The organism is Caenispirillum bisanense, assembly GCF_039523075.1.
Taxonomy (GTDB): domain Bacteria; phylum Pseudomonadota; class Alphaproteobacteria; order Rhodospirillales; family Rhodospirillaceae; genus Caenispirillum; species Caenispirillum bisanense.
Window position 1 is genome coordinate 1 of the sequence record NZ_BAAAEP010000036.1, and the last position, 48,497, is coordinate 48,497.

At 71.0% G+C, this 48,497-nt stretch carries 40 protein-coding genes, 1 tRNA gene and 1 pseudogene; 20 read left to right on the forward strand and 22 right to left on the reverse strand.

Going from position 1 to position 48,497, the window contains the following annotated elements:
- The 4 genes and pseudogenes from ABD056_RS15380 to ABD056_RS15395 form a co-directional block, all read right to left on the reverse strand.
- Positions 1-271: pseudogene (locus ABD056_RS15380) on the reverse strand (O-antigen ligase family protein); the annotation flags it as partial.
- Positions 271-810: a polysaccharide biosynthesis/export family protein gene (locus tag ABD056_RS15385; RefSeq protein ID WP_343868015.1), complete on the reverse strand. Its 540-nt coding sequence runs from the start codon at positions 808-810 to the stop codon at positions 271-273. The gene ABD056_RS15385 and the pseudogene ABD056_RS15380, both read right to left, overlap by 1 nt.
- Complete coding sequence (locus ABD056_RS15390; RefSeq protein WP_343868017.1) at positions 810-2,099, reverse strand: outer membrane beta-barrel protein; 1,290 nt, start codon at positions 2,097-2,099, stop codon at positions 810-812. The genes ABD056_RS15385 and ABD056_RS15390 overlap by 1 nt, the downstream gene beginning before the upstream one ends.
- Positions 2,093-2,842: a hypothetical protein gene (locus ABD056_RS15395; RefSeq protein ID WP_343868019.1), complete on the reverse strand. Its 750-nt coding sequence runs from the start codon at positions 2,840-2,842 to the stop codon at positions 2,093-2,095. The genes ABD056_RS15390 and ABD056_RS15395 overlap by 7 nt, the downstream gene beginning before the upstream one ends.
- A gap of 267 nt (positions 2,843-3,109) precedes the next feature.
- Between ABD056_RS15395 and ABD056_RS15400 the strand changes: the two genes are divergently transcribed.
- Positions 3,110-3,185 (forward strand) — tRNA-Thr (locus ABD056_RS15400).
- A 12-nt stretch (positions 3,186-3,197) separates the two neighbouring features.
- Here ABD056_RS15400 and ABD056_RS15405 read toward each other — a convergent pair.
- Positions 3,198-4,244 carry an amino acid ABC transporter substrate-binding protein gene (locus ABD056_RS15405; protein ID WP_343868021.1) on the reverse strand — a complete coding sequence of 349 codons (1,047 nt, stop codon included), beginning with the start codon at positions 4,242-4,244 and terminating at the stop codon, positions 3,198-3,200.
- Positions 4,245-4,273: 29 nt separating this feature from the next.
- On the opposite strand from ABD056_RS15405, the gene ABD056_RS15410 reads away from it, so the two are divergent.
- Positions 4,274-5,680 carry a GGDEF domain-containing protein gene (locus ABD056_RS15410; RefSeq protein WP_343868023.1) on the forward strand — a complete coding sequence of 469 codons (1,407 nt, stop codon included), beginning with the start codon at positions 4,274-4,276 and terminating at the stop codon, positions 5,678-5,680.
- Between the two features lie 84 nt (positions 5,681-5,764).
- On the opposite strand, the gene ABD056_RS15415 is transcribed toward ABD056_RS15410, so the two are convergent.
- The 4 genes from ABD056_RS15415 to ABD056_RS15430 form a co-directional block, all read right to left on the reverse strand.
- Complete coding sequence (locus ABD056_RS15415) at positions 5,765-6,139, reverse strand: hypothetical protein (protein WP_343868025.1); 375 nt, start codon at positions 6,137-6,139, stop codon at positions 5,765-5,767.
- Complete coding sequence (locus tag ABD056_RS15420; RefSeq protein ID WP_343868027.1) at positions 6,136-6,318, reverse strand: hypothetical protein; 183 nt, start codon at positions 6,316-6,318, stop codon at positions 6,136-6,138. Before ABD056_RS15420 ends, ABD056_RS15415 begins: the two co-directional genes overlap by 4 nt.
- Positions 6,319-6,371: 53 nt before the next feature.
- Positions 6,372-8,054, reverse strand: a complete 1,683-nt coding sequence (locus ABD056_RS15425) for a methyl-accepting chemotaxis protein (protein WP_343868029.1) — start codon at positions 8,052-8,054, stop codon at positions 6,372-6,374.
- Positions 8,055-8,378: 324 nt separating this feature from the next.
- Positions 8,379-9,020 carry a TetR/AcrR family transcriptional regulator gene (locus tag ABD056_RS15430; RefSeq protein WP_343868031.1) on the reverse strand — a complete coding sequence of 214 codons (642 nt, stop codon included), beginning with the start codon at positions 9,018-9,020 and terminating at the stop codon, positions 8,379-8,381.
- A gap of 160 nt (positions 9,021-9,180) precedes the next feature.
- Between ABD056_RS15430 and ABD056_RS15435 the strand changes: the two genes are divergently transcribed.
- Together ABD056_RS15435 and nirK are read left to right on the forward strand one after the other, a co-directional pair.
- Positions 9,181-10,701, forward strand: coding sequence for a 4-hydroxyphenylacetate 3-hydroxylase family protein (locus ABD056_RS15435; RefSeq protein WP_343868033.1), 1,521 nt, complete (start codon positions 9,181-9,183; stop codon positions 10,699-10,701).
- Positions 10,702-10,821: 120 nt separating this feature from the next.
- The gene (gene nirK / locus ABD056_RS15440; RefSeq protein WP_343868035.1) at positions 10,822-11,868 is read left to right on the forward strand and encodes a copper-containing nitrite reductase; all 1,047 of its coding nucleotides are present in this window, start codon (positions 10,822-10,824) and stop codon (positions 11,866-11,868) included.
- Between the two features lie 116 nt (positions 11,869-11,984).
- Here the strand turns inward: nirK and ABD056_RS15445 are convergent, their stop codons facing one another.
- On the reverse strand, positions 11,985-12,206 hold the full coding sequence (locus ABD056_RS15445; RefSeq protein ID WP_343868036.1) for a hypothetical protein: 222 nt from the start codon (positions 12,204-12,206) through the stop codon (positions 11,985-11,987).
- Between the two features lie 357 nt (positions 12,207-12,563).
- On the opposite strand from ABD056_RS15445, the gene ABD056_RS15450 reads away from it, so the two are divergent.
- Positions 12,564-14,789 carry an esterase-like activity of phytase family protein gene (locus ABD056_RS15450; protein WP_343868037.1) on the forward strand — a complete coding sequence of 742 codons (2,226 nt, stop codon included), beginning with the start codon at positions 12,564-12,566 and terminating at the stop codon, positions 14,787-14,789.
- Between the two features lie 62 nt (positions 14,790-14,851).
- Here ABD056_RS15450 and ABD056_RS15455 read toward each other — a convergent pair whose 3' ends face one another.
- Positions 14,852-16,333, reverse strand: a complete 1,482-nt coding sequence (locus ABD056_RS15455; protein ID WP_343868039.1) for an AMP nucleosidase — start codon at positions 16,331-16,333, stop codon at positions 14,852-14,854.
- Positions 16,334-16,593: 260 nt separating this feature from the next.
- Between ABD056_RS15455 and ABD056_RS15460 the strand changes: the two genes are divergently transcribed.
- The 3 genes from ABD056_RS15460 (at position 16,594) to ABD056_RS15470 (ending at position 18,089) form a co-directional block, all read left to right on the forward strand.
- Entirely contained in the window at positions 16,594-17,358 is a 765-nt protein-coding gene (locus tag ABD056_RS15460; RefSeq protein ID WP_343868041.1) for an endonuclease/exonuclease/phosphatase family protein, read from the forward strand.
- Positions 17,359-17,572: 214 nt separating this feature from the next.
- On the forward strand, positions 17,573-17,782 hold the full coding sequence (locus ABD056_RS15465; RefSeq protein ID WP_343868043.1) for a cold-shock protein: 210 nt from the start codon (positions 17,573-17,575) through the stop codon (positions 17,780-17,782).
- 112 nt (positions 17,783-17,894) lie between these two features.
- Positions 17,895-18,089 carry a hypothetical protein gene (locus ABD056_RS15470; protein ID WP_343868045.1) on the forward strand — a complete coding sequence of 65 codons (195 nt, stop codon included), beginning with the start codon at positions 17,895-17,897 and terminating at the stop codon, positions 18,087-18,089.
- A 33-nt stretch (positions 18,090-18,122) separates the two neighbouring features.
- Here the strand turns inward: ABD056_RS15470 and znuB are convergent, their stop codons facing one another.
- Genes znuB through ABD056_RS15485 form a run of 3 tightly spaced genes read right to left on the reverse strand, consistent with a single transcriptional unit; the run spans position 18,123 to position 20,271 of the window.
- Positions 18,123-18,923, reverse strand: coding sequence for a zinc ABC transporter permease subunit ZnuB (znuB, locus tag ABD056_RS15475; protein ID WP_343868088.1), 801 nt, complete (start codon positions 18,921-18,923; stop codon positions 18,123-18,125).
- Positions 18,924-18,928: 5 nt separating this feature from the next.
- A complete protein-coding gene (locus ABD056_RS15480) occupies positions 18,929-19,756 on the reverse strand; it encodes an ATP-binding cassette domain-containing protein (protein WP_343868047.1) in 828 nt (275 codons plus the stop codon).
- Positions 19,753-20,271, reverse strand: coding sequence for a transcriptional repressor (locus tag ABD056_RS15485; protein ID WP_343868048.1), 519 nt, complete (start codon positions 20,269-20,271; stop codon positions 19,753-19,755). Before ABD056_RS15485 ends, ABD056_RS15480 begins: the two co-directional genes overlap by 4 nt.
- 90 nt (positions 20,272-20,361) lie before the next feature.
- On the opposite strand from ABD056_RS15485, the gene ABD056_RS15490 reads away from it, so the two are divergent.
- The 9 genes from ABD056_RS15490 (at position 20,362) to ABD056_RS15530 (ending at position 33,602) form a co-directional block, all read left to right on the forward strand.
- Positions 20,362-21,441, forward strand: a complete 1,080-nt coding sequence (locus ABD056_RS15490; protein WP_343868049.1) for a zinc ABC transporter substrate-binding protein — start codon at positions 20,362-20,364, stop codon at positions 21,439-21,441.
- A 54-nt stretch (positions 21,442-21,495) separates the two neighbouring features.
- A complete protein-coding gene (gene mnmC / locus ABD056_RS15495; protein WP_343868051.1) occupies positions 21,496-23,490 on the forward strand; it encodes a bifunctional tRNA (5-methylaminomethyl-2-thiouridine)(34)-methyltransferase MnmC2/FAD-dependent 5-carboxymethylaminomethyl-2-thiouridine(34) oxidoreductase MnmC1 in 1,995 nt (664 codons plus the stop codon).
- 145 nt (positions 23,491-23,635) lie between these two features.
- A complete protein-coding gene (locus ABD056_RS15500; RefSeq protein ID WP_343868053.1) occupies positions 23,636-25,633 on the forward strand; it encodes a methyl-accepting chemotaxis protein in 1,998 nt (665 codons plus the stop codon).
- Between the two features lie 149 nt (positions 25,634-25,782).
- Positions 25,783-27,369, forward strand: coding sequence for an ABC transporter substrate-binding protein (locus tag ABD056_RS15505; RefSeq protein ID WP_343868054.1), 1,587 nt, complete (start codon positions 25,783-25,785; stop codon positions 27,367-27,369).
- A gap of 397 nt (positions 27,370-27,766) precedes the next feature.
- Entirely contained in the window at positions 27,767-29,353 is a 1,587-nt protein-coding gene (locus tag ABD056_RS15510) for an ABC transporter substrate-binding protein (protein WP_343868056.1), read from the forward strand.
- Positions 29,354-29,605: 252 nt separating this feature from the next.
- Entirely contained in the window at positions 29,606-30,616 is a 1,011-nt protein-coding gene (locus ABD056_RS15515) for an ABC transporter permease subunit (protein ID WP_343868058.1), read from the forward strand.
- Between the two features lie 19 nt (positions 30,617-30,635).
- Positions 30,636-31,595, forward strand: coding sequence for an ABC transporter permease subunit (locus tag ABD056_RS15520; RefSeq protein WP_343868060.1), 960 nt, complete (start codon positions 30,636-30,638; stop codon positions 31,593-31,595).
- On the forward strand, positions 31,595-32,578 hold the full coding sequence (gene dppD, locus ABD056_RS15525) for a dipeptide ABC transporter ATP-binding protein (RefSeq protein WP_343868062.1): 984 nt from the start codon (positions 31,595-31,597) through the stop codon (positions 32,576-32,578). The genes ABD056_RS15520 and dppD overlap by 1 nt, the downstream gene beginning before the upstream one ends.
- A complete protein-coding gene (locus ABD056_RS15530; RefSeq protein WP_343868064.1) occupies positions 32,571-33,602 on the forward strand; it encodes a peptide ABC transporter ATP-binding protein in 1,032 nt (343 codons plus the stop codon). Before dppD ends, ABD056_RS15530 begins: the two co-directional genes overlap by 8 nt.
- Before the next feature lie 78 nt (positions 33,603-33,680).
- Here ABD056_RS15530 and spbR read toward each other — a convergent pair whose 3' ends face one another.
- The 7 genes from spbR to ABD056_RS15565 all read right to left on the reverse strand — a co-directional run bounded on the left by spbR (position 33,681) and on the right by ABD056_RS15565 (position 42,607).
- On the reverse strand, positions 33,681-34,814 hold the full coding sequence (gene spbR / locus ABD056_RS15535) for a SpbR family protein (RefSeq protein WP_343868066.1): 1,134 nt from the start codon (positions 34,812-34,814) through the stop codon (positions 33,681-33,683).
- A 155-nt stretch (positions 34,815-34,969) separates the two neighbouring features.
- Positions 34,970-35,398, reverse strand: a complete 429-nt coding sequence (locus tag ABD056_RS15540; protein WP_343868068.1) for a universal stress protein — start codon at positions 35,396-35,398, stop codon at positions 34,970-34,972.
- 44 nt (positions 35,399-35,442) lie between these two features.
- Complete coding sequence (locus tag ABD056_RS15545) at positions 35,443-38,118, reverse strand: TRAP transporter permease (protein WP_343868070.1); 2,676 nt, start codon at positions 38,116-38,118, stop codon at positions 35,443-35,445.
- Between the two features lie 144 nt (positions 38,119-38,262).
- Complete coding sequence (locus ABD056_RS15550; RefSeq protein WP_343868072.1) at positions 38,263-39,243, reverse strand: TAXI family TRAP transporter solute-binding subunit; 981 nt, start codon at positions 39,241-39,243, stop codon at positions 38,263-38,265.
- Between the two features lie 255 nt (positions 39,244-39,498).
- Positions 39,499-40,338: a beta-keto acid cleavage family enzyme gene (locus ABD056_RS15555; RefSeq protein ID WP_343868074.1), complete on the reverse strand. Its 840-nt coding sequence runs from the start codon at positions 40,336-40,338 to the stop codon at positions 39,499-39,501.
- Positions 40,335-41,672 (reverse strand): aspartate aminotransferase family protein, encoded by a 1,338-nt coding sequence (locus ABD056_RS15560; protein ID WP_343868076.1) that lies wholly within the window; start codon positions 41,670-41,672, stop codon positions 40,335-40,337. Before ABD056_RS15560 ends, ABD056_RS15555 begins: the two co-directional genes overlap by 4 nt.
- Complete coding sequence (locus ABD056_RS15565) at positions 41,669-42,607, reverse strand: MurR/RpiR family transcriptional regulator (RefSeq protein WP_343868078.1); 939 nt, start codon at positions 42,605-42,607, stop codon at positions 41,669-41,671. Before ABD056_RS15565 ends, ABD056_RS15560 begins: the two co-directional genes overlap by 4 nt.
- A gap of 204 nt (positions 42,608-42,811) precedes the next feature.
- Here ABD056_RS15565 and ABD056_RS15570 point away from each other — a divergent pair, with 204 nt between their 5' ends.
- A complete protein-coding gene (locus ABD056_RS15570; protein ID WP_343868080.1) occupies positions 42,812-43,327 on the forward strand; it encodes an adenine phosphoribosyltransferase in 516 nt (171 codons plus the stop codon).
- Between the two features lie 75 nt (positions 43,328-43,402).
- Positions 43,403-46,351 (forward strand): PAS-domain containing protein, encoded by a 2,949-nt coding sequence (locus tag ABD056_RS15575; RefSeq protein WP_343868082.1) that lies wholly within the window; start codon positions 43,403-43,405, stop codon positions 46,349-46,351.
- A gap of 8 nt (positions 46,352-46,359) precedes the next feature.
- Here the strand turns inward: ABD056_RS15575 and ABD056_RS15580 are convergent, their stop codons facing one another.
- The gene (locus ABD056_RS15580; protein WP_343868084.1) at positions 46,360-46,545 is read right to left on the reverse strand and encodes a hypothetical protein; all 186 of its coding nucleotides are present in this window, start codon (positions 46,543-46,545) and stop codon (positions 46,360-46,362) included.
- Between the two features lie 217 nt (positions 46,546-46,762).
- Here ABD056_RS15580 and ABD056_RS15585 point away from each other — a divergent pair.
- On the forward strand, positions 46,763-48,497 hold a 1,735-nt coding region (locus ABD056_RS15585; RefSeq protein WP_343868086.1), incomplete at its 3' end, for a type I secretion system permease/ATPase.

Genomic DNA, 48,497 nt, shown 5'->3' on the forward strand with positions numbered 1-48,497 from the left:
CCTCCGCCCACAGCTCCGGCCGCACCGCCGGCCAGGGGGAGACCGCCTGCACCGCCGCCCACGCCAGGGCGACAGCCCACAGCCCGACGGCGACCGGCGGCAGCGCCGCCGCCGTGCGTTCCCGCCCCACCGCCGTCAGCATCGCCTGCGCGGCCGCCAGCAGGGCGAAGGCCGCCGCCAGCCCCTGCCACGCCCACGGCCGATAGCTGCCGAGCGGCAGCGGCGCCAGCACCACCGCCGCAAGGCCGAGGCGGAGCAGCCAGCCTTCCATCAGAAGAACCGTTCGCCGATGCGCACCACGTCGCCCGGCAACACCACGTCGTCCTTGCCCACCCGCCGCGGCGGCGGAGCGGGCTCGCCGGGACGGGCGGCGGCGGTGATCTCCACGTCGTCCTCGTCGGCGCGGTAGGTGAAGCCGCCGGCCAGCGCCACCGCCGTCATCACCGTCATGCCGGCGGCATAGGGGTAGGAGCCGGGCGTCCGCACCTCGCCCAGAATGTAGAAGGGGCGGAAGTTGGTGACTTCGATGCTCACCCGTGGCGAGCGCAGGTAGCCGTCGGCCAGCAGGCCGGTCACCGCCACCTCCGCCTCCGGCAGGGTGAGGCCGCCCAGCCGCACCTCGCCCACCAGCGGCAGGGCCACCCGGCCGCTGCCGTCGACGGTGAAGCCGCCCGACAGGTCGTCCTCGCCGAACACCGTCACCCGCAGGGCATCCCCCGGCCCCAGGCGGTAAGCGGCCGGATCGGCCCGCGCCGGCAGGGCGAGAGCGACGAGGCACAGCGCCAGCAGGGCAAGAAGCGACCGCCGCATCAGAACCGCGCCGCCAGCCGCAGGGTGCCTTCGGTGGCGGTGTAGCTGTCGGCGGCGAAATCGGACTCGTACTGTTCCTGCCGCACCATCATCTCCAGCCGCAGCACCGGCCCGAGCCGCCAGCGCACGCCGCTGCCGAAGGCGAGCGAGGCGTCGTGGCGGTCCGGCCCGATGTAGTGGTTCCAGGTGGCCTCCGCCGTCGACAGCAGCACCAGGCTGCGCAGGGCCTCGTGCTCCACCTCCAGGGCGACGCGGCGGGCGATGACGGCGGTGACGCCGGGGCGGGTGGTCTCGGCGATTGCGGTCCCGACCACCAGTTGCGAGGTCACCAGCGGCGTCACCGCCAGCGTCAGGCCGCCGTTGACCGCCAGGGTGGACACCGGCGGCAGGCGCGGGTCGCTGCTGCTGCGGCGCAGGGGTCCAGCCTCGACGAACAGCCGCCAGCGCTCCGGCCGGCCGAGGGCGATGCCGGCCACCAGCTGCGCCGTGTCGCCGTCGCGGCGGTAGAGGAAGTCGTCCTCGGCACGGGCATAGTCGATGCGCCCGACGCTGCCGCGGAGGTAGAGCGACGACAGCTCCCCCGGCTGCCACGCCAGTTCCGCCCCCAGGGTGGCGGCGGTGCGGTCGCGGTCGCTGTTGTCGATGGCGGCCAGCATGGGCAGCCAAGCAATCCCCAGGCGCGGCACGTCGGAGAAGGTCAGGTGGCGGACGTCGGCGGTGACGGCGGCGCTGACGGTGCCGTGGCGGCTGCGCAGCGCCAGCCGGGCGTCGGTGGTGCCGACCGGCGTCGGCTCCGCCCCCTGGCCGGGAGCCAGCGGCGCCGTGCGCGCCTCCTGCCGCCGCTGCCAGCCGGCGCCCGCCGCCGCCACCGCCCGGCGGCCGATGCCGAGGGTGACGTCCGCCCGCGTGCCCGCCTGCCAGCCGTCGCCGACGAAGGCGGCCGGCCCCTGCCGCTCCGCCACGTCGCCGCGCACCACCGCCGCCCACGGTCCGGCCCGCACCTCGGCCCGCAGGTCGGCCTCGGCGCTGGTGATCCAGCCGTGGGCATTGGCGCCGGCGATATGGGCGAAGGTCTCGTCGCGGAAGCTGCGGCCGACGCCGGCATCGGGGTAGAGATGCACGAGGCCGAGGCGGATGCCCTGCGGCGCGTAGCCGCTGCGGGCCGCCTGCCGCGGCTCCAGCGGTTCGGTCGGGGCCGGCAGCGGCGGCGACTGCTGCGCCGCCGCCGGAGCCGCCGGCAGGGCGACCGTCACCAGCGCCAGAACCAGAAGGACGACCGCCGTCACCATGGGCTGGCGGTCTCGTCGGGGTCGGGCGGCATGGGGATGGGGATGTAGATGTCGACGGGCACCGGCTCCAGCACCACCTCTGGCGGCACCCCGACCAGCAGCGTCACCAGCTGTTCCGCCGTCAGGCCGAAGGCATCGGCCAGCGCCGTCACATCATCGGCGGACAGGAACGGCAGCAGGTCGCGCAGGGCCACCAGCCACAGGTCGGCCCGCGCCGGGTCGCTGAGCCAGCGGTCGATCATGGGCCACGGCAGCGCCTCCACCTCCACCGCCCCCGGCCGCGATCCGCCCCCTCCGGCCGCACCGGCGATCACGGACGCCGACAGCCGCCCGGCCGCCGCCAGCACGTCGCCCGTCTCCCGCCCCAGTACCGCCGCCGCCGCCCCGGCCAGCAGCAGGCGCAGCTCGTCGTCCTCGCCGCCCAGTTGCGCCACCAGCACGGCCGCTAGCCGCGCGGCCGCATCCTCGGGAAGCACCAGCAAGACGGCGCCCAGCAGTTCCGCCAGCTGGTGCGGCTGGTCCGGCAGCGCCCGCGCCGCCGCGCCCAGCAGCAGCACCGCCAGGGCCGGGTCGGGCTCCAGCGCCACCGCCGTCACCACCTGATCCATCACCGTTTCGGGCAGCAGATCGGCCGCGAACAGGGCATCCGGCGCCGCCGCCGCCCGTACCGGGCCGCCCGTCGCCAGCAGCAGCGCCACCGCCATGGCCGCCGCCCGCCCCCCGTTGCGCCATCCACCCCGCATCCCCGCCTGCTCCACCCGCCGGCCCGTCCCCCAGCGGTACCCGACGCGCGCCAAGGCTGCAATGAATGATCCACTCTCGCAGCGGCATCCGCGGAATCCGACGCCGCTGGCAACATCCTGCGATATTCGCTGCCGCTTCTACGCGCTGATAAGCTGCAGCGCCGAGCCACTGCCGCGCCACCCGCCGGCCCCCCGCCCGGCGCCCGAGTCGGTGCCTGCGGCTAAGCGGTTGCGGATTGCCCCCGCCGCCGCGTATATAGACGGCACGCCGGTATAGCTCAGCTGGTAGAGCACCTGATTTGTAATCAGGGGGTCGCGGGTTCGAACCCTGCTGCCGGCACCACCCGCCCCGCCCCTACCGCAGCGGCGGGGCGTAGAGCAGGCCGCCGTCGCGCCACAGGGTGTTCTCGCCGCGGTCGATGCCCAGCGGCGCCAGGTTGCGCTCGAAGATCTCGGCGTAGGAGCCGACCGTCGCCACCACCCGCCGCGCCCAGGCTCGGTCGAGGCCGAGGGAAGCCCCGAAGGCCGGGTCACCGCCCACCAGGCGCGACATCTCCAGGTCCGCCGCCGCCGCCCCTTCCGCCGGTGCCGGCGGCAGGCGGGCGCTGTGCAGACCGCGGGCCTCGGCGATCATCGGCACCAGCAGGGCCCACCGCACCACCGAAAACCACTGCGGATCGCCGGCGACGATCACCGCCCCCAGCGGCTCGCGCGAGATGGCGCCGGGCAGCAGCAGCCATTGCCCTTCATCCAGCGCCCGCCGGCTGCGCTGGGCGGCCAGTTCGCTGCGGTCGCCGGTGACGGCAAGGCAGCGGCGCTCGGCGAAGGAGGTGAACTTCTCCTCGCTGGATGACACCGGCACCACCAGGGCATCCGGGAACGGCGACAGGAAATCCCGCAGGTTGGCTTCCGAGGTGGTGCCGGTCTGGACGCAGATGGGCACCCGCGCGAGGTCGGTGAGCGTCGCCACACCGGCATCCCCCCACGCCATGAAGCCCTGGCCGTCGTAGTACGTCACCACCGGGAAGACGACGCCGAGGTCGGTATCGCGCGAGAAGGTCCAGGTGGTCATGCCGAAGGCGATGTCGATCTCGCCGGCCGTCACCGCCTCGAACTTGTGGCGGGTGTTGACGCGCAGGGTGCGAATGGCCTCGGGGTCGCCCAGCACCGCCGCCGCGACGGCGCGGCACATGTCGACGTCGAACCCGGCCGGCCGGCCGGTCTCGTCGATGCGGCTGAAGCCGGGGGTCTGGTCGATGCCGCACACCACCTCCCCCGCCGCCCGCACCCGGTCGAGCACCGAGGACGCCGCCGCCGGAGCCGGAGCCGCCGCCATCGCCGCCGCCGCAAGCCCGAGACCGAAGGCCGCGGCAACCGCCGGATGTTTGAAGGTTGAGAACATGTTTGCGCTGCCCCCCGATCCCATGGATCATGGCCCAGTCTAAGGGTGGGGCGGTTTACGACGCAATGGGCGCGGGTGGTCAGGCGGGCGGTCGGGGGCGGCGCAGCGTATTCCGCTACGTGGTGCTGCGGGCGACTGTCATTTTCCTTCTGGTGGTGCTGCTGGGCGGCGTCTCCGTCCTCGCCTTCTACAGCCAGATGCGGGACGAGCAGGAGTTTTCCACCAGCCAGCTGCCGATCCTGAACGCGGCGGCGCGGCTGTCGCGCAACGCCGCCACCCTCAGCAGCCTGTCCAGCCGCCAGCTTGCCGCCGGCACCCAGTCGGAACTGGCGACGCTGGCCGACCGCATCGAAGACCGCTCCCGCATGATGAGCGCCGACCTTGACCGCATGCGCGACCTCGGCCTTGCCGACGGCCGGCTGGAGCGGCTGCGGGCGGGCCACGCGGCGCTGGTGGACAACGCCCGCCAGCTCGACGCCCTGCTGCGGCAGACCCTGACGCTCGGCCGGCAGCAGGGCGGCGCGACGGCGGAGCTGACGACGCTGCTGCAGCGGCGGGCGCTGTTGCTGCAGCGGCAGGACGTGGTGGCCTCGGAGCTGGCGACGCTGCTGTCCGGCCTCACCCACGAGGCGGAGCGGCTGGTGGAGGCCTCGCGCGAGCGGGCGGCGGAACGGGCGCGCGGCATGGTGGCCATGCTGGTGGTGGTGACGGTGGCCTCGGCGGTGCTGCTGATCGGCCTCTATCACGGCCTGCGCCGCCGGCTGCTGGACCGCCTGCAGGTGCTGACCGACGCCCTGGAGGACTGGAAGGCCGGCGGGCAGCCGCGCATCCTCGCCAACGGCCCGGCGGACGAACTGGCGGCCCTGGCCGGGGCGCTGTCGGAACTGGTGGAGACGGTGGACCGCCGCACCGACGAACTGATCACCCAGGCCATCACCGACCCGCTCACCAGCCTGTACAACCGGCGCGGCTTCCAGGAACGGGCGGCAGCGGCGGTCATCCTGGCGGACCGCTACGACACCGTGCTGACGGTGCTGGCGGGGGACATCGACCACTTCAAGCGCATCAACGACACCCACGGCCACGGCGTCGGCGACCTGGTGCTGCGACGGGTGGCCCACCTGTGGCACGGCATGCTACGCGAGGTGGACATCAGCGGCCGGCTGGGCGGCGAGGAATTCTCCGCCGTCCTGCCGCACACCGCCGAGCAGGCGGCGCTGGTGGTGGCCGAGCGTATCCGCTGCGCCATCGCCGCCCTGGAGGTGGAGGTCGGGGACGGCCGCCGCATCCGCTGCACCATCAGCATCGGCGTGGCGCAGAGGGCCCCCGGCGAAGGCATCGACGCCCTGCTCGCCCGCGCCGACGCCGCCCTCTACCAGGCCAAGACCCTGGGCCGCAACCGGGTGGTCTGCGACCAGCCGAGCCGCGCCGCCTGACGGGGCGGCGGCACGGCGTCGGACCGTCCGGCCGCCCCTGCCCCGCCCCTGCCCCGCCACCGGCGGCGACAGGGGCGCCTTCGGTCAGCCGTGCGCCACCGCCTCGGGCGGCTGCCGCACCCCGGCGGCGGGGGGCAGCGCCAGCCGGGCCAGGGTGGTGGCGAGGTGCAGGTTCATCTGCGCCACCCGCGACAGCACCGGGTCGTCGGGCGCCGCCCCGTGGTGACGGGTCAGCACCTCCTGCACATAGGCGCTGTTGGCCTGGACCCGCGCATGCAGATCGCGCGGCAGGCCGAGGTCGTGGCCAGTCAGGGCGGCCAGCGACAGCCAGACGGCCCGGTTGATGGCCATGGCGCAGTCCATTTCCGCCGCCGTGCGGCTGGCTTCCAGCCAGCGCGCCGCGTCGAGCAGGGAGTTCGCCACCTCCAGCAGGTGGGGATGACCGGGCAGAAGCATCATCCCCTCCTCCCGTCGTCATGCTGGCGGCGCTGGTGCAGCCGGTTGCGGGTGTCCTCGCAGGTCCGGTGCAGGTCGTGGCAGGTCAGCCGGTCGGCCTGCAGCAGCAGCGCCAGGGCCGGGTCGGCGAGCAGGTCATGCAGCAGCGGCTCGCCGTCAAAGGTGGTTCGGTGCGACATCATGGTTCCCCCAGAACACAACACGGTGGCCCCCTCTCCCCAAGGCCGGGTGCCGGTCAGGCGGCGCGGATCTCCGACAGCACCGTCGACACCTGCAGGCGCAGGGTCTCCAGCTGCTCGGCCACGCCGTGGGCGGCGCTGAGCACCTGGGTGGCGGCGGCGCCGGTGCTGGCCGCCGCCTCGTCGACGGCGACGATGTTGCGGCTGACCTCGCCGGTGCCGGCGGAGGCATTGCGGATGTTGCCCGACACCTCGCGGATCATGGACGTCTGTTCCTCCATGGCGGCGGCGATGGTCTGGGCGGCCTCGCTCATGCGGTGGTTGAGTTCCGAGATGACCTTGATGGCCTGCACGGAATTGCGCGTCTCTTCCTGCACGGCGGCGATCTGCTGGCTGATTTCCTCGGTCGCCCGCGCCGTCTGGGTGGCGAGGGTCTTGACCTCGCTGGCGACGACGGCGAAGCCCTTGCCGGCCTCCCCGGCCCGCGCCGCCTCGATGGTGGCGTTCAGCGCGAGCAGGTTGGTCTGGGCGGCGATGTCGGAAATGAGCGTCACCACCTCGCCGATCTTCTCCGCCGCCGCCGACAGGTCGTTGACCAGGGCGTCGGCGCGTTCCGCCTCGGCGCAGGCCTTGTCGGCGACGGAACTGGTGATGTCGATCTGCTGGGCGATCTCGTTGACGGCGCCGGTCATCTGCTCCGCGGCGGCGGCGACGCCATCGACGCTGGCTGCCGTTTCGTTGGCGGCGGCGGCAACGGTGTCGGCCTGGCGCTTGGTTTCCTCCGCCGTGGCGGTCATGGCCGAGGCGGTGGCTTCCATTTCCGTGGCGGCGCTGGAGACGGCGCGCACGATCTCGCCGATGGCCTTCTCGAAGCGGTCGGCCAGGGCCAGCATCTCGGCCTTGCGGCGGGCGGCCTCCTCGTGGACGCGGCGTTCTTCCTCCGCCTCCAGGCGGCGGCGTTCGTGGGCGTTGTGCTGGAACACCAGCAGGGCGCGGGCCATGTCGCCGATCTCGTCGCGGCGTTCCAGGCGCGGCACCGCCACGTCGTCGTTGCCGTCGGCCAGGGCGGACATGACGCCGGTCATGGCGGTCAGCGGCCGGATGATGCCGCGCACCACCACGAACACCCCGGCGCCGATGGCGGCGATGAGCACGGCCAGCAGGCCACCGATGGTCATGGCCTTGGCCAGGAAGGCCTCGTTCACATGGCCGACGTAGACGCCGGTGCCGATGGTCCAGTCCCACGGCGTGAAGCGGGCGGCGTAGCTGATCTTGGGTTCCACCGCGCCGGAGTCGGGGCGCTTCCAGTCATAGGCGACGAAATCGCCGCCGCGGTCGGCCGCCGCCAGCAGGTCGCGGATGAAATAGCGGCCGTCGGCGCTGCGCATGTCCAGCAGGGCCTGGCCTTCCAGTTCCGCCGCGCCGCGCTGGGCGAGCGCCGTGCCGGCGCGGTCGAACACGAAGACATAGCCGTTGTCGTTGTAGTCGATGGCCCGGATCGCGGCGAGGGCGGAGGCACGGGCGGCCTCGGCGGGCATGTCGCCGCGGGCGGCGCGATCGTGGAAATCCTGGGCAATGGCCGTCGCCGACTCCACAAGGAAAGTGACGGTTTCCCGGTTATAGGCGAACGCATCCTCCCTGGCCCATACAAGAAGGGCAGATGTCGAGCCGACTATCCCAAGCATCAGGATAGCGACTATTCCCCAAATTTTGGCGGATATGCGCAGATTGTCGAGCATGCTTGTCCTCCAGGTCGTTTGTTTACTTTTTCCAGGAGACGGCACCGCTTTTCCTCACCTCCAACGGTAGACCGTCGGCGGTGAGCCCACAACAAATATGCGGCTATCCTGAAGCATGGTCGATCAACCGGCGGTTTGGGTACCGCAAAAGGTCTTCTTCTACCTCTTAAGAGCATAGCAACCGATTCGTAGATCGCTGAAAATACACGGGAAATCGCCGCCCCCGCCTTTCGACGGAGCGGTCGTAGAGCCCTTGGCCGCTGACCGGCGGGGTAGTGATCTATTTCCGTGGTCGAGGGGCGGTCTACGCGCTTCGATCGGGGGTCATATGCCGCAGGTGCGAAGGCGGTCCGCCACCGCATCGGCATGGGCCGCCATCAGCGCCCGCGCGTCGCAGCCGAACAGGCGGATGCGGCGGGTGTGCTGCAGCAGAAGCAGCCCGACGGCATGGCCGAACAGGTCGGCGGTGGCGGCCCGCGCCGCCTCGTCCCCCGCCCCCAGGGCGCGCGCGGCGGCGCCGATGGGGGCCAGCGTCGACTCCAGCCTGCGGTTGAGATCGCGGTTCAGGTCCGGCGACAGGCCCCGCGGCCGCATGCCGCCGCGGAACAGGTAGAAGCCGAGGTCCAGATCGCGCGGATGGGCGGCGTAGAAGTCGAAGAACCCCAGCGCCGCCGCCCGCAGCCGCGCCGCCGGATCCTCCGCCGCCGCCTGCCGCACCGCCGAGTCGACAGCCGACGCCAGACGGTCGAGCGAGTCCTGCAGCAGCGCCCCGTACACCGCTTCCTTGCTGTCGAAGTGGAAGTAGAGCGCCCCGGCGGCATACCCGGCCTCGCGGGCGATGGCGCGCATGCTGGCGCCGTCCAGGCCGTCGCGCTCGAACACCCGGCGGGCGGCATCCAGGATCAGGCCGCGCTTGTGGTCGGCGACGGCCTGCTGGCGCTGGCTGCGGGCGGCGGGATCGGTCATGCGGCTCTCCTGACGGCCGGAACGGCGACGGGCGGGGCGGGACAGGTCGGGGCGGGCCGGTGCGGGCATCGCGTTGACGCCCGGCGGCGGCGGATGATAGCGTCGGCCGAGGAATTGAACACCGTTCAAAAACAATATCACCGTCCGGGAGGCTCCTGCCATGCTGATGTCCGCCGCCGACTACCGCGAGTCCCTGCGCCAGTACCGCCCGCGCGTCTTCGTCGACGGCCGCCGCATCGACAGCGTGGCGGACGAGCCGGCGCTGGCGCCGGGCATCAATGCCGTCGGGGTGACCTATGACTTCGCCCTGCGGCCGGAACACGCGGTGCTGATGACCGCCCGCCAGGGCACGTCGGGCAAGACGGTCAACCGCATGCTGCACATCAACGAAACCTCTACCGACCTGCTCTACAAGCTGGAGGCGGTGCGGCTGCTGTGCCGCGAGTCGGGCTGCGCCCAGCGCTACCTCACCCACGATGCGCTGAACGCCATCTTCCAGGCGACCAGGCGCGCCGACGATGCCGACGGCGGCGACCGCCACCAGCGCTTCCTCGCCTATCTGCACGACGTGCAGGACCGCGACCTGACGCTCGGCGTCGCCATGACCGATGCCAAGGGCGACCGCGCCCTGCGCCCCGGCGCCCAGGCCAATCCCGACGTCTATGTCCACATCACGGAGCGGCGGCCGGACGGCATCGTCATCCGCGGCACCAAGGCCATCGTCACCGGCGCCCCCTACATGCACGAGTTCCTCGTCATGCCCTGCCGCACCATGACGGCCGAGGACGCCGCCTTCGCCGTCTGCTGCGCCGTGCCGGTGGATGCCGAGGGAGTGACCATCGTCGCCCGCCCGGCCGGCCGCCCCGGCGAGGCGGCGGCCAAGTTTTCCGCCACCTACGGCCAGTCCACCGGCGTGGTGCTGTTCGACGACGTGTTCGTGCCGTGGGACCGGGTGTTCCTGGCCGGCGAGCACGCGGAGGCGGGCTTCCTCACCACCTCCTACGCCACCCACCACCGCCATTCCTGCATCGGCGCCCGCGCCGGCTTCGGCGACCTGCTGATCGGCGCCGGCCTGATGATGATCGAGGCAAACGGGCTCGACCCCGACCGCCACGGCCACATCCGCGATGCCATGGTGGACCTGATCAAGATCGTCGAGGGCTTCTTCGCCTGCGGCGTCGCCGCCTCGGTCTACGGCATGAAGGACCCCGCCGGCTCCATCATGCCCGACACGGTGTTCGCCAACGTCGGCAAGCTGCTGCTGGCGACGCAGATCTACGACATGCACCGCCTCGCCCATTACGTCTCCGGCGGCCTCATCGTCGCCCTGCCGGGGCCGGAGGAGGACCACAACCCGGAAACCCGCGCCTCCCTCTCCGCCGTGCTGGCCGGCCGCCCCGACATCCCGGCGGAGCGGCGGCTGGAGGTGGCGCGGCTGATGGAGGATCTCACCGCCTCCGGCCAGGGCGGCTGGTATTCGCTCATCTCCCTGCACGGCGGCGGCTCGCCCGAGGCCATGAAGCGGGAGATCTGGCGCAATTACCCGCTGGCCGACCGCACCGAGGTGGTGGAGCGCCTGCTTGATCGCGGCGTCCTGGCCGAGGGCGCCGGCCGCGTCTCCAGCCAGCCGGGGCGGTGCTGCGTCACCGGCTGCCAGGTGCCGGAGCCGGCGGGGCGGTGAGACTTCGATACTTTCGGCCGGGCCGCGCAATGACCTTGACCAAAGTAAAGGCTTTGGTATCGGGCCGCTGGTACTGTCCCGTCATCGGCCATGAAGGCCCTGATGACGGGACACCGGATCATGAAAACGCTCAGCTTCGCCGCCGCCACTGCCACCGCCGCCCTGCTCGCCTTCGCCGGCGCCGCCCTGGCGGGCACCGACACCGCCGCCACGCCGCCCGCCGCCGCGCCGGTGGTGGACATCATCCGCAGCGCCACCGACCTGCCGGGGCCGCTGGCCCGCCGCGCGCCGGAGCATGTGAAGGTCGACCTCACCACCACCGAGGTCACCGGCACCCTCGACGACGGCACCACCTACCGCTACTGGACCTTCAACGACAAGGTGCCCGGCCCCTTCATCCGGGTGCGGGAAGGCGACACGGTGGAAATCGCCCTCACCAACCATGACGACAGCGCCATGGCCCACAACATCGACCTGCACTCCGTCACCGGCCCGCACGGCGGCGGCAGCGCCACCATGGCCCTGCCCGGCGAGCACAAGTCCTTCACCTTCAAGGCGCTGAAGCCGGGCCTTTACGTCTACCACTGCGCCACGCCGATGGTGTCGCAGCACATCGCCAACGGCATGTACGGCATGATCCTGGTGGAGCCGGAAGCCGGCCTGACGCCGGTGGACCGCGAGTTCTACGTCATGCAGGGCGAGATCTACACGGAAGAAGCCCACGGCACCAAGGGCGAGCTGACCGAAAGCTGGCAGAAGCTGATGGATGAACTGCCGGAATACTACGTCTTCAACGGCGCCGCCTCGGCCCTGACCGGCGACAACGCGCTGACCGCGAAGACCGGCGAGACCATCCGCATCTTCTTCGGCGTCGGCGGCCCCAACAAGACCTCGTCCTTCCACGTCATCGGCGAGATCTTCGACAAGGTCTACAACCTGGCCGCCCTGAACGACCAGCCGCTGACCGACGTGCAGACCATCCTGGTGCCGCCGGGCGGGGCTGCGGTGGTGGAGTTCGCGGTGGAGGTTCCGGGCCCCTACGTGCTGGTGGACCACGCCCTCAGCCGGGCTGAGCGCGGCCTCAAGGGCATCCTGCAGGTGGAGGGGCCGGAGCGGCCGGACATCTTCCACGCCCACGAAACCCGCGACACCGCCGCCGCGCACTGAGCCCCTCCCCTCCGTGACGTCGCCGCAGCAGACGGAGCCGCGCCCCAACCGGGTGCGGCTCCTTGCCGTTTGCGGCGGCGGCAAAGGCGGCGAGGCCGGCAGGCTGGCGGGAGCCGTCAGACGGGGTGCAGCTCGATCAGCGGCCGCATGGCGCCGACGGCGCGGGCGATGACGCGGCTGCGCGTCACCTCGTCCAGTTCCGGCAGGAACTCGCCGGCGAAGGCACCGGCGCCGGCCCGAGCCTCGGTCATGTTGCGCGGCTCGTACCGCATCACTTCGCTGCTGACTTTGGTTGCCAGCCGCTCGATGTCCGCTGCCGTGAGAAGCAGGTTCTTCATGGCTGGTTGCCCTCCTTCGGCCCACGCTGCCACACGGGTGTTATTCATTATTTTCTACCGAAACGGAAGACCCATACGACTTCCGTCGGTATCAAATATAATCTTTTTCATGCTCCGTGCACAGCCTATGGGCGTATCACATCGGCCCCGCCGGCGCCCCCGCGCAGAATGGTTACGCCGCCGGTATGATGTCGACACTGTCGCGGAACCGTCTGCGAAACATCATGAAACGGTCATCCCGCTGACGCCGGCCATGGCTACCCTGCGACACGCAGCGGTGCAGGACGGCGGCGGATGTTCGCGCTGACGGTCCGGGCCCGCAGCTTGCGGTTTGACCCAGCAGTGGAGCCTGCTTCCATGACCCTTTTCCGCCGCCTGATGATCGCCCCGCTGGCGATCGGCGTGCTGGCCGGCAGCGCCGCCGGTGCCTTCGCCGGCGACAGCTATTTCTCCCGCGTCGCCACCCTGCCCGTCTACACCACCCTGGCGAAGGGCGTCGACCCGGCGACCGAGACGGTGGCCGAGATCGTCACCGCCACCAAGGACGGCATGACGCTGGTCCACACCGACAGCCCCGGCGAGGCGCTGGTGTTCATCGACATCGCCGATCCGGCGGCGCCGAAGGGCCTCGGCCGCACCGCCCTCGGCGGCGAGCCGACCTCGGTGACGGTGGTGGGCGGCTATGCCCTGGCGGCGGTCAACACCAGCCGCAGCTTCACGCAGCCCTCCGGCCATGTGGCCGTGGTCGACATCGCCACCCGCCGCATTGTCGCCCGCTGCGACGTCGGCGGCCAGCCCGATGCCGTCGCCGCCAGCCCCGACGGCCGTTACCTCGCCGTGGCGGTGGAGAACGAGCGGGACGAGAAGCTGAACGACGGCGCCCTGCCGCAGCTGCCGCCCGGCCACCTGAGCATCCTCGACCTCGGCACCGACGGCATGCCGGCCAACTGCGCCGCCGCCCGCACCGTCGCCATGACCGGCCTGGCCGCCATCGCGCCGGAAGACCCGGAGCCGGAGTTCGTGTCGGTCAACAGCCGCAACGTCGCGGTGGTGACGCTGCAGGAAAACAACCACATCGTCCTCGTCGACCTGACCACCGGCGCCATCGTCACCCACTTCCCGGCCGGCACGGTGAGCCTGAGCGGCATCCCGACCGACAAGAAGAAGCGCGTCGACGGCACCGGCAGCCTGAGCGACGTGCCGCGCGAGCCCGACGCGGTGGTGTGGATCGACGACAACCGCTTCGTCACCGCCAACGAAGGCGACTGGAAGGGCGGCTCGCGCGGCTTCACCGTGTGGAATGCCAAGGGCCACGTGCTGCACGACAGCGGCGCCGACATGGAACACCTGGGCATGGCCCACGGCCATTACCCGGCCAAGCGCGCCAGCAAGAAGGGCGTGGAGCCGGAAGGCGTCGCCTTCGGGGTTTACGGCGGCGCGCCGCTGCTGTTCGTGAACTCCGAACGCGGCAATTTCGTCGCCGTCTACAAGGACAAGGGCGCCGCCAGCACGCCGGAGTTCGTGCAGTTCCTGCCCACCGGCGTCGGCCCGGAAGGGCTGCTGGCCATCCCGCAGCGCGACCTGTTCGTGGTGGCGACGGAGGCCGACTCGGCCGAAGACGGCGTGCGCGCCACCGTCGGCATCTACCAGCGCGGCGCCGCCCTGCCGTCCTACCCGACCCTGGTGTCGCAGACCGACCCGGCCACCGGCGCGCCCATCGGCTGGGGCGCCCAGTCCGGCCTGGTGGCGGACCGCACCGATGCCAACCGCTTCCACTCGGTCAGCGACAGCTTCTACGACACCGCCCGCATCTTCACCATCGACGCCTCCGGCGCGCCGGCCCGCATCGTCTCCTACGTCGACCTGAAGGGCGGCAAGCAGAAGTCCTATGACCTGGAAGGCATCGCCCACAACAGCCGCGGCGGCTTCTGGGTGGTGAGCGAGGGCAACCCCGAGAAGGAGATGGCGAACCTGCTGCTGTGGGTCGACGCCGACGGCACCGTCGCCAAGGAAATCCCGCTGCCGGAGAGCATCGCGGCGGCCGCCACCCGCTTCGGCTTCGAAGGCGTCGCCGAATACAAGGACGGCGACACGGTGAAGGTTATCGTCGCCGTGCAGCGCGAGTGGAAGGACGACCCCAAGGGCATGGTCAAGCTGGCGATCTACACGCCGGCCAAGGACCACTGGACCTTCGTCCACTACCCGCTGGAGAAGCCGGCCGCCGGTGCCTGGGTCGGCCTGTCGGAAATCACCCACCTGGGCGGCAACGACTTCGCGGTGCTGGAGCGTGACAACCAGGGCGGCCCCAAGGCGGCGCTGAAGGCGGTCTACCGCATCTCGCTCGACGGCATCACCCCGGCCGAGGCCGGTCAGCCGCTGCCGGTGGTGAAGAAGACCCGCATGCTCGACCTGCTGCCGCACCTGACCGCCGGCAACGGCTGGACCGCCGACAAGCCGGAAGGCTTCGCGGTGACCGTCGACGGCCAGATGGTGGCGGTGACCGACAACGACGGCGTCGACGACGCCACCGGCGAAACGCTGTTCCTGCGCCTCGGCCCGGTGGGCGCCGTCGTCACCAACTGACGGTCCGATCCGCGACAGGATGGACGGCGGCGGCCCTGCTCCGGCGGGGCCGCCGCTGCCGTTCAGCGGAATGCGGGCTCGTCGAAGCTGCGCAGCTTGCGGGAATGCAGGGTGCCGGCGCGGGCCTCGTGGCGCAGCATCTCCAGGGCGCGGATGCCGATCTGCAGGTGCTGGCCGACGCTGCGCTCGTAGAACGCATCGGCCATGCCGGGCAGCTTGATCTCGCCGTGCAGCGGCCGGTCGGAGACGCACAGCAGCGTGCCGTAGGGCACCCGGAAACGATAGCCGTTGGCGGCGATGGTGGCCGATTCCATGTCGATGGCGATGGCCCGCGACTGGTTGAACCGCTGCGCCAGCCGGTCGATGCGCAGTTCCCAGTTGCGGTCGTCGGTGGTGACCACGGTGCCGGTGCGGAAGCGTTCCTTCAGCTGCTTGCCGCGCAGGCCCGTCACCTCCGCCACCGCCCCGGCGAGAGACAATTGCACCTCGGCGATGGTGGGCAGCGGGATTTCCGTCGGCAGGATCTGGTCGAGCACATGATCGTCGCGCAGGTAGGCATGGGCGAGCACGTAATCCCCCAGCCGCTGGCTGCCGCGCAGGCCGCCGCAGTGGCCGACCATCAGCCAGACGTGCGACCGCAGCACCGCCAGATGATCGGTGACCGTCTTGGCGTTGGAGGGGCCGACGCCGATGTTCACCAGGGTGATGCCGCTGCGCCCCTGCCGCAGCAGGTGATAGGCGGGCATCTGTGGCGGCTTGGTGGCCGGCGGGCCGTCGCGCCGGTCGCCGCGGCGGGTGATGCGGTCGCCCGGCTCCACCAGGGCGTCGTAGGTGCCGTCGGCCACGCCGCGCAGGCCGAACTCGATGAACTCGTCCACATAGCGCTGGTAGTTGGTGAACAGGACGAAGTGCTGGAAATGCTCCGGCGCCGTCGCCGTGTAATGGCGCAGGCGGTGCAGCGAGTAATCCACCCGCTCCGCCGGGAACAGCGACAGCGGCATCACTTCGCCCGGCAGGTGGACGTGGCGGCCGTCGGCGATGTCGTCGTTGGTGCCGGCCAGGTCGGGCAGCGAGAAGGCATGGCGCAGGGCCAGCCGCTGGTCGGGGGTCATGCCGGCCGCCGCCTCGCGGTCGAGGCCGAAGGTGAGCGGGATGGGCGACCGCGACAGCCCGACATAGAGGGCGGCGGAATGGTTTTCCTGCAGCAGCGTCAGCTGTTCGATCAGGTAGTCGGCGAACAGGCCGGGATTGCTGACCGTGGTGCCGTGCAGGCCGGGCGACGACACCGTGCCGAAGGCCAGGTTGGTCTTCGGCAGCAGGGCTCCCGGCTCGATGCGGGCGCAGAGGTAGGGGTAGACCACCCGCCGCGCCGGCCCGTCCAGGCGGCCGGCGGCATAGAGGGCGAAATCCTCGCGCAGGGCGGTGATTTGGGCATCGTACAGCCGCACCAGACGGTCGAGGGCATCGGCCGGGCCGCTGCACAGGTGGAGGTCGTCGGCCGGCACCGCGTCCAGGTTCGCGGTGGGCAGGAGATTGTATTCCATCACACTTCCGTGCCTGTTCCTGTTCCTTCCGATGTGGGGCGCGGGGCCGCCGGCGTCATCCCCGGACGGCGCAGGAAGACCTTGACGCGACGTCGCCCCGCCCGCATACCGGGATCGGGACCGGCCGGCCGGCGGCGGGTCTCCTTCTGCAACGCGGCGGCCGCCGTGACGGACGCGCGCCGCAACCGTCGTCGCCGCGTCCGCCGCCGTTCAGGCGTTGCATTGGCAGGACAGGCGGCAAGGACACGGAGCGGCCAGGCGTGACCATCAAGGTGGCCTCCTACAACATTCACAAGAGCGTCGGCTCCGACGGGCAGCGGCGGCCGGACCGCATCTTCGCGGTGCTGGCGGAGCTGGACGCCGACATCGTCGCCCTGCAGGAAGTGGACCGCCGCTTCGGCGCCCGCGCCACCACCTTCGAGGCCGAGCAGCTGGAGCACGAAACCGGCTACCGGCTGGTGCGCCATGCGGTGCGGCCGCTGTCCAGTGGCTGGCACGGCAACGCCATTCTGGTGCGCGGCGCCATCACGCCGCTGGCCGGGCGCCGCCTCACCCTGCCGGCGCTGGAGCCGCGCGGCGCCCTGATGATCGACCTCGACGTCGGCGAGGCGGAGCCGCTGCGGGTGGTGGCGGCTCACCTCGGGCTGGTCGGCCGCTACCGCCGCCGCCAGGCGGAAGCCATCCTGGAGGCCCTGGCCGCCGACCAGCGCCAGCTGCCGACCGTGGTCATGGGCGACCTGAACGAGTGGAGCAGCCGCGGCGGCTGCCTGCGGGTGTTTGCGCAGAAGCTGTGCGTCGCGGCGCCGGGGCCGAGCTTCCCCGCCCGCCGGCCGCTGTTCGGCCTCGACCGCATCATCACCAGCCAGAACCTGGAGGTGCTGCGCGCCGGCGTCCACCACACCCCCACCGCCCGCGAAGCCTCCGACCACCTGCCGGTGACGGCGGAAGTGCGTCTGAGCGAGGCCGCCGCCAGCGGCGAACAGCAGACGGCCACCCTGCGGGAAAGCACCGGAACCGCATCCTGACCGCCGCAAACACCCTCCCATTTCACGTCTTTTGAGGTACGGGGAAATATTTCCTCGATCACAGCTTGAATAAAACTGAAGATGGGTCCATATTACGCCCATCGAACTTGCTGACGGCTAAATTCTCGGCGCTTCCGGCGCTGGTTGTTTTCCTGACGTGATTTGATGCGGCCGACACTCTCGTCGGCAAAAATTCTCTTCAGGAGACTGACCAATGATTACCGGAACCGTGAAGTTCTTCAACACCACCAAGGGCTTCGGCTTCATCCAGCCGGAAGACGGCTCGGCCGACGTGTTCGTGCACATCTCCGCCGTGGAGCGCTCGGGCATCGGCCACCTGACCGAAGGCCAGAAGGTGACGTTCGAAGCCGTGCGCGACCCGCGCAAGGGCAAGACCGCCGCCGAGAACCTGCGCGCCGTCTGAACGATCCCCGCCTGCGCGGATCGAACTCGTAACGGGGCGGCTTCGGCCGCCCCGTTTGCGTTCCGGCGGTCGAGAGGTATGGCCGCGGGCCCTCCCTTCAGAAAGGCTTCCCATGCACGCCCACAAGTTCCAGATCGGCCAGAACCTGGTCTACACGCCCGGCCCCTACGATCATCAGAAGGGCGCCGGGGTGTTCGAGGTGACCCGCCTGCTGCCGGCCACCGGCGACGAGTACCAGTACCGCATCAAGAGCCCCGACAGCGGCCAGGAACGGGTGGTGCGCGAAAGCCAGCTGCAGAGCCGCTGACGATACGCCCTGCCGGATCGGGGGCGGCGCCGCTCAGCCGCGCCCCCGGCCCAGCAGCACCGCCGCCAGCGGACTGACGATGAACAGCGCCGCCGCCGCCGCCACCACCGACGGGCCGGCGGGAGTGTCCCACTCGGCGCTCGCCACCAGCCCCAGCACCACCGCCACCGACCCCAGGCCGGCGGCGATGGCTGCCATGCCCTCCGGCGAGGCGGCGAAGCGGCGGGCGGTGGCCGCCGGGATGATCAGCATGGCGGTGATCAGCAGCACGCCGATGATCTTCATGGCCACCGCCACCACCAGCGCGATCAGCAGCATGAAGGCCGCCTGCACCAGCGTCACCGGCACCCCTTCGGCACGCGCCACCTCGGGCGACACGGTGGTGGCCAGGAGCGGCCGCCACAGCCATACCAGCACCGCCAGGGCCAGCAGGCCACCGCCCCAGATCCAGGCCAGATCGGCCGGCATCACCGCCAGGATGTCGCCGAACAGGTAGGCCATCAGGTCCACCCGCACCGACTCCATAGTCGCCAGCAGGATCACGCCCACCGACAGCGCCCCGTGGCTGAAGATGCCGAGCAGGGTGTCGGAGGCATGCCGCCCGCGCTGGCCGAGGATGGTTAGGAAGGCCACCAGCACCACCCCGACGGCGATGATCCCCGCCACCGGCACCACCCCGAGCAGCAGCCCGAGGGCGATGCCGGTCAGCGAGGCATGGGCCATGGTGTCGCCGAAATAGGCCATGCGCCGCCACACCACGAAACAGCCGAGCGGCCCCGCCACCACCGCCACCCCCAGGCCGGCCAGCAGCGCCCGCAGGATGAAATCCTCCATCACCATCATGGCTGCCCCTCCCCCGCCGCCGGGGCGGCGGAGGGGTGGTGATGGTGATGGGGATGGTGATCGTGGTGCCCCGGCCCGTGGTCATGGCCGCAGGGCAGCGGATTGCCGTGCAGGTCGTGGTCGTGGTCGTGACGATGGCTGTAGATGGCCAGCTCCGCCGCCGCCGCGCCGAACAGCCGGCGGTATTCCGGGTTGCCGGCCACCTGACGCGGGGCGCCGGCGCAGCAGACATGGTGCTGCAGGCAGACCACCCGGTCGGTGGCGGCCATCACCACATGCAGGTCATGGCTGATGAGCACGATGCCGCAGCCGCGACGGTCGCGGATGGTGCGCAGCAGCTCGTAGAACTCCGCCTGGCCGGTCTGGTCGACGCCCTGGGTCGGCTCGTCCAGCACCAGCAGGTCGGGGCGGCGCAACAGCGCACGGGCCAGCAGCGCCCGCTGCATCTCGCCGCCGGACAGGCCGCTGACCGCCTTGTCGGCCAGGGCGGTGGCGCCCACCTCGGCCAGCGCCGCCTCCACCTCGGCGCGACCGGCGGCGCGGGTGAGCGTCACCAGCCGCCGCACCGTCAGCGGCAGCACCGGGTCGACGTGCAGCTTCTGCGGCAGGTAGCCGACAGTGAGGCCCGGCCGGCGGACGACGCTGCCGCTGTCGGGCGCCATCACCCCCATCAGCACCCGCACCAGGGTGGTCTTGCCGGCGCCGTTGGGGCCGACGATGGTGACGATCTCGCCCGGCGCGACGTGAAAGTCGACCGACGACAGGATGGCGGTGCCGTGCCGCGCCAGCGACACGCCCCGCGCCTCGACGAGGAATGCGGTCATTCGGACTCTTCTTCGGGCGGCAGGTCGCGGCAGCGCGGGCACAGGCCCTCGGCCTCGACCACCGCGGTCAGCATGGTGAAGCCGGCACGCTCCGCCGCCTCGGCCAGATCGTGCGACAGCCGCTCGCCGGCGATCTCCGCCACCGTGCCGCAGCGGCGGCAGATGAGGAACTGGGCGCGGTGGTCGTCCTGCGGCCGGGCGCAGCCGACGAAGGCATTCAGGCTGGCGATGCGGTGGGCGAGCCCCTGCTCGACCAGGAACTCCAGCGCCCGGTAGACCACCGGCGGCGCCGCCTTGCGCCCGCTGGCGCCATCGTTGAGGCGGTCGAGCAGGTGATAGGCGCCCACCGCCCGGTGCCCCTCCGCCAGCAGCAGTTCCAGCACCCGCCGCCGCACCGCCGTCAGGCGGGCGCCGCGGGCCCGGCACACCTCCTCCGCCACCGCCAGCGCCTGGTCGACACAGGCGGCGTGGTCATGGTCCGGGGCGGGAAAGGCGGCGGTGGCGACGGCACGCATCGGGGGACGGGCTCACTGGGGGCTTGCGGTAGAAATGATATAATGTACGGTAACGGCACGACAAGAGAAGCCTGACACGGAGCCTAAGCCATGCCATCGCCGCGCGCATCCCTCTTCGTCACTGCCGCGCTCGCTGCCGCCCTGTCCGCCCCTGCCGCCGCCCTGGCCGAAGCGCCGCGGGTGGTGACCACCATCAAGCCGGTACATTCCCTCACCGCCGCCGTCATGGCGGGCGTGGGCGAGCCGCAGATGCTGCTGCCGCCCGGCGCCAGCCCGCACGATTATGCCCTGAAGCCGTCCGATGCCCGCGCCATCGACCAGGCGCAGGTGGTGTTCTGGATCGGCGCGCCGCTGGAAGGCTTCTTCGTCAAGCCGGTGCAGTCGCTGGGCGGCAAGGCGCGGGTGGTGGCGCTGGCGAGCGCCCCCGACCTGCTGCTGCTGCCCACCCGTACCGGTGGCGCCTGGGATGAGCATGACCACGATCATGACCACGACCACGGGCACGATCACGCCCCGGCGGCCAAGCCGGCCGCCCACGATCATGACCACGACCACGCCCACGCCGCCGCCGCTGACGACGACCACCACGACCACGAGCACGTCGCCCCGCTGACCGCGCTGAGCGCCGATGCCGCCGCCCTGCCGGCGGAGGTGGACGGCCACATCTGGCTCGACCCGCGCAACGGCGCTGCCATGGCCCGCACCATCGCCGCCGTGCTGGCCGAGGCCGATGCCGCCAACGCCGACACCTACCGCGCCAATGCGGAACGCCTCGCCGCCGAGCTGGCCGGCCTGGAGCAGGAGCTGAAGGGCGCCACCGCGGCGGCGGCCGGCAAGCCCTACATCGTCTTCCACGACGCCTATCACTACTTCGAGCACCGCTTCGGCCTCACCCCGGCCGGCTCCATCACCGTCGAGCCCGGCCGCCCGGTCGGGGCCAAGCGGGTGTCGGAGCTGCGCGCCAAGGTCGGGGAGCTGAACGCCACCTGCGTCTTCGCCGAACCGCAGTTCGAGCCGCGCCTGGTGACCACCATCACCGAGGGCACCAGCGCCCGCGCCGGCGTGCTGGACCCGCTCGGCACCGACATCCCGCCGGGGCCGGCCATGTACCCGCAGCTGCTGCGCGCCCTGGCGACCAGCCTGACCGACTGCCTCGCCGGCAACGGTTGAGGCCGCCCGCCGCCGCCGCTATAACCGCCCCGAACGGACAGGGAGCGGACGGCGGTGGCGGAACAGATCGTCTGGCGCGACGGGCGGACGCCGCAGTCGGCGCGGTTCGGCGACATCTATTTCTCGCCGGACGACGGCGCGGCGGAAAGCCGCTACGTCTTCCTCGACGGCATCGGCGCCCCCGACCTGTGGCGCGACCGGCCGCTGACGGTGCTGGGGGAGACCGGCTTCGGCACCGGCCTCAACTTCCTGCTGACGTGGCAGGCCTGGCGGCAGACGGCGGCGCGCTCCGCCCGGCTGCACTATCTGGCGGTGGAGGGTTTTCCGCTCAGCCGCGACGACCTCGGCCGCGCGCTGGCCGCCTTCCCCGCCCTGGCGGCGGAGGCGGCGGCGCTGCTGGCGGTGTGGCCGCTGCCGCATCCCGGACACCACCTGCTCGACCTCGATGGCGGCCGCGTCCGCCTGCACCTGCTGATCGGCCCGGTGGAGGCGGCCATGCGCGGCGCCTCGGCGCGGGTGGACGGGTGGTATCTCGACGGCTTCGCCCCCAGCCGCAACCCCGACATGTGGACGCCGGCGGTGTTTGCCGAGGTCGCCCGCCTGTCGGCGCCCGGCGCCCGCCTCGCCACCTTCACCGCCGCCGGGCAGGTGCGCCGCGACCTGACGGCGGCCGGCTTCGCCCTGGAAAAGCGCCCCGGCTTCGGCATCAAGCGCGAATGCCTGCACGGCCGGCTGGAGCATCCGCCCTCGGCCGCCGATCCGACGCCCTGGTTCCGGCGCGGCGCCCCCGCCGCCGACGGGCCGGTGGCCATCCTCGGCGGCGGCATCGCCGGGGCGTCGCTGGCGGCGGCCCTGCGGCGGGCGGGGCGCGCGGCGGTGGTGGTGGGGGCCGGGCCGGTGCTGGCCCGCGACGGCTCCGGCAATCCCTCCGCCCTGATGAAGCCGCGCCTGACGCCCGACGGCCACCCCTACGGCCGCTTCCACGCCCTCGCCTGGCTGCATGCGCTGCGGCTCTACGACAGCCTGGACGCCCCGGTGTGGCGCGACGGTCGCGGCGTGCTGGCCGCCGCCCGCGACGAGGCGGAACGGACGGAGCAGGAAAAGCTGGTGGCCGCCCTCGGCTGGCCCGAGGACGACCTGCGACTGGTGGATGCCGCCGAGGCGGAACGCCTGTCCGGCTGCCCGACCCCGCGCGGCGGCCTGTGGTTCGGGCGGGCCGGCTGCCTCCACCCGCAAGCCCTCTGCCCGGCGCTGGCGGAAGGGACGCCGGTGCGCCTGCATACCCGCGTCGCCGGCCTGGAGCGCACCGCTGGCGGCTGGCTGCTGCGCGACCCCGACGGCGGCGCGGTGATGGAGGCGGCGGCGGTGGTGCTGGCCCTCGGCGCCGCCTTGCCCGACCTGTGGCCGCAGGCGGACTGGCCGCTCGGCCGCAGCCGCGGGCAGATCACCTTCCTGCCGGCCTCGGCGGCGGGGCCGCGGCGGGCGGTCAGCTTCGGCGGCTACCTCACCGCCCCCTTCGCCGACGAGGACGGCCGCCTCATCCACGCCCTCGGCGCCACCTACGACCGCTGGCGCCACCGGCCGGAGGACTGGCGGCCGGTGCGGGCGGCCGATCATGACCGCACCCTCGCCCTGCTGCGCGAGGCGCTGCCGGAGGCGGCGGCACGGCTGGCGGCGGAGCCCCTGGGCGGCCGCGCCGGCCTGCGCTGCACCATCCCCGACCACCTGCCGCTGGCGGGGCCGGTGCATGACCGGCCGGCGTTCCTGGCGGCCTTCGCCGACCTCCACCACGGCCGCCGCGCCGACCTTTACCCGCCGGCGCCGCTGCACGAGGGGCTGTACGTGCTGGGCGCCCTCGGCTCGCGCGGCTTCCAGACGGCACCGCTGGCGGCGGAGGTGGTGGCGGCCAACATCGCCGGCACGCCGCGTCCGGTGGATGCCGACGTCGCCGCCGCCCTGCATCCCGCCCGCTTCGACGTGCGCCACCTGAAGCATCCGCCGCAGCGGCAGGCGCGGGATCGAAAAGGCGCCCAAGCAGACCGGCAATAAACCATAGTCAAAGTATCGATATACCTTTTTCCATTCGCGGCGGAAGAGGTGGAATACCCCCATTGTCATAGTCTCTTCATTGGCCGGCTTGCGATCTTGGTCTTAACACCACCGCCAGATCGTTCCCCCGACCCGGTGGTAGAGAATGTCCCCCAACCTCCCCCGCCGGCGCCTCAGCGGCGCCTTGTCCCGCATCTCCATCCGCAGCCGCATCGTGGTGCTGGTGGTCGCCGCCGTCGCCGTGATGGCGGCCATGGCGGCGGCCTCGTGGCACGGCCAGCGCCAGATCGCCGCCGCCGCCGACCGCCTCGCCCGCACCGAGCGGGTGACCGAGGCCACCCAGGCGGTGGCGCTCGGGCTGGAGCGGGTGCGCCAGGACCAGCGCGCCTTCCTGGCCGACGGCGATGCCGCCGCCGCCGACCGCACCCGCGCCACCCTCGCCGCCCTCACGGACCAGCTTGCCGCCCTGACGGCGGCAGGCGGCGGCGCCGCGGGGGCCGGCGAGGGCCTGGGCGCCACCCTGGCGACGGTGGCGGACCGCTTCGCCGCCGTCGAGGCCATGCGCCGCAGCCTCGGCCTCAGCCGCGACGAGGGCCTGACCGGAGAGTTGCGCACCGCCGTGCAGGCGGTGGAAAGCGGCCTCGCCGAATGGCCGAGCGTGGAAGCGGTGGAGAAGCTGAAGGTGCTGCTGCTGTCCATGCGCCGGTTCGAGCTGGACTTCATGGTCGCCCCCGACGCCGGCCTCATCGACCGCCACCGCAAGCCCTTCAACGAGTTCGATTTCGCCCTGCTGGCGGCGCCCATGGATGCGGCGACGCGGCAATCCTTCACCGCCCTGCTGACCACCTACCGCCGCACCCTGGAAGCCTACGCCGCCACCCGGCTGGAGCTGGACGCGGCGGCGGCGGCGCTGGAGGACGATGTCGCCGCCACGGCGCCGCTGTTCGACCGACTGGCCGCTGCCGGCGCCGCCACCGCCGCCGCCGCGCGGGCAGAGCAGCGGGCGGCGCAGGACCGCATGCTGACCACCATCCTTGCCGCCGCCGGCCTTGGCGTGGCGGTGTTCGTCGGCGTCGGCACGGTCACCGGCATCAGCATCGTGCGCCCGCTGCGCGGCATCCAGCAGGCCATGAAGCGGCTGGCGGAGGGGGACCACGGCGTCAGCGTGCCCGGCATCGGCCTGCGCGACGAGATCGGCGAGATGGCGCGCGAGATCGAGGTGTTCAAGCACACCGCCATGGAAGCCGCCCGCCTGAAGGCCGAGGAAGACGCCCGCGACCGCCGCGCCCGCGAGGCCCGCGCCGAGGAGATGCGCGCCTTGTCGCACGCCCTGGAAGACACCGTGCAGGCGGTCGCCGCCTCGGTCGCCGCGCACGCCGCCCAGATGCGCGGCATGGCCGAGGGCATGGTGGAGGCGGTGCAGGTCACCCGCGGCCATGGCGGCGCCATGACCGACCTGGCGGCCGCCACCCATGCCTCCATCACCGCCGTCGAACAGGCGACCCAGGGGCTCGCCGCCGCCATCGCCGACATCAGCGGCGAGGTGGACGAGACCAGCCGCATCGTCCGCGCCGCCGCCGAGGAAGCCGAGCGCACCACCACCATCGTCCAGGGCCTGACCGGCGCGGCGGAGCGCATCGGTCAGGTGGTGGCGCTGATCGACGGCATCGCCGCCCAGACCAACATGCTGGCGCTGAACGCCACCATCGAGGCGGCCCGCGCCGGAGCGGCCGGCAAGGGCTTCGCCGTGGTCGCCAACGAGGTCAAGGGCCTCGCCCACCAGACCAGCCTCGCCACCGGCGAGATCGCCGCCCAGATCCAGGCGGTGCAGGGCGCCACCAGCGAGGCCGCCGGCGCCATCGGCCACATCGTCGAGACCATCGTCCGCACCGACCGCATGACCGCCACCATCCTCGCCCAGGTGGAGCGCCAGAGCCTGGCCGTCACCGCCATCCTGGAGTCGTTGCGCCGCGCCGTCGGCCATACCGACGCGGTGGAGGATCGCCTCGCCGCCGTCAACGCCGCCGCCGAGGCCACCGGCACCGACGCCCGCGAGGTGCGCGACGCCTCCGGCCGCCTGAGCAGCGAGGCCGAGCGCCTGCAGCAGGACGTGCAGGACTTCCTCGCCCGCATGCGGGCCTGAGGGCGGGCGGTGGTTTACTGACAGGAAAACGTACCCGCTACGTCGTTATTGCTGAGCAGTAGATGCCGCGACGGTTGTAGACTGCGCCGGTCCCGTTTCCCGCCGTCGGCGGGGACGGGACGCGGTCCTTCAACCACTGGCAGGTGACCATGACCCTGAAGACACTGGCGGCCGTCGCCGCCCTGTCCGTCGCGTGTTCGGTCGGCGCGGCGCAGGCGAAGACCCTCGTCTACTGCTCCGAGGCGAGCCCGGAGGGCTTCAACCCGCAGCATTACACCGCCGGCACCACGCTGGATGCCAGTTCGCGCCAGGTCTACAACCGGCTGGTGGAGTTCGCCCGCGGCACGACCGACATCGTGCCGGGCCTGGCCGAGCGGTGGGAGATTTCCGACGACGGCCGCACCTATACCTTCCACCTGCGGCCGGACGTCGCCTTCCACACCACCGACGCCTTCACCCCCACCCGGCCGCTCACCGCCGAGGACGTGGTGTGGAGCTTCGAGCGGCAGATGAGCCCGCAGCACCCCTACCACCAGATCGGCGGCGGCTACGAATACTTCGACGCCATGAGCATGGGGGCGCTGATCGAGCGGGTGGAGGCGGTGGACGACCGCACCGTGCGCTTCCACCTGACCCGGCCCGATGCCGCCATGCTCGCCAACCTGGCCATGGACTGGGCCTCCATCCTGTCGGCCGAATACGCCGCCGCGATGATGGAGGCCGGCACCCCCGAGGAGGTGGACGACCGCCCGGTCGGCACCGGCCCCTTCCAGCTGGTCAACTACCAGAAGGACTCGTCCATCCGCTACACCGCCCACCCGGACTACTGGGACGGCAAGGCGGCCATCGACCGGCTGGTGTTCGCCATCACCCCCGACGCCAGCGTGCGCTTCGCCAAGGTGCGGGCCGGCGAGTGCCACATCATGCCCTACCCCAACCCGGCCGACCTGCCGCTGATGCAGGACCACCCGGACCTGGAGGTGATGGAGGCGCCGGGCCTGAACGTCGGCTACCTCGCCTTCAACACCGAGAAGGAACCGCTGACCGATCCGCGGGTGCGGCGGGCGCTCGCCATGGCCATCAACAAGGACGCCATCATCGAGGCGGTCTACCTCAACCAGGCCATGAAGGCGAAGAACCCCATGCCGCCCATGCTGCTCGGCTATGACGACAGCATTGAGGACGTGCCCTACGACCCCGAAGGCGCCAAGGCGCTGCTTGCGGAAGCCGGCCACCCGCAGGGTTTCGCCACCGACGTCTGGGCGGTGCCGATCCAGAGCCACATCAACCCCAACTCGCGCCGCCAGGCAGAGATGATCCAGGCCGACTGGGCGAAGATCGGCGTGCGCGCCGAAATCCGCACCTATGAATGGGGCGAGTACCTGAAGCGGTCCAAGGACGGCGAGCACCAGACCCTGCTGCTGGGCTGGAACGGCGACAACGGCGACCCCGACAACTTCCTGGCCGTGCTGCTGTCGTGCGACAGCGTCGGCGCCGCCAACCGCGCCCGCTGGTGCGACCAGGACTTCGACGCCCTGGTCACCGAAGCCAAGGCCGAAACCGACCCGGAAGCCCGCGCCGCCCTCTACCGCCAGGCGCTGCAGCGCGCCCGCGACCAGATGCCGTGGGCGCCCATGGTGCACGCCAAGCTGTTCGACGTGGTGCGCAAGGAGGTGAAGGGATACCTGCCGTCGCCCTTCAACACCCACGTCTTCCACGGCGTCGACCTGCAGTAGGAGTGGCCGACTCGCGCGCTTGGCCGCAGTTTTCGGGGCCGGTTGCGCAAACGTTTTCGCTTTCGTCGCGGGGTCGGTGGCACAAGTGTGCCGCCGACCGCCCGCCGCCGCCCCCGACGCACCGCAGCATGTTCCCGGAATGATCGCGAGGACGCCGTGTGCGGTGCGAAAAAAGCAATAAACAGAGGCGGTTGCGGTAAAGTTTCAAAAGAAAATTACCCCTTTGGGGCCTTTGCCTCACTCGTGTTACGCGCTAGGCTGATGCCTTCGTTGACGTGTACGAGCGGGCTCTGCGCTGGGGGAGGCAGAAATCCTCGTCCCGGGGTCAACCAACAAAAGACAGGGACACGCGGTGGGTCCGCACCGTGCTTCACGACACTCATATCGAGGACGACGTATGAACGCTCTGAAACTCGCCCTTGCCGCCGGCGTCGCGACCGCGATCATGGCCGGCGCCGCGCAGGCCAAGACGCTGGTGTACTGCTCCGAGGGCAGCCCCGAAGGTCTGAACCCGGTGTTCTACACCGCCGGCACCACCTTCGATGCCACCTCGGTGCCCATGTACGACCGCCTGGTGCGCTTCAAGAAGGGCACCACCGAGATCGAGCCGGGCCTGGCCGAGCGCTGGGAGATCTCCGAGGACGGCAAGACCTACACCTTCTTCCTGCGCCAGGGCGTGAAGTTCCACACCTCCAAGGAATTCACCCCGAGCCGCGACCTCAACGCCGATGACGTGATCTGGAGCTTCGAGCGCCAGATGAACGCCGAGCACCCGTTCCACAAGATCGGCGGCGGCTCCTACGAGTACTTCAACTCGATGGACATGGCGTCCCTCATCGAGCGGATGGAAAAGGTGGACGAGCACACCGTCCGCTTCCACCTGACCCGCGCCGAAGCGCCGATGATCGCCAACCTGGGCATGGACTTCGCCTCCATCTTCTCCGCCGAATACGCCCAGAAGATGCAGGAAGCCGGCACCCCGGAACTGGTCGACACCAACCCGGTCGGCACCGGCCCGTTCCAGTTCGTCACCTATCAGAAGGACGCGCAGATCCGCTACCGCGCCTTCCCCGACTACTGGGCCGGCAAGGCGCCGCTTGACCAGCTGGTGTTCTCCATCACCCCCGACGCCAGCGTCCGCTATGCCAAGCTGAAGGCCGGCGAGTGCCACGTCATGCCCTACCCCAACCCGGCCGACATCGAGCAGATGCGGTCCGAAGCGGGCATCAAGCTGGAAAGCCAGGAAGGCCTGAACGTCGGCTACCTCGCCTACAACACCGAGAAGGAGCCGTTCACCGACGCCCGCGTGCGTCGCGCGCTCGACATGGCGATCAACAAGGACGCCATCATCGAGGCGGTATTCCAGGGCGCCGGCACGGCCGCCAAGAACCCGCTGCCGCCGACCCTGTGGAGCTACAACGACGAGCTGGAAGACCGCAAGTTCGACCCCGAGGCCGCCAAGGCCCTGCTGGCCGAAGCCGGTCACGCCGGCCTGAAGACCAACATCTGGGCCATGCCGGTGCAGCGCCCGTACAACCCCAACGCCCGCCGCATGGCCGAAATGATCCAGTCCGACTGGGCCAAGATCGGCGTGCAGGCCGAGATCGTCTCGTTCGAGTGGGGCGAGTACCTGAAGCGGTCCAAGGACGGCGAGCACCAGACCCTGCTGCTGGGCTGGACCGGCGACAACGGCGACCCGGACAACTTCCTCTACACCCTGCTGTCGTGCGACGCCGTCGGCTCCGCCAACCGCGCCCGCTGGTGCGACGAGGAGTTCGACAAGCTGGTGAAGGAAGCCAAGAGCGCGACCGACCCCGACAAGCGCACCGAACTCTACAAGCAGGCCCAGGTCCGCTTCGCCGACCAGAAGCCGTGGACCACGGTGGCGCACTCGGTGGTGTTCATGCCCATGCGTGAAGAGGTCACCGGCTACAAGATCTCGCCGTTCGGCAAGCACGACTTCTACGGCGTCGATCTGAAGTAACGCATATACGCTTGGGAAAACTGGTTGACCTATAGGAAAACCATGGTGTAGACCCGAGACAAGCAGGGTGCGGGGGAGGTGGGCGACATCCTCCCCCGCACCACTTTTCGCATCACCCTTGCGCCATAGGCTCCGGGCCCTGCAGCACCCTCCCTGCCGCCGGCCGCCCGCGCCCATTGGCAGCGGCGCGCACGCCGGGCGGTTTCCGTCGCACCCGGTCCCGGACGTCGCACCGGCAGAGCACGAGGACCCATGCTCGGCTTCATCCTCAAACGCATCGGCCTGGTGATTCCGGCCTTCATCGGCGTCACCGTCCTCACCTTCGCGCTCATCCACCTCATCCCCGGCGACCCGGTGCTGATGATGGCCGGCGAGCGCGGCATCGACCCCGAACGCTATGCCCGCCTGCGGTCCGAGCTGGGGCTCGACCAGCCGCTGATCGTGCAGTACTGGAACTACATCTCGGGCGTGCTCAGCGGCGACCTCGGCCGCAGCATCGTCACCCGCAAGCCGGTGATCCAGGAATTCCTGGCGCTGTTCCCGGCCACCATCGAACTCACCATCTGCGCCATGACCTTCGCCGTGCTGATCGGCCTGCCGGCCGGCATGCTGGCGGCGGTGAAGCGCGGCACGGCGGTGGACCACACCGTCATGGCGACCAGCCTGACCGGCTATTCCATGCCGATCTTCTGGTGGGGCCTGCTGCTGATCATCCTGTTCTCGGTCACGCTCGGCATCACGCCGGTGTCGGGCCGGCTGTCGGCGATCTATTGGGTGGAGCCGGTGACCGGCTTCCTGCTCATCGACAGTCTGCTGTCCGACGAGACCGGGGCCTTCTGGTCGGCGGTGCATCACCTGATCCTGCCGTCCATCGTGCTCGGCACCATTCCGCTGGCGGTGATCGCCCGCATGACCCGCTCCGCCATGCTGGAGGTGCTGCGCGAGGACTACGTCCGCACCGCCCGCGCCAAGGGCGTGGCGCCGCTGCGGGTGATCATGGTGCATGCCCTGCGCAATGCGCTGATCCCGGTCATCACGGTCATCGGCCTGCAGGTCGGCACGCTGCTGGCCGGCGCCATCCTGACCGAGACCATCTTCAGCTGGCCGGGCATCGGCAAGTGGCTGGTGGAGAGCATCTACCGCCGCGACTATCCGGTCATCCAGGGCGGCATCATGCTGGTGGCGACGGTGATCATCGTCGTCAACCTGCTGGTGGACGTGCTGTACGGCATCATCAACCCCCGCATCCGGCACCAGCGGTAACAGGGGCGGACGACATTCCATGGCTGATCACTACAAGCAGGCCCAAGTGGCCGAAGCCGCCGCCGACCACGCCGCCGAGGTGGCGGAAGCGCACGAGGCGGCCATCATCGCCGGCGCGCCCCGCCACCCGGTTGCCGAGTTCTGGGACTACTTCAGCCAGAACCGCGGCGCGCTGGCCGGTCTCATCTTCATCGTGGTGCTGATCGTGACGGCGCTGTTCGCGCCGTGGATCGCCCCGCACAGCCCGATCGAACAGTTCCGCACCGCCCTGCTGCTGCCGCCGGCCTTCGTCGAGGGCGGCACCTGGACGCACGTCCTCGGCACCGACGACGTCGGCCGCGACATCTTCTCCCGCATCATCTGGGGCTCGCGGCTGTCGCTGTTCGTCGGCGTCATCGTCGTCACCCTGTCGCTCGGCGCCGGCATCGCCCTCGGGCTGCTGGCCGGCTACTTCCGCGGCTGGGTGGACGTCGCCATCATGCGCATGATGGACATCATGCTGGCCGTGCCCAGCCTGCTGCTGGCCATCGCCGTGGTCGCCATCCTCGGCCCGGGGCTGGAGAACGCCGTCGTCGCCATTGCCATCGTCGTGCTGCCGCACTACGTGCGACTGACGCGCGCCGCCGTCATCACCGAGGCGAGCAAGGACTACGTCACCAGTTCGCGCATCGCCGGGGCGTCCAACCTGCGGCTGATGTTCAACACCATCCTGCCCAACTGCATGGCGCCGCTGATCGTCCAGGCGACGCTGGGCTTTTCCACCGCCATCCTGGATGCGGCGGCGCTCGGCTTCCTTGGCCTTGGTGCGCAGCCGCCGACCCCGGAATGGGGCTCCATGCTGGCCGACAGCCTCCAGTTCGTGCAGCGCGCCTGGTGGGTGGTGACCTTCCCCGGTCTTGCCATCCTGCTCACCGTGCTGGCCTTCAACCTGATGGGCGACGGCCTCCGCGACGCCCTCGACCCGAAGATGAAACGCTGATGGCTCTGCTCGAAATCGAAAACCTGAGCGTGGAATTCGGCGATCCCGCATCGCCCTTCCGCGCCGTCGACCGCCTTTCCCTCACCGTCGAGGAAGGCGAGGTGGTCGGCATCGTCGGCGAATCCGGGTCCGGCAAGAGCGTCTCGTCGCTTGCCACCATGGGCCTGGTCGCCTTCCCCGGCCGCGTCATGGCCGACACCCTGTCGTTCCGCGGCCAGGACCTGCTGTCCATGTCGGCCCGCAAACGGCGCAAGCTCACCGGTTCCGAGATCGCCATGATCTTCCAGGAACCGATGACCAGCCTGAATCCCTGCTTCACCGTCGGCTGGCAGATCAAGGAAGCGCTGAAGATCCACGAGGGCGGCAGCCGCGCCGAGCGCCATGCCCGCGCCGTGGAACTGCTGCGGCTGGTCGGCATTCCCGATGCGGAGCGCCGCCTGTCGGCCTTCCCGCACCAGATGTCGGGCGGCATGAGCCAGCGCGTGATGATCGCCATGGCGCTGGCCTGCAATCCGCGCCTGCTGATCGCCGACGAGCCGACCACCGCGCTCGACGTCACCATCCAGGCGCAGATCATGGACCTGCTGCTGGACCTGCAGAAAAAGCGCGGCATGGGCATGATCCTCATCACCCACGATCTGGCGGTGGTGGCGGAAGCGGCCCACCGGGTGGTGGTGATGTATGCCGGCCAGGTGGTGGAGACGGGCACGGTGCCGGAAATCTTCCAGCACCCGCGCCACCCCTACACCCAGTCGCTGCTGGCGGCGCTGCCGGAGCGGTCGGTGGGCAAGAACCGGCTCAACAGCCTGCCGGGCGTCGTGCCCGGTGCCTACGACCGGCCGCACGGCTGCCTGCTCAGCCCGCGCTGCCCCTACGCCCGCAAGCACTGCCGCGAGGACCAGCCGGCGCTGATGGGCGAGGCGCCCGTCCGCTACCGCTGCCACTACCCGCTCGACGATCAGGGGAACCCGACCTATGACTGATGCCGTCGTGACCCCGCTGAAGCCGATCAAGCCGGCGAGCGACGGCTCGCCGCTGCTGGAGGCCCGCAACCTCACCAAGCACTACAAGGTGTCGCGCGGGCTGTTCAAGGACGACGCCACCGTGCGCGCCCTGGATGGCGTGTCGTTCCGCCTGCACGCCGGCCGCACCCTGGCGGTGGTGGGCGAGTCCGGCTGCGGCAAGTCCACCCTCGCCCGCCAGGTGACGCTGATCGAGCAGCCGACCGCCGGCGAGTTCCTGCTCGACGGCCGCAACCTTGCCGGCGCCTCCGGCGACGACCTGAAGACGGCCCGCACCAAGGTGCAGATCGTCTTCCAGGACCCCTACGGCAGCCTCAACCCGCGCAAGAAGGTGCTGTCGATCCTGGAGGAACCCCTGGTCATCAACACCAAGATGAGCCAGGAGGAACGCCGCGACCGGGCGCGCGAGATGATGCGCGTGGTCGGCCTGCGGCCCGAGTTCGCCGCCCGCTATCCGCACATGTTCTCCGGCGGCCAGCGCCAGCGCATCGCCATCGCGCGGGTGCTGATGCTCAACCCGCGGGTGGTGGTGGCGGACGAGCCGGTGTCGGCGCTGGACGTGTCGGTGCAGGCGCAGGTGCTCAACCTGCTCATGGACCTGCAGGAAGAGTTCGGCGTCGCCTACCTGTTCATCTCCCACGACCTGTCGGTGGTGCACCACATCGCCGACGACGTCATGGTGATGTACCTGGGCATGGTGATGGAGCACGGGCCGAAGCACGTCATCTTCGACACCCCGGCGCATCCCTACACCCGCGCCCTCATGGCCTCGACGCCGAAGATCAACGCCCACGAGCGGGCGCAGAAGGTGGTGCTGAAGGGCGAGCTGCCGTCGCCGCTGAACCCGCCGTCGGGCTGCCGCTTCCACACCCGCTGCCCCTACGTCATCGACCGCTGCCGCAGCGAGGTGCCGGCGGTGCGCGAGGTGGCCGGGCGCGGCGTGTCCTGCCACCGGGCGGAAGAGGTGCTGGCGGGCACCGCCTGACCCCCCTGCCCCGCACAAGAGAAAGGGCGGACCGGCCTGCGCCGGTCCGCCCTTTTTCGTGTCCGCCCGCCAGGCCGGTCAGGCGCCGACGTGCAGGGTCGGCGGCAGGGTGTTCATCTTGGCCAGCAGGTATTCCAGGTCGGCGCTTTCGAAATCGACGCCGAGGTCGCCGTACTGGGTCAGCACGCGCTCGATCATGCGGCGGGAATAACGCTCGCGGTCGTTTTCCTCGCCGTCGTACTGGGTCTCGCGGGCGACATCGACGGCGGCGCGGATGGCCGGGTAGAAGGTCTTGGGCAGGCCCGCCTTCTCGAAGATGCCCTTCAGGCCGAAGGGACCGGAATCGTGGATCAGCTGGCGGGCATTGATGATGGGAATGCCGGCCCGCACCGCCAGGGCGTATTCGCAGAACTTCACGTCGCCCATGCACACAGCGCGCAGGATGATGGACGGCGTCAGGCGGCCGTGGTCCTGCATCTGCATGACCAGGCGTTCCACCTCGTCCTCGCTGCTTTCGCTCGACAGGCCGATGGTGGCCCGCTCGCGGCTGCGCATCACCAGGTCGGCGGCCATGTCGGGCGGCAGTTCATGGTTGGCGAGGATGTGCTGGCGCAGGGTTTCCGACACCCGCGTGACCAGCTTTTCCGCCACCGTCACCGGCAGCACGGCGCGATGGGCGAGCGGGTTCTGCACCGCCTCGTGGTCGCCGAAGCGGTCGACCATGCGCAGCAGCGCCGATTCCGACAGCTGGGCGCCATCGTTGCCGGCCAGGGTGGCGGCCACCTCGGCATCGCCGCGGTAGACCAGTTCTTCGGCCACCTTGGCGTCGACTTCGTCGCGGCGGGCGACGGCCTTCTGCTTCTCGCGGTCCTGGCTGCGGACGATCTCGACCAGATCCTCGGTGGTGAGGACGGTGGAGAATTCCAGCATCGGCAGCGCCACCTGGGTCACGTCGCGGGCGAGGCTGAGCGCCACGTCGTGCGGGACCAGGGGGTTTTCCTTCAGGTTCACCGCCAGCGCCTGCCGGACGCGCACCTCGGCGTCGCGCACCATCAGGCGGAAGATGTCCACCGCCAGCTGGCGCTCGGCCTCCGTCAGCTCCAGGTCGCCGAACTGGCGCGCGAGCTTGCGGGCGGTCTCCGAGCGGGCCTCCGCCGAGGGATCGGACAGGAGGCGGTTGACGTCTTCTGGCGTGAGCTTCTGTTCAGACATGACCGGGTTTGCCGTCCCTGTACGTGATGGCATTCGCAGCCGCCCGGACGCCCCGACGGCGCACCCTGACGGTCCCTGAACACTCTTTGTATACGGGTATGTGGCCTGCGGCAATGACGGCCGTCACTGGTCGGCGCGATCACCGGCAAGCACCGTCACTCACGCACCACCAGCACGCTCACCTCGGCGTGACGCACCACCCGCGCGGCGTTGGGACCGAGCAGGTAGTCCTTCAGCTCCGGCCGGTGGGCGCCGATGACGATGAGGTCGGCATGGACCTTTTCCGACATGCGCAGCACCGTCTCGTAGACGTTGCCCTCGCCGACGATGTGCTGGACCTTCATGCCGTCGGGCAGATGGGGGCGGATCTCGGTGCGCAGGCGCTCCATCAGCTTGGCGCCCATCTCCTTCTCGTAGCCCTTGGGGAAGAACTGCCCCACCATGCTCATGCCGAAGCTCGGCAGCACGGTCATGACGTGCAGGGTGCCGCCGGAAAAGCCGTTCAGCTCCGCCGCCGTCTTCAGGGTGGTGCGCAGGTCGCTGGGGTCGTCGAGGTCGATGGCGACCAGGATGTTGCGGTACATGGCGCGGTCTCTCCTCTTGCGCGCGGACGGCGGCGGCGATGGGGTCAGGCGGCGGCCCCGGCGGTGCGGGCGGCATCGGCGCGGCGGCGACGCAACTGCAGCGTCACCAGCCCCGCCAGCACGATCAGCGCCGGGATGTACATGAGTTCCTTGGGCGGCACCTCGGCGCGCAGCTGCACGCCCTGGATCTCGAAGTCGAAGTCGACGCCCGCCTGCTCCGCCGGACCGCCGAAGGCCAGCAGGTCGACGTAAAGGCGCCCCTCTTCCTCGCGCACCGCGGTGATGCCGGCGTTGGACAGACGCTCTTCGAAGCTGCCGGCGGCGCCGAGCGGCAGCACCACCGTGCGCTCCACCTCGCGGCCCTCGATGGTGGTGCCGGCGACGCGGAACGGCAAGCTGCCGCCGGGCCGCTGCTGCTCCACCACCTGGGCCATGCGCTCCGGCCCCACCCACTCGGTCGGCGGATAGATCTTGTCCATCCAGTAGCCGGGGCGGAACAGGGTGAAGGCCACCAGCAGCAGCACCGCCGTCTCCCACAGCCGGTTGCGGGTGAAGAACCACCCTTGCGTCGCGGCGGCGAAGCAGAACATGGCGATGACGCCGATGATGAACACCATGGCGGCATGCTGGAAGGTGTTGACGTTGATGAGCAGCAGGTCGGTGTTGAAGATGAACAGGAACGGCAGGATGGCGGTGCGGATGTCGTAGGTGAAGCCCTGGATACCGGTCTTGATCGGGTCCGACTTGGCGATGGCGGCGGCGGCGAAGGCGGCCAGCCCCACCGGCGGCGTGTCGTCGGCCAGGATGCCGAAGTAGAACACGAACATATGGACGGCGATCAGCGGCACCACCAACCCGGCCTCGGCGCCGAGCGTCACGATCACCGGCGCCATCAGGGTGGAAACGACGATGTAGTTCGCCGTGGTCGGCAGGCCCATGCCCAGCAGCAGGCTGATGAGGGCGGTGAACAGCAGCATCAGCATGAGGTTGCCGCCGGAGATGAACTCCACGAACTCGGTCATGACGAGGCCGATGCCGGTCAGGGTGACGGTGCCGACGACGATGCCGGCAGCGGCGGTGGCGACGCCGATGCCGATCATGTTGCGGGCGCCCATGACCAGACCGTCGAACAGTTCCCGCGCGCCGGTGCGCAGTTCCGCCCCGACGTCGCCGGCCCGCCGCAGCATGGCCTTGATCGGCCGCTGGGTGAGGGCGATGAAGACCATGAAGCAGGCGGCCCAGAAGGCGGCCAGGCCCGGCGACATGCGCTCCACCATCAGGCACCACACCAGCACCACCACCGGCAGCAGGTAATAGAGCCCGGCCCGCACCGTCGGCCCGACCGGCGGGCATTCGGTGATGTCGGGGCTGTCGCTCAGCTCCGGCACGGTGGTGGAGACCCACAGCAGCCCGACGTAGGAGGCCACCAGCAGCACCCCGGCCACCCAGATGGTGGCATCGCCGAAGGCGCCGCGCATCCAGCCGAGGCCGTAGTAGACCAGCGCCGACAGGATGACGAGGCCGAAGAAGGTCAGCACCGCCGACAGCAGCGCCCGCTGCCACGGCGCCCGGTGCGGCCGCGGCAGGCCCTTCAGGCCGGCCTTTTCCGCCTCCAGATGCACGATGTAGACCAGCGCGATGTAGGAGATGAGCGCCGGCAGGATGGCGTGCTTCATCACCTCGATGTAGCTGATGCCCACGTACTCCACCATCAGGAAGGCGGCGGCGCCCATGATGGGCGGGGTCAGCTGGCCGTTGGTGGACGACGCCACCTCGACGGCGCCGGCCTTCTCGGGCGGGAAGCCGACGCGCTTCATCAGCGGGATGGTGAAGGTGCCGGTGGTGACCACGTTGGCGATGGATGAGCCGGAAATGAGGCCCGTCATGGCCGACGACACCACCGCCGCCTTGGCCGGCCCGCCCTTGAAGTGGCCGAGCATGGCGAAGGCGACGCGGATGAACCAGTTGCCCGCCCCTGCCCGCTCCAGCAGCGAGCCGAACAGCACGAACAGGAACACCATGCTGGTGGAGACGCCGAGGGCGACGCCGAACACGCCTTCCGTCGTCAGCCAGAAATGCGACGCCGCCTTGTTGAGCGATGCGCCCTGGTGGGCGATCACGTCGGGCATGTAGGGGCCGCCGAAGGTGTAGATGAGGAACACCGCCGCCACCACCATCAGCGGCGGGCCAAGGGCGCGGCGGGTGGCCTCCAGCAGCAGCACCATGCCGATCACCGACACCACCAGGTCGGTGGTGGTCGGCAGGCCGGGCCGTCGCGACAGTTCCACCGCATAGATCCACAGATAGGCGGAACAGGCCGCCCCCACCGCCGCCATGATCCAGTCGGCCACCGGCACCCGGTTGCGCGGGCTGCCCTTGAGGGCGGGATAGGCGGTGAAGGCCAGGAAGATGGCGAAGGCCAGGTGGATGGCGCGGGCCTCGGTGGTGTTCAGCACCAGCCCCATCACGAAGGGCAGCGGCGAGGCATACCACAGCTGGAACAGCGACCACGCCAGCGCCACCCCCACCAGCAGCCCGCCGGCCCAGCCGGGCGGATTGCGCGAGCCGGTCTCCACCTCGGCCACGAAGTCCTGGTAGGTCTCGTCCTCGGGCGTCGGGGTGGGCGGCGGATTGCCGGCCGGCGCGGCCATGTCGGCTTCACGCGGCGGCGCGCCGGCCGGCTTGTGGGCGGGAGTGTCGTCGTCGCGGCGATCGGCCATGGGCGGTTCCCCGGTCGGTGGCGGGTGAAATGTGTCCCCGTCGTCGGGACAGCGGGCGGGCACGCCGGCTGTCCGGGCAGCGGAGGATGGCGTCGGAAACGGCGGCGGCGGGACCGTTGCCGGCCCCGCCGATCCCTTGCCGGCTCAGTTCAGCAGGCCGGCTTCGCGGAAGTAGCGCTCGGCGCCCGGGTGCAGCGGCGCCGCCAGGCCGTCGCTGACCATGGCTTCCTTCTCCAGCTCGCCGAAGGCCGGATGCAGCTTCTTGAAGTCGTCCAGGTTCTCGAACACCGCCTTGACCATGGCATAGACCACGTCGTCGGGGGCGCGGGTGGAGGTGACGATGGTCGCCTTGGGGCCGAGGGTCACCACGTCCTCGTCGGTGCCCTGGTAGGTGCCGCCGGGAATGGTGGTGAAGGCATAGGACGGGAACTTCTCGATGAAGGCATCGGCCCAGTCGCCCTGCATGGGCACCAGACGGGCGGCGCAGGCGGTGGTGGCTTCCTTCACCGATCCGTTAGGCACGCCGGCCGTGTAGGCGATGGCATCGACGCGGTTGTCGCACAGGGCCTGGGCCTGCTCGGCCGGGCGCAGTTCGGCGGCCAGCGACAGGTCGTTCATGCTCCAGCCGAGTTCGGCCATGACCAGTTCCACCGTCGCCCGCTGGCCGGAGCCCGGATTGCCGACGTTGAAGCGCTTGCCCTTCAGGTCTTCGAACCTGGCGACGCCGGAGTCGGCGCGGGCGACGATGTGCAGCGGCTCGCCATGCAGCGAGAACACCGAGCGCAGATCCTGGAACGGCTCGGAGAAGTCGCCCTCGCCGTCATAGGCGCGGCCCTGGACGTCGGACTGCACGACGCCGAAGTCCAGCTCGCCCTGCTTGATGGCGTTGATGTTGTAGACCGACCCGCCGGTGGATTCGACCGAGCAGCGGATGCCGTGATCCTGCCGGCCCATGTTCATCAGGCGGCAGATGGCGCCGCCGGTGGGATAGTAGACGCCGGTCACGCCGCCGGTGCCGATGGTGATGAACTGCTGGTTCTGGGCCGCAGCCGGGGTCGCCCCCGACAGGGCGGCGATGCCGGCCGCCACCGCGGCGACGATGGTAAGGGCGCCAAACGTCTTCATATCCAAGCTCCCTGAGACTGTTGATCGGGCCGGCCGGCGGCGGCACCACCGGCGGGCAGGAGCAAGCGCGCGCAGCGACGGCAGCGGCTCGCGGCGGCCGCGCGGGATGCGGCCGCAAGCACCGGGGCAGGCCCGGCGGCGGAGCGGCCATCAGCGACCACTCCGCACCGATTGTTCCACCATCCTAGCGCCTTGCGCCGAACGGTCCAATCAAATATCCGACCAGGAAGAGGTATTATTCCCTTTCGATCAGCGTCATCGGCATTCGCTGAACAGGGCGCGGGCCTGATCCGCCTTGGCCGGGCGGCGGCCGAACAGCCGGCCGCCCTGGGCCACCTGCGCGACCAGATCGGCGTTGTCGGCAGCCAGCGATCCGTCGGCGCGGTGCAGGTTGTTCTCGAACCCGACGCGGGCATGGCCGCCGAAGCCGGCGGCGGTGAGCACGCAGGCGGCCTCGCGCCGGCCGAAGGCGCAGACGCTCCACAGGCCGTCGCGGGCGGTATCCCAGCGTTCAACGAAGGGGAGAACATCGCGTGGGTCTGATTCCTGGTTGCGTGTGTAGCGACCAAGAACGAACAGCACGTTCATCCGGTTGCCGGGTACGATGCCGCGGCGACACAGATCGCGCAGGCGATCCACGTCCTCGCCGGAATAGAGGATGTACTGCACGAAGCATTCCGCCGCATACAGCTCCTCCAGGAAGGCGGCGGCGGCGCTTTCGTGGTCGGCGTCGGGGATGAGTTCGCGCACCGCCAGCGACACCGCCTCCGGCCGCACCGCCCGCACCACCGCCATCTGCTCCGGCGCCGTGTAGCGGCCGACCGCCTCGGTGGTGATCTGCAGGATAAGGTCGTCGCCGACTGTCGACCGCACCGCCGCCATGGCCTCGCAGTAGAGGTCGGCATCCAGGATATGGCCGCCGTGGGCGTCGCGCACATGCAGGTGCAGCATGCAGGCGCCGGCATCGCGCCAGCGGGCGGCGCCTTCCGCCATTTCGGCGGCGGTGAGCGGCACCGCCGGATGGTCGGCCTTCACCTTGCGGGCGCCGTTGGGGGCGACGCAGATCACCAGCGGATCGGGTTCGGGGCTGGTCATGATGGGGCGATCTCCGCAAACACCGCGTCGACGGCGGCGGCAAGCTTGTCCACCAGTTCCGCCGCCTGGGCCGGGGTGAGGATGAAGGGCGGCGCCAGCAGGGCGTGGTCGCCGCTGCGGCCGTCGATGGTGCCGCCCATGGGGTAGATCATCAGGCCGCGCTGCAGCGCCGCCGCCTTCAGCCGCGCGTGCAGGCGGCGGGCGGGGTCGAAAGGCTGCTTGCTCGCCCGGTCGGCGACGAACTCCAGCGCCAGGAACAGGCCGCGGCCGCGGATGTCGCCGACGTGGGGATGATCGCCGAAGCGGTCGAGGAGGGCGGCGCGCAGGGCGGCGCCGGTATCGCGCACCTGCTGCAGCAGGCCGGGCTCGGCCAGCCGCCGCTGCACCGCCAGGGCGGCGGCGCAGGCGGTCGGGTGGCCCATGTAGGTGTGGCCGTGCTGGAAGAAACCGCTGCCGCTGCGGAAGGCCTCGTACAGCCGGTCGTGCACCATGACGGCGCCGATGGGCTGATAGCCGGCCCCCAGACCCTTGGCGATGGTCACCACGTCGGGAACGATGCCTTCCTGCTCGTAGGCGAACAGGGTGCCGGTGCGGCCCATGCCGCACATCACCTCGTCCAGGATCAGCAGCACGCCGTACTTGTCGCAGACCTCGCGGATGCGGCGGAAGTAGCCGGGCACCGGCGGCAGCGCCCCGGCGGTGGCGCCCACCACCGGCTCGGCCATGAAGGCGGCCACCGTCTCGGGGCCGAGGCGCAGGATTTCCGCCTCCAGCTCGTGGGCCAGCCGCTCGCCGTACTGTTCCGGCGTCTCGCCGTCGCGGCGGTCGCGGTACTCGTAGCAGGGCGAGACGTGGCTGACCTCGATCAGCATGGGCTCGAACTGGGCTCGCCGCCACTGGTTGCCGCCGGCCGCGAGGGCGCCGAGGGTATTGCCGTGGTAGCTCTGCCGGCGGGCGATGAGGCGCGACCGCGACGGCTGGCCGATCTCCAGGAAATACTGGCGCGCCATCTTCAGCGCCGCCTCCACCGCCTCCGACCCGCCGGAGACGAAGTAGACGTGATCGAGCGGGCCGGGCGCCGCCTGCGCCAGCACCGCCGCCAGATCCTCCAGCGGCTGATTGGTGAAGAAGCCGGTGTGGGCGAACGGCAGCCGGTTGACCTGCGCCACCACGGCGTCGATCACCGTGCGGTCGGAATGGCCGAGGCACGACACCGCGGCGCCGCCGCTGGCATCCAGATATCGCCGGCCCTCGGCGTCGATGATGTAGCAGCCCTCCCCCTGCACGGCGACCGGATAGTCGGCGGCAAGGTGGCGATGAAACACGTGGGTCATGGCGTCTTCCGTCGGCGTCGGGGTTCCTGCCAGTAGGCGTTGAAGCGCGCGAGCTGTTCCTCGGCGCTGCTGATGGCATCCAGGGCTTCCTCGCCGCCATGGGCGACCACCGCCGCCACCAGCACCTGCACCACCGACATGGCCGGCACGATGGAGGAGAAGAAGCTCGGGCTCGCCGTTTCCACCGCCAGCACATGGCGGGCCCGCAGGGCGATGGGCGACACCACGCTGTCGGTGACGGCGATCAGGGTGGCGCCGGCATCGGCCGCCACCTCCGCCGCCAGCACCGTGTCGCGGGCATAGGGGCGGAAGCTGAAGCACAGCAGCACGTCCTGCGGCCCGATGCCGCGCAGGCCGTCGAACACCGTGCCGGCGGTGCCATGCACCAGCACCGCGTTGCTGTGCGCCATGCCGTAGGCATAGTGGAAGTAGTGGGCCAGCGAGAACATGCTGCGCAGGCCGAGGACGTAGACGCAGCGGGCGTTCACCAGCGTCTCGCGGCAGGCGGCGAGCGTCGCCACCCGGTCGTCGTCCTGGGCCATCTGGGTGAGTGCGGCGGCATCCACCTCCAGCATCTCGCGCACCAGGCCGAGGGTGCCGGCCTCGCCGCGGGCCTGCAGGTTGCGGGCACGGGCGACATAGGCGCCCTCGCCGCCGCGCAGCCAGCAGCGATAGGGCTCGCGCATGGTCTCGAAACCATCGAAGCCGAGGGCGCGGGCCAGCCGCACCATGGTCGAGGGCTTCACCCCGGCGTGCTGCGCCAGCCGCCGCATGGAGGTGAGCGCCACTTCCTCCGGGTGGGCCAGCACGTAACGGCCGGCTTGCTTGAGCTGGGGGCTCAGTTCTTCGTACAGGCTCTGGATTCGTTCCTGCACCCGCGCGACGTCGACATCCTGCAGGCTGTCTGCGACGGCCGCTTCCTCGGCGATGGCCATGATTGCGTGACCTTGTTTTTCCTCCGCTGGAAAAGACGTTAGGCCCATGAGCACGGCACCGCAACATTTGATTCAGCAACCGGCTTAAGCGCATCATTTTCACCGCTGCCGACCGGCTGCGACGAGTGTTTGACCCCATGACGGTTCGGAGTAGGATGCGGTCAGCCAAATGAATCACTCGCTGCAGGAGAGGCCCGCGCCGCGATGGACATCCGCGACCACATTCGCCAGATCCCTGATTTCCCGAAGCCCGGGATCAACTTTTACGACATCTCCACGCTGCTGGCGCACCCCGATGCCTGGCAGGTCAGCATGGGGCGGCTGGCGAAGAAGGTTTCGGCCTGGCAACCCGACGTGCTGGCGGGCGTCGAATCGCGCGGCTTCCTGGTGGCGGCGCCGCTGGCGCTGAAGCTCGGCCTCGGCTTCGTCATGGTGCGCAAGCCGCGCAAGCTGCCGGGCGCGGTCATGCGCCATGAGTACTCGCTCGAATACGGCACCGACACGGTGGAGATCCAGGCCGATGCGGTGCAGCCCGGTCAGCGGGTGGTGGTGCTCGACGACCTGCTGGCCACCGGCGGCACCGCCCAGGCGGCGGTGAACCTGTTCCGTCAGGCGGGGGCGGAGGTGGTCGGCGTCGCCGCCATCATCGAGCTGTCGTTCCTGAACGGGCGGCAGCGGCTGGACGTGCCGTTCGACGCCCTCATCACCTACGACGAATAAGACCACGCTCCCTTCACCCTGCGGAGGCGGCGCCCCCTGGCCCGCCTCCGGTCCGCACCCCAGGACCGCCGCCCCATGAGCATGAGCATCCCCCTCGATACGGCGACTCTGGGCGCGGTCCTCGGCTCGGCGGTGCTTGCCTTCGCCATGCTGCTGGCCCAGGCGCTGCCGCAGGCGCCGCGGGCGCTGACGTGGTGGGCGGCGGCCTTCTCGGCGCAGACGGCCGCCTTCGGCTCGCTGCTGCTGGCGCCGGTGGCGGGCGATGCCCTGCTGGTGTGGATGGCGGAGGCGTTGCAGGCCGGCAGCGGCCTGCTGATCGTCGCCGGCGTGTGGCGCTTCCTCGGCGGCACCATCGACCGCCGGGCGGTGGTCGCCGGCGTGGTGGCGGCCCTGCTGTGGCCGGCCGCCTCGGTCGGCCTGCACGGCGAGGAACCGCTGAGCGAGCCGGTGCTGTTCGGCCTGCTGGGGGTGCCGCAGGTGGTGGCCGGCGTCGCCTTCCTGCTCGCCCGCGACGGCCGGCGCGAGGTCGCCCATCGGGTGGCCGGCATCCTGTTCATCGTCAGCGGCATGCACGGGCTGGCGGCGCCGGTGCTGCAGGACTGGGAAAGCCTGCTGCCGTGGCTCTATGTCTCCCACCAGGTGCTGTCGATCCTGCTGGCGGTGGCCCTGCTGGTGGTTGTGCTGCGCCGGCTGCAGACCCTGGCGGAGGCGGAAACCGCCCGCGCCAACCGCACCCAGGCGCAGTTCCTCGACGCCGTGGAAAGCATCAACGACGCCTTCAGCCTGTTCGACGCCTCCGACCGGCTGGTGCTGTCCAACCGCCGCTACCGCGAGACCATGGCCCGCTTCGGCATCACCGTGGTGCCCGGCATGACCTTCCAGGAGCTGGTGGAACGCTCCGCCGACAGCGGCATGATCAGCGACAGCCTGGGCCGCCGCGACGCCTGGATCGCCGAACGCCTGCGCGCCCATGCCGCCGCCGGCGGCCAGATGGAACAGCGGCTGGCCGACGGGTCGGTGGTCATGCTGCGGGAATACGTCACCAGCGAGGGCGGCCGCGTCTCCGTCCGCTCCGACATCACCGAAAGCAAGCGCGCCGAACAGGCCCTGCAGGACAGCCAGGAACGCTTCAAGGATCTGGCCGAGGCCGCCTCCGACTGGTTCTGGGAGACCGACGGCGACCTGCGCTTCACCTTCGTCAGCCCGCGCGTGCGGTCGGTGATGGGGGTGGAGGTGACCCACTTCCTCGGCCGCACCTTGCTCGACCTCGCCGACGCCGCCCCCGACGCCGCCGCCACCCGCCGCCGGCTGGAGCGCCTGCACGACCGTCAGCCGTTCCGCGACCTCGACCTCGCCCAGACCCTGCCCGACGGCCGCGTCAAGCACCTGCGCATCAGCGGCCGGCCGGTGTCGGACAAGCTCGGCCGCTTCCTCGGCTTCCGCGGCACCGCCACCGACGTCAGCGCCGAGGTGGATGCCCGCGCCGCCGCCCAGTGGGCGCAGCACCAGCTGATGGACGCCATCAACTGCATCTCCGACGGCTTCGCCCTGTGGGGGCCGGACGACCGGCTGGTGCTGTTCAACGAGAACTACCGCATCCTGTTCGGCCCCGCCGCCGCCAAGGTGCGGCCGGGCATGAGCTTCGACGAGCTGCTGGCCCTCCAGCTGGAATCGGGCAACGTGCCGCTCGCCCCCAGCGACCGCGACACCTGGATCGCCGCCCGGCGGGAGAACCACGGCCGCGGCTCCAGCGGCATGGAGATGATGCTGCGCGACGGCCGCTGGCTGCTGGTATCGGAACACCGCACGCCGGACGGCTATGTCGCCAGCGTCTATACCGACGCCACCGTGCTGAAGCGCCGCGAGCAGGAGGTGGCGCAGCAGGGCGCCCGCCTCGGCACCATCCTCGACAACATGCCGCAGGGCATCGCCGTGTTCGACGCCGAGACCCGGCTGGTCGACCACAACCGCCTGTTCCGCCGCATGCTCGGGCTGCCGCTGGACCTCGCCCGCCCCGGCGCCGCCTATGCCGACATCATCCGCCACCTGGCCGAAACCGGCACCTTCGGCGCCTGCGACATCGACGGCTGTGTGGCCGAGAAGGTGGAGGCGCTGCGCCTGCTGTCGCGCGACCGGGCGGAATGGACCATGCCCGACGGCACCGTGCTGGAGGTGCGCCGCGCCGCCATGCCCGACGGCGGGGCGCTGACCACCTACATCGACATCACCAGCCGCAAGCGCAACGAGATCATCCTGCGCGAGGCCAAGGAGGCGGCGGAACGCGGCAACCGCGCCAAGGCGGCCTTCCTCGCCAACGTCAGCCACGAGCTGCGCACGCCGCTCAATGCCATCATCGGCTTCTCGGAGGCCATCTCCAGCGAGCTGTTCGGGCCCATCGCCAACCCGACCTACAAGGAATACATCAAGGACATCTTCGACAGCGGCACCCACCTGCTGAACCTGATCAACGACATCCTCGACATGTCGAAGGCGGAGGCGGGGCGCATCGACCTGGACGAGGAGCCGGTGGACATCGCCGCCGCCATCGACCAGAGCGTCCGCATGGTGCGCAAGCGGGCCGAGGGGGCGCGCGTCGCCCTGCAGGTGGAGGTGCCGGAGGCGCTGCCGCTGCTGCGCGGCGACGAACGGCGCATCAAGCAGATCCTGCTCAACCTGATGTCCAACGCCATCAAGTTCACCGACATCGGTGGCCGGGTGGAAGTGTCGGCCGAACTGCGGCCCGACGGACGCCTTGCCCTGCGGGTGGCCGACACCGGCATCGGCATGACCGCCGAAGACCTCGACAAGGCCATGGAGCCGTTCGGGCAGGTGGACAGCCGCCTCGCCCGCCGCTACGAGGGCACCGGCCTCGGCCTGCCGCTGACCAAGGCGCTGGTGGTGCAGCACGGCGGCGACCTGGAGGCGGAAAGCGCCCCCGGCGTCGGCACCGCCATCACCGCCCTGTTCCCCGCCGACCGCGTCCTGCACGCCGCCCTGCCGGCGGAAACCCTGCCGGCCCGCTGACCCACCCGTCAGAAATGGCCGAGGAAGGCCACCGCGATGGCGGCGACGGTCATGATGCCGACCAGGAACCAGCCGCGCAGGTGGTTGGTCCTTTCGTCGGTGCGGCCGGCGCGGAAGCCCGACAGCCCCCAGATGGCGGCCGAGGCGACGGCGAACAGGATGCCGAACTTGATGGCGTAGAGCATGAAATCCATGGCGCTCACCCTACACCCGCCGCCGCGCGCGGGAAAGCCGCCTCGCCGCCCGGATCGTTCGGCCAGGGCGACCGCCTTCGGGCCGGCGGCCGGGCCGCATAGGGGCTAAGCCGCCGTGCCGAATTGATCCGCCGCCGTGTCCTCTGGCTTGCTGGTGGGGTGGCGGCGGTTCGCATGGGGCGACATCCGCCGCCGCACAGGCAGCGGAGGATCAGGGGTGACTGCAGCAGCAAGGCGGGGCGCGACCGCCGCCACGGCGGCGCCGGAAACGGCGGCGGCCGGACGGCGGATGCTGACCGCCCTGGCGGCGGTGCTGGCGTTCAGCTTCGTCATCGGCCTGCTGATGTTCGTCGGCCCGCTCTACATGCTGCAGGTCTACGACCGCGTGCTGTCCAGCCGCAGCCTGCCGACGCTGGTGCTCATCACCGCCGTCGCCGTGGCGGCGCTGGCGGTGATGGCGGTGGTCGATGCCCTGCGCAGCCGCATCCTGGTACGCGCCGCCGCCCGTCTGGATGCCGACCTGGCGCCGCGGCTGTTCGATGCCGTGCTGCGGGCCCGCCTGCAGCGCCCGGACGGCAACCACGGCCAGGCCCTGCGCGACCTCGACACGGTGCGCGAGACGGTGGCCGGGCAGGCGCTGGCGGTGCTGTGCGACCTGCCGTGGGCGCCGCTGTTCATCCTGGTGTGCTTCCTCATCCATCCGTGGCTCGGGGTGGCCGCCGTCATCGCCGCCGGGCTGAGCGTGCTGATGGCGGTGGTGAACGCCTATGCCACCCGCCGCCCGCAGGCCGCCGGCACCCGCAGCACCATCCTGGCCGCCGCCCAGGCGAGCGACACCGCCCGCGCCGCCGAAGTGGTGGGCGCCATGGGCATGCAGGGCGCCGTGCGCGGCCGCTGCGGCCGCGCCGACGATGCCGCCGTCGGCTGGCAGGGCCAGGGCCTCGACCGCGCCGCCGTGACCACGGCGGCGTCCAAGTCGCTGCGCATGATGCAGCAGGTGGTGGCGCTCGGCACCGGCGGCTGGCTGGCCCTGGAAGGCGAGATCAGCCCCGGCATGATGATCGCCGCCTCCATCATCATGGGCCGCGCCCTGGCGCCGGTGGATGCCCTGGTGGGCAACTGGCGCGGCCTGGTCGCCGCCCGCGCCGCCTGGGACCGCATGGACGAGCTGCTGCGGCTGGTGCCGGCGGAACGGCCACGCATGCCCCTGCCCGCCCCGCGCGGCGATGTGGTGGTCAGCGGCCTGACGGTGGTGCCGCCGGGCGGCAGCGCCGCCGCCTTGCGCAGCGTCGGCCTCAGCATCCCCGCCAGCGAACTGCTGGGCGTCGTCGGCCCCTCTGCCGCCGGCAAGTCGAGCCTCGCCCGCGCCCTGGTCGGGGTGTGGCCGGCGGTGCAGGGATCGGTGCGGCTGGACGGCCACGAGCTGTCAGCGTGGCAGCCGGAGGTGCTCGGCCGCTCCATCGGCTACCTGCCGCAGGACGTGGAGCTGATGGACGGCACGGTGGCGGAGGTCATCGCCCGCGGCGGCCCGGTGGAGGCCGGGGCGGTGCTGGAAGCGGCCGCCGCCGCCGGCGTCCATGCCATGATCCAGGCCCTGCCGCAGGGCTACGACACCATCGTCGGCCGCGACGGCCATGCCCTGTCCGGCGGCCAGCGGCAGCGGCTGGCACTGGCCCGCGCCCTTTACGGCCGCCCGGCGCTGCTGGTGCTGGACGAGCCCAACTCCAACCTGGATGCCGAGGGCGAGGTGGCGCTGGTGAAGGCCCTGCAGGGCGTGCGCAAGGACGGCCGCACCGCCGTCATCATCACCCACCGCACCAGCATCCTGTCGGCCGTCGACCGCATCCTGGTGCTGCGCAACGGCCAGGTGGAGGCGCTGGGCGCCCGCAACGAGGTGCTGGCCGCCCTCATGCCGCGCGACGCCCCGCCGCCGCCGCCGGCCGCACCGGGGG

Excerpts from the sequence above, each read along its gene's own strand:
- ABD056_RS15395 (WP_343868019.1), bottom strand. The coding sequence starts at position 2,842 with ATGCGGGGTGGATGGCGCAACGGGGGGCGGGCGGCGGCCATGGCGGTG.
- ABD056_RS15575 (WP_343868082.1), top strand. The coding sequence starts at position 43,403 with ATGAGCATGAGCATCCCCCTCGATACGGCGACTCTGGGCGCGGTCCTC.
- ABD056_RS15540 (WP_343868068.1), bottom strand. The coding sequence starts at position 35,398 with ATGTACCGCAACATCCTGGTCGCCATCGACCTCGACGACCCCAGCGAC.
- ABD056_RS15560 (WP_343868076.1), bottom strand. The coding sequence starts at position 41,672 with ATGACCCACGTGTTTCATCGCCACCTTGCCGCCGACTATCCGGTCGCC.
- ABD056_RS15410 (WP_343868023.1), top strand. The coding sequence starts at position 4,274 with ATGGCCCAGTCTAAGGGTGGGGCGGTTTACGACGCAATGGGCGCGGGT.
- spbR (WP_343868066.1), bottom strand. The coding sequence starts at position 34,814 with ATGTCTGAACAGAAGCTCACGCCAGAAGACGTCAACCGCCTCCTGTCC.
- ABD056_RS15480 (WP_343868047.1), bottom strand. The coding sequence starts at position 19,756 with ATGACCGCATTCCTCGTCGAGGCGCGGGGCGTGTCGCTGGCGCGGCAC.
- ABD056_RS15455 (WP_343868039.1), bottom strand. The coding sequence starts at position 16,333 with ATGGAATACAATCTCCTGCCCACCGCGAACCTGGACGCGGTGCCGGCC.
- ABD056_RS15565 (WP_343868078.1), bottom strand. The coding sequence starts at position 42,607 with ATGGCCATCGCCGAGGAAGCGGCCGTCGCAGACAGCCTGCAGGATGTC.
- ABD056_RS15415 (WP_343868025.1), bottom strand. The coding sequence starts at position 6,139 with ATGATGCTTCTGCCCGGTCATCCCCACCTGCTGGAGGTGGCGAACTCC.
- ABD056_RS15500 (WP_343868053.1), top strand. The coding sequence starts at position 23,636 with ATGTCCCCCAACCTCCCCCGCCGGCGCCTCAGCGGCGCCTTGTCCCGC.
- znuB (WP_343868088.1), bottom strand. The coding sequence starts at position 18,923 with ATGGAGGATTTCATCCTGCGGGCGCTGCTGGCCGGCCTGGGGGTGGCG.
- ABD056_RS15445 (WP_343868036.1), bottom strand. The coding sequence starts at position 12,206 with ATGAAGAACCTGCTTCTCACGGCAGCGGACATCGAGCGGCTGGCAACC.
- ABD056_RS15465 (WP_343868043.1), top strand. The coding sequence starts at position 17,573 with ATGATTACCGGAACCGTGAAGTTCTTCAACACCACCAAGGGCTTCGGC.
- ABD056_RS15580 (WP_343868084.1), bottom strand. The coding sequence starts at position 46,545 with ATGGATTTCATGCTCTACGCCATCAAGTTCGGCATCCTGTTCGCCGTC.
- ABD056_RS15405 (WP_343868021.1), bottom strand. The coding sequence starts at position 4,244 with ATGTTCTCAACCTTCAAACATCCGGCGGTTGCCGCGGCCTTCGGTCTC.
- ABD056_RS15435 (WP_343868033.1), top strand. The coding sequence starts at position 9,181 with ATGCTGATGTCCGCCGCCGACTACCGCGAGTCCCTGCGCCAGTACCGC.
- ABD056_RS15545 (WP_343868070.1), bottom strand. The coding sequence starts at position 38,118 with ATGGCCGATCGCCGCGACGACGACACTCCCGCCCACAAGCCGGCCGGC.
- ABD056_RS15505 (WP_343868054.1), top strand. The coding sequence starts at position 25,783 with ATGACCCTGAAGACACTGGCGGCCGTCGCCGCCCTGTCCGTCGCGTGT.
- ABD056_RS15515 (WP_343868058.1), top strand. The coding sequence starts at position 29,606 with ATGCTCGGCTTCATCCTCAAACGCATCGGCCTGGTGATTCCGGCCTTC.
- ABD056_RS15490 (WP_343868049.1), top strand. The coding sequence starts at position 20,362 with ATGCCATCGCCGCGCGCATCCCTCTTCGTCACTGCCGCGCTCGCTGCC.
- ABD056_RS15385 (WP_343868015.1), bottom strand. The coding sequence starts at position 810 with ATGCGGCGGTCGCTTCTTGCCCTGCTGGCGCTGTGCCTCGTCGCTCTC.
- ABD056_RS15510 (WP_343868056.1), top strand. The coding sequence starts at position 27,767 with ATGAACGCTCTGAAACTCGCCCTTGCCGCCGGCGTCGCGACCGCGATC.
- ABD056_RS15570 (WP_343868080.1), top strand. The coding sequence starts at position 42,812 with ATGGACATCCGCGACCACATTCGCCAGATCCCTGATTTCCCGAAGCCC.
- ABD056_RS15520 (WP_343868060.1), top strand. The coding sequence starts at position 30,636 with ATGGCTGATCACTACAAGCAGGCCCAAGTGGCCGAAGCCGCCGCCGAC.
- ABD056_RS15550 (WP_343868072.1), bottom strand. The coding sequence starts at position 39,243 with ATGAAGACGTTTGGCGCCCTTACCATCGTCGCCGCGGTGGCGGCCGGC.
- ABD056_RS15530 (WP_343868064.1), top strand. The coding sequence starts at position 32,571 with ATGACTGATGCCGTCGTGACCCCGCTGAAGCCGATCAAGCCGGCGAGC.
- ABD056_RS15390 (WP_343868017.1), bottom strand. The coding sequence starts at position 2,099 with ATGGTGACGGCGGTCGTCCTTCTGGTTCTGGCGCTGGTGACGGTCGCC.
- nirK (WP_343868035.1), top strand. The coding sequence starts at position 10,822 with ATGAAAACGCTCAGCTTCGCCGCCGCCACTGCCACCGCCGCCCTGCTC.
- ABD056_RS15430 (WP_343868031.1), bottom strand. The coding sequence starts at position 9,020 with ATGACCGATCCCGCCGCCCGCAGCCAGCGCCAGCAGGCCGTCGCCGAC.
- ABD056_RS15555 (WP_343868074.1), bottom strand. The coding sequence starts at position 40,338 with ATGACCAGCCCCGAACCCGATCCGCTGGTGATCTGCGTCGCCCCCAAC.
- ABD056_RS15485 (WP_343868048.1), bottom strand. The coding sequence starts at position 20,271 with ATGCGTGCCGTCGCCACCGCCGCCTTTCCCGCCCCGGACCATGACCAC.
- ABD056_RS15425 (WP_343868029.1), bottom strand. The coding sequence starts at position 8,054 with ATGCTCGACAATCTGCGCATATCCGCCAAAATTTGGGGAATAGTCGCT.
- dppD (WP_343868062.1), top strand. The coding sequence starts at position 31,595 with ATGGCTCTGCTCGAAATCGAAAACCTGAGCGTGGAATTCGGCGATCCC.
- ABD056_RS15450 (WP_343868037.1), top strand. The coding sequence starts at position 12,564 with ATGACCCTTTTCCGCCGCCTGATGATCGCCCCGCTGGCGATCGGCGTG.
- ABD056_RS15420 (WP_343868027.1), bottom strand. The coding sequence starts at position 6,318 with ATGATGTCGCACCGAACCACCTTTGACGGCGAGCCGCTGCTGCATGAC.
- ABD056_RS15470 (WP_343868045.1), top strand. The coding sequence starts at position 17,895 with ATGCACGCCCACAAGTTCCAGATCGGCCAGAACCTGGTCTACACGCCC.